Here is a 57,671-nt window from a genome sequence, read left to right on the forward strand (position 1 = left end):
GCCAATGCTGCTTTAAATGCAGTTGAACTTGAATATTTGGACGATCTATATCGCGCAGAAGACATTGATGTACTTTTGGCAGCAGATGTTTTATATGATCAATCCAATCGATTTTTTTTAGACGAATTTTTAAAATTTTCCCCGATGGTATGGGTAGCAGATAGTCGAGTAAAAAATTTTAGTCATCCTCGCTATATCAAGCTCGATGAGCGTAGTGCCACAACATGGCCTGATTTAGATGAATCAGCAGAATTTAATCAGGTCAGCTTCTATCAAACAGTTTAAGGATTGCTGAAATTTGGTTACATCAACAATCCTCAATTTAATATTCAAGAACAGGTATAGCGAACCACATGGAGAGTTGCTGGGCGTGCATCTAGCGCTTGGCGTGTAGCATAATCTTCGCTGTTATAAAGATTAGGTGTATTGGATAGGCCAATACTGGTTCTTGATTGACCAATTTGACGACCAAAAGTTACATCTTTTTCTGAATTAATAATTTCATTAATACTTAAAATTTTTAAGCTATAGACTTTATTTTTACCTAACACTTTTGCGCAGGCATTTTGTAATTTGGACTCATCTAATGATTGATTTTTGCGTCCTGCCAAAGTGTACGCAATCGTTGCTGTATGTTCAGTTTTATTTTCGACTTGATAGCCTACATTACCATTATATTGACGTGCTGTGGTTTGACATGCAGTTAGCCCAATTGCAATTGCACTAAGTCCCAATAACTTATAAATATTATTCATTTAAAAATATCCTGCTCTCGTTATAGCAACGAGTATGCCATAAGGCGTTATAATTCTCGATCAAAGATAGAACTTGTTTTGCAAAAATATGAATATAATTTGTAAATAATATCCTTCTGTTAAGGATTAAGATGTTCATCAAACTTATTACCATCAACGATATGGTTGGTTGAATTAGATTTCTTTTTAAAAAGAACTGTTAATAAAATGTAAATATCACTGTATTTAACCAAACATCCGATTGTTATTTATGCAGTAGAAATCTAAGATAAACAGATAACAAACCTTAGAGATAAAAAAATGAGTGATAATAACGTATTACTGGGTGAAGAGTTATTAAATAACGCGATTTTAAATCGAGGAACAGCATTTTCTATAGAACAAAGAAAACGTTTTGGTCTATTGGGTTTGTTACCAGAAAAAGTGGAAACAGAAGAAGAACAACTAGAACGTGTTATGTTTCAAGTTAAAAGTAGAGCAACTGACTTGGATCGTTATATTTATTTAGCTGCTTTACATGATACAGATGAGGTTTTGTATTTTAAAGCACTTATGTCTGATCCTGCTTATTTTATGCCTTTGGTATATACCCCGACAGTTGGAGAAGCATGTCAAAATTATGACAAAATTATGCGTCGTCCACGTGGGTTATATTTACCAATTACGCGTCAGAATGAACTGGATGAATTGCTAGGCAATTGGTATGAACCTGATGTGCGTTTTATTGTAGTTACTGATGGTGAGCGTATTTTGGGTCTTGGTGATCAGGGTATTGGTGGGATGGGTATTCCGATTGGGAAGTTGTCATTATATACCGCATGTGCTGGTGTTCCACCGCATGTCACTTTACCCATTACCCTTGATGTTGGTACCAATAATCAAGGTCGTCTCAACGGAACAACCTATTTGGGATTAAAGCAGCCGCGTGTTACTGGACCCGAATATGATGATTTTATTGAGGCTTTTATTCAATCCGTACAGCGTGTATTTCCAAAAGCATGTATTCAGTTTGAAGATTTTGCATTTGCTCATGCAGCACCGATATTGGCAAAATATCGTGATAAAGTGTGTTGTTTTAATGATGATATTCAAGGTACAGCTGCAGTAGCACTGGCGGGTATCCAAACAGCACTTCGTATTACGCAGCAACCTTTAACTGAGCAGCGTATTTTATTTTTTGGTGCTGGAACTGCCGCTGTAGGTATTGCCACTTTGTTGGTGAAAGCGCTGATGATGAATGGGTTAAGTGAAGCAGAAGCACGCCAGCACTGCTGGATGTTTGATGTACATGGTTTGTTGCAAAGTCAACGACAGGATTTAGCTGATTTTCAACAGCCTTTTGCACATGAACACCATGCAGTAGAAAACTTTGTTGATGCTATTCATTGTTTAAAACCTACTGCCATTATTGGTGTATCTACGGTAGGCAAAGCATTTAATCAGGCAGTAATTGAAGCTATGGCACAGCATAATTCTCGTCCGATTATCTTGCCATTTTCCAATCCAACTGAACATTCGGAGTGTTCAGCAGAGGATGCTTATACCTGGTCTAAGGGGCAGGCGATTTTTGCTAGTGGTAGCCCATTCCCACCGGTACATTTTAATAATCAATTATTTATGCCGGGGCAAGGTAATAATGTTTATATTTTCCCTGCCATGGGAATGGCAATTTATGTAACTGGTGCTAAATTTGTTACCGATGAAATGTTTATTGTTGCTGCAAAAGCTTTATCAGAAGAGGTATCGAGTAATTATTTGGACTTGGGTTTAATATTTCCACCACAACAAGAAATTCTGCCTGTTTCCTTAAAAGTTGCAGCGAAAATTGCCGCATATATTTTTGATCATGGTTTGGCAACCGTACCATGTCCAGAAGATATTGATGCTTATATTGGGCAAATGGCATATCAACCTACTTATCCAGATATGGAATAAATAGCGATGATTTTATATCGGCACATTATTTGAGCTGATATTCAGTCACTATAGGAGATGTTGATATGCTGCACATCATTCTTTCAGCCATGGGGCCGATTATTGTTGGTTTAGCGATTGGCTTTATTTGTGGTAAAAAAAAGTACTTTACACCTGATACTGAAAAAGCTTTTGCAGATTTTGTGGTGAAAATTGCACTTCCTGCTGCTTTATTTGTGTCTGCGGCAACGGTTTCACCGAGTATCTTACTCAATGTTGATTATTTTTTATCTTTAGCAGCCGGATTAATTCTGACATTTATCTTGGGTTTGATTATTGCTAAATTTATTTTTAAGCATAATCGCCATGATGGCACCATGCAAGCATTGACCATGTCTTTTCCTGATATGGCATATTGTGGACCACCAGTATTATTGGCAACTGTGGGGTCATCTGGGCTGATTGCAATGGTGATGGGTAATATTATCTATACGGTGATTATTATTCCAATTGCGATGCTGTTATTGAGTGAAGAGCAGAAAAAACAAAGTATTTGGCAAGCTGTCGCTAAAAGTGTGTCACAACCTTTGGTGGTTTTACCAATTTTAGGTGCTGTTGTTGCAATTTCAGGCATTAAGTTACCTCAGGTATTGTATGCATCTGTAGATGAGTTAGGTAAGTGTGCTGGTGGTGTGGCATTGTTTTTTTTAGGTTTAATGATTTCGCATATCAAGCTTAAAATTAATTTTGAAATGCTGTGTAATCTATTTGTGAAAAATATATTGCAGGCTGCAATTATTCTTATGGTTGCAATCGCATTAGGACTTGAGGGGGGATTGTTAAAATCGGCATTTATTATTGGTATTTTACCGACAGCAACAGCCGTTCCTGCATTGGCGATGAGCTATAAGGCATACGAAGAAGATGCGGCAGCCGCAGTTTTTCTTAGTACCTTATGTTCGTTAGTGACGATTGTTTTGGGGATTATTATTATTGAAATGTGGTTATAAAAAGAGTACCTATATTATTGATATGTTTATGATAAATTGCAGGGTGTAACATCACATCTATCGATATTGTTGTAGATCATGAATCTTAAAATAAAAAAGGCCGCAACAGCGACCTTTTTTATGCAATTGCAATTACGCCGATTGAACAGCAGCAATTAATTCAGCTTGACGCACTTTAAGTGCTTCTGGTAAGCGATCACCTAATTTGTTAAACAATTCAGTGTGGCTTTCCAGTTCTTTTAACCACTGATCTTTATCTTGAGCAGTCACAAGTTCAAATTGTGCTTTGCTAAAGTCTAAACCAGTCCAGTTAAGTTGTTCATAAGTTGGAACACGGCCAATTGGTGTTTCAACTGCGTCAGCACGACCTTCACAACGATCAATGATCCACTCAAGCACACGCATATTTTGACCAAAACCAGGCCATACAAAATTGCCTTCTGCATCACGACGGAACCAGTTGACGTTATAGATGCCAGGGAGTTTGTTGCCAGCAGCTTCAGCTTTAGCAGCAACTTGTTCGCCAAGCTCTAACCAGTGGCTAAAGTAATCTGCCATGTTGTAACCTGCAAATGGAAGCATCGCAAATGGATCGCGACGTACAACACCTTGTTGGCCAACAGCGGCAGCAGTGGTTTCAGAGCCCATTGTTGCTGCTTTATAAACACCATCTACCCAGTCAAATGCTTCTGAAATAAGTGGCACAGTGTCTGCACGACGACCACCAAAGATAAATGCAGAGATAGGAACACCCGCTGGATTTTCCCAGTCAGCATCAATAGATGGACATTGACCTGCTGATACTGTGAAGCGTGCATTTGGATGTGCAGCCTTTTCATCACCTGTATGTGCTTGGCCTTTCCAGTTGGTTAAGTTTGCTGGTACTTCTTTAGAAAGACCTTCCCACCATACTTCACCGTTGTCTGTCACGGCAACGTTGGTGTAGATTACATCTTTATGTAATGTTGCCATACAGTTTGGATTGGTTTTGGTATTTGTACCTGGTGCAACACCAAAGAAACCTGCTTCAGGGTTAATAGCATACAAACGACCATCTTCACCTGGTTTAATCCAAGCAATATCATCACCAACAGTTTCAATTTTCCAGCCTTCGTAACCTGCTGGTGGAATAAGCATGGCAAAGTTGGTTTTACCGCAAGCAGATGGGAATGCAGCAGCAATATAATGTTTTTCACCTTGGGGATTGGTTACACCAAGAATTAACATATGTTCAGCTAACCAGCCTTGTTGACGGCCCATAGATGATGCGATACGTAATGCAAGACATTTTTTACCTAATAATGCATTGCCGCCATAACCAGAACCATAAGACCAGATTTCACGTGTTTCTGGATAATGTACGATGTATTTTTCTGGATTACATGGCCAAGCAACGTCTTTTTCACCTTCAGCAAGTGGCGCGCCGACAGTGTGTACACAAGGGATAAATTCGCCATCAGTACCTAACACATCATAAACTGCTTTGCCCATACGTGCCATTTTAGACATGCTGACAGCAACATATGGTGAATCTGTGAGTTCAATACCAATATGTGCAATATGAGAACCCAAAGGTCCCATTGAAAATGGAACAACATATAAGGTGCGACCTTGCATTGAGCCATCAAATAAGCCATTTAGGCGAGCTCGCATTTCTGCTGGTGCTTCCCAGTTGTTTGTTGCACCTGCATCTTCTTGCTTTTCAGAACAAATAAAAGTACGACCTTCAACACGCGCAACGTCAGAAGGATCAGAATTAGCAAGATAAGAACCAGGATGTTTTTCTTGGTTAAGTGCTTGCATTGTGCCGTTAGCGATCATCAAATCGATATAACGTTGATATTCTTCTTCGCTACCGTCACACCATTCAATTTTTGCTGGTTTTGTTAATTTAGCAATTTCTTCCACCCAAGCAATAAGCTTAGGGTGACGAACGAATTCTGGTGCGTTCACTTGGGTCATGTTGAGGCCTATCTCAAATATGTATATATGTGTTACATCTATACAAAGTAGAATCTAAGCAATAAGTGATATTGGCTTAGATCATAAAATGAAAAAAAAGTGGCGCTATTAAAGCATAATTTCAAAAAAAAAATAAGACTAAAGCACATATAGATATTGGTCGCTTTCATATGCTATTGTTTTTAAAAAAATTATATAAAACATTAATTTAAGCTTATATTTTTGAATTTTTTAATTATTTATTTAATAAATGTTTAATATTTATTTTATATATTGTTATATTAATCAATAACATGTGTTGATTGATGTGTTGTTGAAATGAATAGGTAAAAATCCCTAGTATTGGGGATCATTTAGCCTAAATTAAGGTGCTGATGTAGAATGAGTCGCGCAAAATATCAGCATCACAAGCGATTAAACTAGAAAGTAAATACATCAAATGATATTTAATACTTATCATCGATGAGTGCTATGGCGACTGTGATGATAATAAATGATGCAATCAATCTATGTTGTGATTTTGTCGAAAAAAAATACAAAAAAATAAAAAAATATGTAAAAAGCCCTTGAAGCATTTTTTTCCATCCCCACAATTGTGTCATCTAACAAATTTGATGTTGGTGTAAGGAAAAAACAAGTCAACATCATTGACCTAAAAAGACTTAGTCTGATGGAGTAATTTATGAGCAATATTCGTCCATTACATGATCGTGTAGTTATTCGTCGTGTTGAAGAAGAAACAAAGACAGCCGGCGGTATTTTGCTTCCAGGTTCTGCTGCTGAAAAACCAGCTCAAGGGGAAATTATTGCAGTAGGTAATGGTCAAATTACTGACAATGGCGTACGTGCATTAGATGTAAAAGTTGGTGATAAAGTTCTGTTTGGTACTTATGCAGGTACCACAGTTAAAGTCGACGGCGAAGAACTGTTAATCATGAAAGAGTCAGATATTCTTGCGGTTTTAGAAGCTTAATTGCTACGCAAAATAATCGAATCTCTTTAAAAGTAAATTGAATAAAATTTAAAAATATTTGGAGTTAAATATGTCAGCTAAAGACGTAAAATTTGGTGATTCAGCACGCTCTAAAATGATTGCAGGCGTAAATGTCCTTGCAGATGCTGTAAAAGTAACTTTAGGGCCTAAAGGCCGTAATGTTGTGATTGATCGTTCATTTGGTGCACCGCACATCACTAAAGATGGTGTAACTGTTGCTAAAGAAATCACATTAAAAGATAAGTTTGAGAATATGGGTGCTCAACTTGTTCGTGAAGTTTCAAGCAAAACCAATGATATTGCGGGTGATGGTACAACTACAGCAACAGTACTTGCACAAGCAATTTTAAATGAAGGGATTAAGTCAGTTACAGCGGGTATGAACCCAATGGACTTAAAACGCGGTATTGATTTGGCTGTTAAATCTGTTGTTGAAAGCATTAAAACAAATGCAAAACCAGCATCAGATTCTAAAGCGATTGAGCAAGTAGGTTCTATTTCTGCAAACTCTGATACAACAGTTGGTACATTAATTGCACAAGCCATGGAAAAAGTGGGTAAAGAAGGTGTAATTACTGTTGAAGAGGGTTCTGGTTTCGAAGATTCTCTTGACGTTGTAGAAGGAATGCAATTTGATCGTGGTTACATCTCACCATATTTTGCGAATAAGCAAGATACTTTGACTGCTGAGCTTGAAAATCCATTCATTCTGCTTGTTGATAAAAAAATCAGCAATATCCGTGAATTAATTACCGTGCTTGAAGCAGTTGCTAAAACAGGTAAACCATTGCTTATTATTGCAGAAGATGTTGAAGGTGAAGCATTAGCAACACTTGTGGTCAACAATATGCGCGGTATTATCAAAGTATGTGCGGTTAAGGCGCCTGGTTTTGGTGATCGTCGTAAAGCAATGTTGCAAGATATTGCGATTTTGACAGGTGGTACGGTAATTTCTGAAGAAATTGGTATGCAGCTTGATCAAACTTCACTTGAGCATTTAGGTACAGCACACAAAGTAACTGTATCTAAAGAAAATACAGTGATTGTAGACGGTGCGGGTGATGCAGCTCAAATTGCTGAGCGTGTACAACAAATCCGTGCGCAAATTGAAGAATCTACTTCTGAATATGACAAAGAAAAACTTCAAGAACGTGTTGCTAAATTAGCTGGCGGTGTAGCTGTTATCAAAATTGGTGCAGCAACAGAAGTTGAAATGAAAGAGAAAAAAGATCGTGTAGATGATGCACTTCATGCAACACGTGCTGCAGTTGAAGAAGGTGTTGTTGCCGGTGGTGGTGTTGCATTGGTACGTGCTGCTCAAGTACTTGACGGTTTAACTGGTGCTAATGACGATCAAAATGTTGGTATCAATATTCTACGTCGTGCGATTGAAGCACCACTTCGCCAAATCGTTGCTAACGCAGGTGACGAACCATCTGTTGTGATCAATGCAGTGAAAAGTGGTGAAGGTAACTTTGGTTACAACGCTGCAACAGGTATTTATGGTGATATGTTGGAAATGGGTATCCTTGATCCAGCAAAAGTAACACGTTCTGCGCTTGAACATGCTGCATCTGTTGCAGGTTTAATGTTGACTACAGAATGTATGATTACTGAAATCCCAGAAGATAAACCAGCAGCAATGCCGGATATGGGTGGCATGGGTGGTATGGGCGGCATGATGTAAGCAGTCCATTTGGTGATTAACCATGGGTAATTTATAGATTGATTAATTTTATTTTTATAAGTTACTGATGATGTTATTCACACCATTATCTGTTGTAAAAAAAGGTCACAAATTGTATTTGTGGCCTTTTTTTATCGCCTTTTTTCGTCACTTACCGCGTGCTTTATGCAATTTTTTAAACAAATCATCAGTGCAAATTCTTATTTAAATGATCATTAAGTTTTGTGCTAACTTGCACAGATATTATTCGGTTAGTTGGACAAACAGTTATTGCTCTTTAAGATGATTAATTAATCGCTCATAGTCATTTTTAGACAGTTGACCAATGTAAGTTAATTTTGTCTTATTAATTGGTAACTGATATGTTTGTACGGTATCAATCCATGATTTTTTACTTAGTCCAACCGATTCCCAATCTATAATTTCAATATATTTATGGTTTAGAAATCAATACCAGTACACCTGTACAAGATCATTTTAGTGTGGGTGGAACATTATCTTATACTCGAGGCCAATTTAAAGATGCTCGTAGTGATTGGCGGGAACTTAACGCATTACAAGTTTCTCCAGTCAAGGGGACTTTATTTGCCGAGTGGAATGATCATCAAGATCATCGCCTAAGAGTTCAAATGCTTGCTGTGAAAGGTACGGACCAAGCATATAAAGACTCCCTTGTTGCAACATATGATGAAAATGTCCGTCCAAATGCTGCCACTAAAATCAAGGGATATGCGATTATGGATATGATTGCAGAGACAAAATTAGGCTTTGGAACAGTTGCTTTTGCGATATATAACGTTTGGAATACTGAGTACAAGACGGTATTTAGTCAAGCTGCTGAAGCAGTTTATGGCGCTATCTCTAGCTTAGCAGCCCAAGGTCGTACTTACAGTTTGAGTTATACGCTGAAATATTAATCTAAACAAAAAGACAATCAGGCAGTGCGTATGCGATACCGATGGATCAGTGAGTGGATGAAAGCAGTCGTAGAAATATAATGCATTCACGATTTTAATATTTTTGTCATCTTTATTCATTATGATTTTTAGAGTTAAATGAATGCTGGATTTATATACATTTTTTTGAGATTGTTACAAAGTTCGAGCAGGGAATTTATGCGTCAAATTGATATGGATATTTAATTTATATTATTGAAAAATAATATTATTTTATTTTATCTTTGGATTTCTTTAATAAACAAAACGAATTTAACAATAAAATATAGTTTATAAAGCCAGTGATTGTCATATAATTGTCACAATTAAATTGAAGAATAAGCGGATTCGTAGTCCTCTTTTTTTGTTTGCATGAATTCTAATCCAACTCCTATAGATTCAGCGCACAAGTCGGCCAAAGTGGAGTCGACAAATGTTCATGTGCCAACACCAAAGTTTTTTTTACCGGTGTTTCTAACACTTATAATTTCAACGCTGATTTATATTGGTATTCAATTGACTGCCGATTTGTCTCATGTTCCATCTTTAAGTTTATATTCTGTTGTACTTTTGGGGACAGCATTATTTATTGCTTTGGGATTTGAATTTGTCAATGGTTTTCATGATACAGCCAATGCTGTTGCAACGGTAATTTATACCAATGCATTATCTGCGCCTGTTGCGGTAATGTGGGCTGGTTTCTGCAATTTCTTAGGCGTAATGGTTGCTAGTGGCGCTGTTGCTTATGGAATTATTGCATTATTACCTGTTGAACTGATTATGAATGTTGGTTCTGGTGCTGGTTTTGCAATGGTTTTTGCCATGCTGATTGCCGCAATCTTATGGAACTTGGGAACGTGGTTTCTCGGTATTCCAGCATCGAGTTCACATACACTGATTGGCTCAATTTTAGGTGTAGGAATCATGAACTACATCTTGCATTCGGGCTTTGGTGCGTCTGGTGTTGATATTGAGCAAGTCATTAAGGTGGGTAAAGCACTACTGTTTTCACCATTAATTGGTTTTGCTTTTGCTGCTATTTTATTCTTATTGGTCAAAAAGATTTTTAAGAAACAAATGGACTTATTTCAACCACCAGAAGGTAATAAGCCACCACCGCCATTAATCCGTGCAATTCTAATCTTTACCTGTACAGGGGTAAGTTTTGCTCACGGTTCAAATGATGGGCAAAAAGGTATGGGACTAATCATGTTGATTTTGATTGGTATTGTGCCTTTAGCATATTCATTGAATAAGAACTTAGATCAGGCACATGTACAATCGTTTGAACAGCTTTCTGCACAAACTGCACATGTTATTTATGCCAAGCATGCTGATCTTTCGAATCAAGAAGCACGTGATATTCTGACTAAGTATATTCAAACCAAAGAAGTCACTCCTCATGTCGTTCCTGCTTTAGCTAGCTTAACGCAATATGTAGGACAACATATTGGCCAATATGGTGATCTTAAAAATGTACCTGAAGCTGAAGTATCTTTATTACGTAATGATATGTATTTGAGTACTACTGCATTTAAACGGTTAGAAAAAGCACAACAATTGCCTGTCATGACTGAGCAACAAACTCAGACCGTTAAAGAATATCGTAAAAGCTTAGATGCATTCTTACAGTATATTCCAACATGGGTTAAAGTGGCTGTGGCACTTGCATTAGGGCTTGGAACTATGGTGGGCTGGAAGCGTATTGTGGTCACAGTGGGTGAGCGTATTGGTAAGCAGCATATGACCTATGGTCAAGGTATGTCAGCAGAGCTGGTTGCGATGTCGACGATTGCCGCAGCTGATGGTTTCGGTATGCCAGTATCAACGACACATGTATTGAATTCGGCAGTTGCAGGAACAATGGTAGCGAATAAGTCTGGATTGAATTTACGGATGGTAAAAACCATTCTTTCAGCATGGATCTTTACTTTACCAGCGACAATTTGTTTATCTGGTGTTTTATACTGGCTGTTATTAAAAGTATTTTAAATGCATATGCATTGATCAAAATATTAAAAACGCTGCAATTGAATTGCAGCGTTTTTTAGCTTTGGGCGCTATTATTTTTTTCGCTCAAGAAAAGGGAGTTTTTCGGTAGCAAAACCATATAAAGCTGCAAAAGGTAATGCACTGCGTGCTAAGTAAGCAACACGCCATAAACCACCATGATTTGCGCCACTCATCATTAATTCTAAAGGGTGTTGTAGTTGAGTATTGGGTTGAGCAACAGATTGGGGATCTCTTAAATCATAAATCCATAATGCTGCCATGAGTGCATTCGTGGTTTCAGGACTAAATGCCTCAACATCAAATAGGGAGGCACCATGAAATGCTGCTTTGAGAAGTGGATTTTTGGTCACAGAATGTGTTGTGGTTGATGGTGCAATATTAATACTCACGGTTTGTCCCTGTGTTCGTGCAAGGGTTGCACGCCATTGCTGAATGCGTTTGGCCAATGCATAGTTTGGTCCCTGTTCAACCACTAGACAATCTGCAATACCATAACTTAATTGATTATTAGAATGAATCAGTTCAGGATTGTTTTGGCTAAAAAAGTGTTGACGTGTTACTTGTGAAATCGCTTGTGTTAGACCCTTATGCCATATAGAACGATGGCTAAATTTGCGCTGTGCTGCTTGAGTGACTTCTGCTGGTACAGCATAAATATCGGTTGGCGTACACATAAACATCAGGCTGGTATCGGGTTTATATTGACTGACCTGTTGCATAATTGCATCCATCGCCATGGCAACACGAACATGTTTTTCACCATCTAAGTAAGCAATTGCAGCAAGATCTAAGCGATTTGGATTATTGATTAACCATTGAGCAATCTCAGGTGTTTGAGTGAGAAGATTGGCACCGAGTTTACTTTTAAGTACTGCAATACTTGTCTCTGGATCAAGTACTTCAGTTGATGGTGCATATAAGGTTGCATTTCCTTGTTGAATGGTTTTAAGAATTTTTTCCCATACCGCTTCGTGCTGTAGGTCGACTGCGACAATGTTGGCTTTCCATTTGGATAACCATGTCAGTGGACCTGCTTCAGAACCAGCACCAAACAGTACCATGGTACGATCAGATAAATCTAGCCATTCTGGATGCGCAATCACTTGCTCTAATGCATGGGCATGACTGGGTTCAATAATGCCACGTTGTTGCCAGCATTTAATTTGTGTCAATAGTGCAGACCCTTGCAATTTTTGTCCTTGATAGGGGACATACCATTCAGGTTCAGCATCACTATCTCCCTGTAGTTTAAAGGTAGATAGTGGTTGAGTTTCTAAAGACATGATTTGAGAAAAATTGTAGCTTTGGCCTTGACGATGAAAGTTAAAAGATTGATGTGCAGTGCTAAGACCAATTTGGGCAATATTTAAAGCATCATCCGTTTGACGAATACCATATTCAACTAGCGCTTTAAAATACTGAGGATAAGTTTTACGCCAATGTTTTTCACTTTTGATTGCTTGGCTCATGTTTGCATCAATCGGTGCAAGTGCAGCGGAGAGGATATTTTTACCTACTGTGGATGTACTTATTTTGTTTGTTTTAGGGTGAAGTGGGAATTGTAAACCGTCGAAAGATGATGTCATTGCAAAATATCCCGGATATTAATCTAATTAATCTACAGATGTATACATTATCGCTGCAAACTATTAGAAGTGAGTGACAATAAATACCAAGTTATGGGCAAATTAAAATAAGTTTTTCCATATAGATGAGAGTGTTTATATATTTTTAATATTAATTCAGCTTGATCAAGCTAAAGATGCAACATCATGAAAAGATCAAAAGACGTTATATTAACATCAAAAAATCATAGTAAATTTATGATGTTATATCTAACGTCTAAGTTTAATTTGATGGATATAAAACGGCTACAATTTAGATTTCAATGACTGTACTTTCTGAGCATTCGCTATCATTTAAAACGGCGTTTGTAGTAGTTTACTGAAGAAGTGTGCAATCAAGCGTGGTTCAATGATAATGGTCATGATAATACCATATGCCGCTCCCCATAAATGTGCACTATGATTGATATTGGAATTGCCTCGTTTACCAGACCAAATACTGTAAGCAACATAAATGACTGCAAAAATAATGGCAGGAACTGGAATAAAAAAGACAAAAATAAGTTGCCAAGGTTCAAAAAGAATATAGGCAAATAGTACAGCCGATACTGCACCCGAAGCACCTAGGCTGGCCCAATGCGTATCGTTTTTATGTTTAATATAGCTAGGAAGAATAGCAAAAATTAAGCCACCAAGATAAAAAAGTACAAAGCCTAAATCATAAAAATATTGGCGATAAAAACTTTCAATAATACGGCCAAAGAAAAATAAGGTAAACATATTAAATAGTAAATGCATACCATCAGCATGAATAAAACCATGTGTAATGAAACGATCATATTGACCTTTACGCATTGCAGGTGGCCAAAAAATTAAACGATTCATAATATTTTGATTAGAAAAAGCTAAAAAAGACACAATGACCGTGATGATAATAATCATCACTGTATGATTAAAAGGTAGATTAAGCATAAGCAAAATATCTTCAAATTTAATTTATAGATTAATAATGCCATTAATTTAATGAATGTTCAGATCTTTTATAATTAATCCGACAAATTTAGTTGTTTTTTTTTAATTCACCCATAACTTCAGTTAGAATAAGCAACTTCAGATTGAGGAAAATTTGATATGTCGACTGAAAACACCAGCACTGCAGTTGCAGAAGAGATTCCAAACTTATTAATTACACCAACTGCGCAAGAGTATTTAAAGGATTTATTGGCAAAACAAAATACGCCAGATATTGCTGTACGTATTTTTGTAGAAAATCCAGGTACACCTCGTGCTGAATGTTGTATGGCATACAGCGCTCCAGAAGAGGTTGTTCCAACGGATTATAGACAAGATTATCCTGAATTTGCTGCATATATTGATACGCCATCCATTCCATATTTATTGGATGCAGTAATTGATTACAATAAAGATCGCTTTGGTGGTCAGCTAACATTCCGAGCACCAAATTCAAAAGTCCCTCGAGTTGGTCCAGATGCATCGACTGAAGAACGTATTACGTATGTATTACAGTCTGAAATTAATCCGGGTCTTGCAGGTCATGGCGGTAATTGTGCTCTAGTTGAAGTCTTAGAAGATGCAGAGCATGGTTTAACTGCTGTTCTAAAATTTGGTGGTGGTTGTCAAGGTTGTTCAGCTATTGATGTTACACTTAAGCAAGGTGTAGAAACGACCCTAAAACAACATATTCCTGAATTAATGCGTGTTGTGGATCAAACGGATCATAGCCAAGCTGATGGTGCCTATTTTAAATAAATTAAAATTTTAATATATAAAAAATAACTTCCATATGGAGGTTATTTTTTTGCCAATAATTCTAATGATAATAATAATAATTCTTATTTAGTATTGCAATATTATTATGTTTAATTACAATTAGTGACAATTCACGCATCTTGTCTTCTAATTCGTTTGGCTAAATTTTATGAAAAATACATTTTTAAAAAACACGCTTGCCTTTGCAGTTACTTCAATACTGATGACTTGGACACAAGCTCATTCGGCCAGTAATGACAATATTGAAGCTCAGGAAACAACACAATTAGATAAAATTGTTTTAACTGCAGAAGAGCAGATTAAACAAGCACTTGGTGTATCGATTATTACTGAAAAAGAATTAGAGCAATTACCTGTTGTCAATGATGTTGCTGAATATATACGACGCATGCCAGGTGTTAATTTGACAGGTAATAGTTCTACAGGGCAGCGAGGAAATAATCGCCAAATTGATATTCGTGGAATGGGTCCAGAAAATACGCTGATTTTAATTGATGGAAAGCCTGTTAATTCAAGAAATTCTGTCCGTTATGGTTGGAGAGGAGAACGTGATACACGAGGTGACAGTAACTGGGTCCCAGCAGATGCTATTGAATCTATTGAAGTACTACGTGGTCCTGCAGCAGCACGTTATGGCTCAGGAGCAATGGGGGGGGTTGTTAATATTAAAACCAAAAAGGTGACCAATGAAACACATGGTACTTTTGAGGTTTTTATGAATCAGCCTGAAAGCTCAAAAGAGGGAAGCAGTCATCGTGAGAGTTTTAATTTAAGTGGGCCATTAATTAAGGATGTTTTATCTTATCGTTTATATGGTAATTATAATAAAACGAAAGCAGATGCAGCAGACATTAATCCACTTTCTGCTTCTGGTACACGAGCAGCTGGTAGAGAGGGTGTAAAAAATAAAGATATTGCTGCACGTTTAGCATGGCAAATTAATGAAGAACAAAGCTTAACTTTTGATATCTCATCTGGCCGACAAGGTAATCTTTATGCAGGTGATACGCAAAATAGTAATTATGATGCTGGTAATGACACAGCAACAGATGACAAAACACAATTACTAAATAGTTTAATTGGGACTGAAACCAATACTATGTATCGTGATGGTTATGCAATTACTCATGATGGCGTTTGGGATTGGGGTACGAGTAAAATTGTTGCACAGTATGATCGAACTAAAAATAAACGTTTAACAGAAGCTCTTGCAGGAGGACCTGAAGGAAGTATTAATTCTGCAGATGATCGCCCCGTTTCAGATTTAAAGACTTACCGTTTAAATGCTGAAATTACCAAACCAATTGATTATATTTTACCACAAAATATAACGTTAGGCGCAGAATGGATTAAAGATGACTTTACGGATACAGCCTCGACTGTGCAAACAGATGCTTCGGGCATTATTAAGTTACCAGCAGATCGATCGACGATGAAGTCGGAAATTAAATCAGCTTATTTTGAAGATAATTTGAAGCTTAGCGATACAACAGATTTAGTGTTAGGCTTACGTTATGATGATCATAATAAATCAGGTTCAAATTGGAGTCCGAGTTTAATTATTACTCAAAAAATAGGAGATTACTGGACTTTAAAAGGTGGTGTTGCACGTGCTTATAAAGCACCGAATATGTATCAAAATGCTGAAGGATATTTATTATTTACTCGTGGTAATGGTTGTCCTGATACGGCAGAAACAGCAACAGGTAGTTGTTATTTAGTGGGTAATGATAATTTAAAACCTGAAACATCAATCAATAAAGAATTGGGTATTCAGTATGAAAAAGATATGATTAATGCAAGTCTTACTTGGTTCCGTAATGATTATAAAAATAAAATTACTTCAGGCGATACAATTGTAGGAACAACACAAGTAGGGTCTACTACTTATCATGTTTTAGAATGGGTCAATATACCTAAGGCCTTAATTCAAGGTCTAGAAGGTAGTATTACATTGACATTTGATAATGCCAGTTGGACAAATAATTTTACTTATATGAAGGACTCTAAGAATAAGACAACAGGAAATCCTTTATCGATTGTGCCAAATTACACCATTAACTCCATCTTTAATTATAATATTTCAGATAGTTGGGATGTTAATTTTGTTTATACTCAATATGGACGTCAAAAACCACGTGAATTTGCTGAAACGCGAAATACAACAGTGAATACAACAGAAGTGAAGAGTTATGGTATTGCGGGTATTAATACTGGTTATAAATTTACGCCAAATCTGAGTACACGTATAGGGATCAGCAATTTATTTGATGAGAAAAAGCTTCGTGATACTTCAATTAATCAAACTTATAACGAACCTGGTCGTGCTTACTATATAAACTTTAAGTATGAATTTTAATTTTTAAGCTTAAGTATTGAGTTAAAAGCCGCGTAAGCGGCTTTTTTTAGACATTTTGATGTCTCATTGCAAAATATTTTGACAGACTTCACTATAATAAAATTTTTCTAAAAATAACCGTGCACGTTTTTTAAGATACTGATCATCAACCAATTGTTGTATGACTGGCATAAATAGCGGATAGAGCTGTTGTTCTAGTAAAGACTGATCAATATTTAAATCTCTCAGTAATAAATCAAAAGGACGTTGCTGATTACGGATATACCAAGTATAAACACCATTATGTAATTGGTTTTTTAAATATTCTGATTGGCTTAAATAGATCCATATTTCATGGCTTAGATTTACACTTTGCGGCAAATCCTGTATTTCAATATAATTTTTGAGTATAGAGAGCGGTTGATCTTTAATTTTATGCCATAGATTAGCTTGCAAATAGTAGAGTTTTTGATCATCAAAATGCTGATTTAAAACATGTTCACTGATTTGACTAAGTTTTAAAATATTTTTATGTAAATAATTTTGTATGGTTTGTTCTAAATTAGCATCAGTGACAGATTCTAAAACAGATTTTCCCATTTTCATGAATTTAGATACCCCTGGCACATGTTTTACCATTACTGAATTATCTAAATAATCTTGAATTGCATGTTGGATGAGTTGGCTGATCATGGCAGAAAAAGCAGGATTATTTACTAAGCTATGAATTAGCCGTTGACGATGTTCAGTTTTACTTGCGATATATTGTGCAATTTTATCGACAGTCAGTACCGGAATCACATCTGCAATTCGTGTCTGATCATTTAGATCATGACTCAGTGCAAAGTGTAAATGCTCCATCACTTGCTCAAGGAAAAAGCTACTGACAGGGGTGGCCAAGATTTGTTGTTGTAATAGCTGATAGATATCCGAAAAGCTGCATAATTCTTGTAGGGTTTTTTGGCGAAACCATTGGTAGAAACTAACCAGTTCCTGTTGAATGGTTTCGGCATCAGAGAATTCTTGATCTAAGAAATCCAGATGAGCTTCAATTAGTCGCTCTATCTTATCTATTTTCTGCATACTCACTCTAAGCCGCTAATTTAAAGGTATAAGTTTATCAGCAAGTGGATTTTTTAGGTTCTGTGTCTTTGCAAGAAAAGGTAAATAATAGTGTGCGACCAATTGTCCTGCCTCTGAAATTGGCAAATGGCCAACATTATCCAATATGATTGGTGTTTCAGCACGTTTAATTAATGTTTGTAATTCATTGGCCACTTCATAATTAATAATTTGATCTTGTTTGCCCCATAAAATTAAAGTAGGAGCTTCAATGCCTCGTGTGAGTTGAGCAAAATTTTCAGGTGTATAAATTTGTGTGAGTCTGATAATTTGATCAATCAATTGATAGTTTTTTTCTGCTTGAGAAATGAGACGTAATTCTTGCGCTGTACGGATATTTTGAGATAGCGAGGGAGGGGATTGCATGAGTTTAATTTGTATTAACGATAAATCTCCAGGTTTCCTGATCACCAATTGTTTTAACATCGCTGGATTGCGTGCATAGCTGGTTTCCGCATTTTTATAAATGCCGGCGCTACTTAATAAAAATAAGCTTTGTGTATCAAATGGATATTGTGATGCATAAAAGGTTGCAATAGAACCACCAAGTGAATGGCCTGCAATATGTAAATTATGCTCAATATGGATAGCTTCAGCAAATTGACGTAATTTAGAAGAAACATGAGGAACTGATGCATCAAATGTATCTGAAATTTGAGCATCATAATTTGTGGGTAAATCAGGAATAATGACATGATAATGTGGGGTCAGATATTGTGCGACTTTGTTCCAGCTATCACGATTTCCAGACAAGCCATGTAGCAGTAGGATAGTTGGTTTTTGTTGTGTGCCACCTTCGTTATATTTCCAGGTGATATTTCCTACTTTGAGTACTTTACTGTTGAGTCCTGCCATTTTGCGCTCATGATCAATATATTGATGTAGTGTGGAGAATGTATTGAATTGAAGATGATTATTTTGAGCATTGAGCGATGTGCTGAGTGTTAATGCCGATCCTAGGCAAAATATTTGGCCATAGCATATTATTGTTTTAATCATATGAATCATTTTGGCTATCCTTAAGTTTTACACAATATACGATTTATTTGATGGTTTTTTAGTTGTTAAATATGGCGATCTTAAATACAATGTTGTTGATTATATTATTAATATTTTTTTCACAAAGATCATTAATTATTTTGCCTAATCTCACTTTAAGATGTCTTTAAATGTAACTATTTTGCACAATAGCGATCAAAAAGAGATATTTTATTGTATAGATAAAAAAGTAATCCCTATTTTATTTGCAAGTGACATTCTGCAAATCAGAGATTAAAATAATAAAACGTTAAATAATGGTGAAAAACATGCTCACAGCAGAAGAAGCTTTAGAACGTTTAAAGAATGGAAATCAACGCTTTGTACATGGTCAAACGAATCATCCAAAGCTTTTAACGCACGCGGAACGTGCAGAAATGGCAGAAAGCCAAGAGCCATTTGCTGTTATTTTGGGATGTTCAGATTCACGCGTTCCTGCTGAAATGGTATTTGACCAAGGTTTGGGCGATTTATTCGTGATTCGTGTTGCCGGTAATATTGTTGCACCATCACAAGTGGGCAGTGTGGAATTCGCTGCAGAAAGTTTTAATTGTCCAATTGTGATTGTGCTTGGACATACACATTGTGGCGCGATTCATTCTACGATTGATGTGTTAATGAATCCATCACAACCACCTTCTGCAAATTTGATGTCGATCGTGAATCGTGTTCGTCCTTCTGTTGAAATTTTAATGCAAACTGAGTTAAAAGATGATTTGGATAAACTGTCAAAACATGCAGTTCGTTCTAATGTATTTGCCTCAGTGAATCAATTACGCCATGGCTCGGCAGTGTTAGAAAATCTGATTGCGCAGGGTAAATTACAAATTTTGGGTGCAGAGTATTCTTTAGAAACAGGTGAAGTGCACTTTTATGACTTTTAAGTTGAACTATAGATAAGCGAAAACAAGTAGCTAGGCAAACAGATACATTAGTTTAAAAGTAAAAAGGTATTGTTTTCAATACCTTTTTTATTTAGCTAGATGTTGATGCTAGTTATAGTGCAGCTTTGATATAAGGATAGGTATTATTTAAGAGCAGTGGCTGTGCTTTAGCATTAGGATGAATTTGATCTTGTTGCATTAAATGGCGTTGTCCAGCAACACCATTTAAAAAAAATGGTTGTAGTTTAATTTGATATCTTTGACTGACTGTTTTATATGTATTTTCAAAAGCCTTGCTGTATGCTGTTCCCATATTGGGTGGGATTTTCATCCCCAATAAAATCACTGTTGCATTGGCTTTTTGACTTTGTTGAATGAGCTGCGCAAGATTTTTTTCAATCATTTGTGGTGGTTGTCCGCGTAAACCATCATTACCACCCAATTCAATCACAACGATATTCGGTCGATGTGTTTTAAGCAAATGAGGGAGACGTGCTACAGCACCACTCGTGGTTTCACCGCTCACACTTGCATTGACCACTCGATGCTGTTTGGGATACTGTTGATTCAAACGGTTTTGTAGAAGATGGACCCAGCCTTGTTGTTTTTCAATCCCATAGCCTGCACTTAAACTATCACCTAAAATCATAATGGTTTTGGCATAAAGGAGTGTAGGCATTATGGCAATACTGAACAAAAGACAACATGCCCATTGGAACTTGATAAAATTGCGCTTTCGCATAGGGATGCTATGACCACATTAAATAATGATCACTCCATCATGCCACAAGTCATGATTTCTGCACAACAATTGACACAAAAGATCCAGCTCCCCCATAAAGAGCTTATTATTTTTGAGAACATCAACTTAGATATTTATGCCGGTGATCAGGTTGCCATCACGGGCCGATCTGGTTCAGGAAAATCAACACTATTGGGAATTTTAGCAACGCTGGACCAAGCAACCAGCGGTGACCTTATCGTATGCGGTAATAAAATTCATCAACTCAATGAAGAACAACGGGCTCAAGTACGCCTGAAACATATTGGATTTGTTTTTCAATCTTTCCAGTTATTACCCCATTTAACAGCCTTAGAAAATGTAATGTTACCTTTACGCTTGCATACAGATTTTAATTATAAAGCAGCAGAAATAACAGCTTTAGCCTTACTCGAAAAAGTGGGACTTCAACAACAAGCTCAGCAAACGCCGAAGGTTCTTTCTGGTGGAGAACAACAGCGTGTTGCCATTGCACGTGCTTTAGTCACTCAACCACACATTATTTTTGCTGATGAGCCTACCGGAAATCTAGATGGTGAAACAGCCAAGGAGATTGAGCAATTATTATTTAAACTCAATGATGAATTAGGTACGACATTGATTCTAGTCACGCATGATCAACAGTTAGCACGGCAATGTCAGCGCCATTTTCAGTTGAAACAGGGTCAACTGATTGAACACGATCAAGGAGGATAACATGTTATCTCTATTTCCTCCTTTATTAAAACAAAGCTTTAAAACTAGCGGTATTTATTTATTAATTATTGCGTTAACGTTGGCCATTAGTACGACTACTGCATTAAAGTTTAGTCATACACAGATTCAGCAGGCAGTGGCATTACAAGCAGCTGAAATGTTGGCAGCAGATTTATTATTGACGGATCAGCAGGCCATTGATGAGAAATGGCAGTCCAAGGCAGCACAGCAAAATTTAACACAGTCTAAAGTCACTCTATTTAGTTCAATGGCACATACGCAAGATCAGTTTGTGATGGTGAATGTTAAAGCTGTTGATGATGCTTTTCCTTTAAGAGGAAAATTACAACTCATGCCTCAACAAGCTCGCATTCGTCCGGGTGAAGTGTGGCTAAGCCAACGGGCGATGGATTTGCTGCATGTCAAGATAGGTGACAATATTCATATTGCTGATGGTCAGTTTAAGGTGGCTGCAAAAATTACCCATGACTCGAATCAGGAGTTAGGCTTTTCCGCTTTTTCACCAACAGTGATGATTGCACAGTCTGATGTGGCAACAACCAATGCTATTCAAACGGGGAGTCGTATTGAATATCGGTTATTGCTGGCGGGTGATGCTGCACATATTAAGGCATTTGAAAATGACTTTAAGCAGCTTCAACAAGCCAATTCTACTGCAGTTACCAAAGAGAAAAAATCAACATCATCGAGCAGCTTAAAAATACGTAATGCCAGTGAAGGTAATACTCGGTTGATGAAACCGATTGCACACTTAGATACATTTTTACAGCTCACCAATATTTTGACCATTTTACTTTGTGGTATTGCGATTGCACTTACCGCACAAAGATATGTTCAGCAGAATCAAGATCATATTGCATTGTTGCGTTGTATCGGTGCGAAAAAATCACAGATTTTAATGGCGTATATGGCTTTATTGGCTGTGGTGATATTGATCGCAATGCTATTGGGTTCATTGATGGGAATTGGCTTTGGTTTTGTTTTATTACAACTGATGTTACAGCTTATTCCACATTTACAATTACAATTTTCTGCATTAGATCTATTATCCGGACCATTACCGATTGCATTGTTTACCAGTGTGATGGTTTTATTGGGTTTTGTATTACCAAGCCTTTGGCAGTTATTGCGAACACCGCCTATTCGAGTGATTCGCCAACAAGGAAAATCAATTAGCACTTGGCTATGGATGCTGGTCACTGGCACACTCAGCTTGGTGATTTTTAGTGTGATTCTAACCGAACGTTTTGTTTTAAGTCTTTTGGTCATCGGTGCGATTATTGTCTTGTGTGGTCTGCTTTACGCAGTTATTTGGCTACTGTTAAAAGTAATTCGTGCAGGTAAATCTAAATTAGCCAGCTATATACGCTTGCCTTATCAAACTGCTTTTCAGATTACCGCTTTAGCACTAGGACTGAGTTTGATTACTGTACTGATGGTATTGCGCAATGATTTGATTGATCGCTGGCAACAACAATTACCTGCAGGAACACCAAATCAATTTGTTTATGGATTACCGCCTTTTGAACTAAATGACTTTAAAGCTAAAATTAAAGAAAATCATTGGCGCAGTACCCCACTTTATCCCAATATTAAAGGCCGTTTAGTCGCTAAGAATAAACAACCTTTTTCAGCTCAGTTGATACAAAGTAATAATTCATTGCGACGTGAATTAAATTTGACGCAAACAAATCATTATCCTGAAAATAACCAAATTGTAGAGGGACAAGCACATTTGGCAAAAGCAGGCGAGGTATCTGTTGAGTATGAAACTGCACAGGCTTTGGGAATTAAAGTCGGGGATCAGTTGACTTTTAGCTTGCCTGAAGGATTACTGAATGCCAAGGTCGTTAATTTGCGTACAGTAGAATGGGAAAGTTTTAGTCCTAACTTCTTCTTTATTTTTTCACCTCAAACAATGGATGAAAATGCGGGAAGTTATTTAGGAAGTTTTTATGTTCCGCCTCAACAAAAAAATCACTTAATTCCGATCATTCAGCAATTCTCTAATACGGTATTTATTGATGTCAGTTTAATTTTAGAGGAAATCAAAAGTCTGGTGACTGTCTTGGCAAAAATCATTAGTTTCTTAGCATTATTAGTGAGTATTTCTGGGATTTTGGTTTTAATTGCTTGTTTAAATTTATTGATGGATGAACGAAAAAGAGAAATCGCTTTATTACGTTCTTTTGGTGCATCCAAACGACAATTAAAGAATATGCTGACTTTGGAAATTGGTTTGATGGGCTTGTTGTCAGGGATTGTATCTTGTGTATTTGCTGAAGTGGTTAGTGCGATTGCCAGTATACGTATGGATTTACCGATACAACTGCATGGCGAAATATGGTTAATTTTACCTCTTGCGATGACATTACTTTGTGCAGTGATTGGACGTTATCGCTTGGGGTATCTAACACATATTCCACCTTTAAAAAGTTTAAGAGAAATGAATCCATCTTAAGCAGAGGACAATACCATATACCTCGGATACAGTGGTGTATGGTATCGTTTGAGCAATGTATTTGCATTGATATTACAAAAGATATTGAAGCTAATTTGTAGGTGTTTTAAATCATACAAGATGTCATCTATTTTAACTCGAAGCGTAGATCAGACTTTTTCTGTAAAAGAATAAAATCAAGTTAACTTCCACGCAGATTGTAATCTTGTTTTAATTGGCATCGGATCAGTGCATTATTTTGTATTATTCAAACAGTGACTGAAGCGAAACTTTAGCAACATTTTTCCAGAAAAGGGATTAAAATTATTGGAATATCATCTATTGCTAAGGATGATATGAGCTCTTTAGGATGATTAGGATTAATTTTTGAGTATCCATTGCAGCAGTTGTTGCCAAAAAGGCAATAGATTTTCAATCAGTCGCAGGCAATATTGATAAAAGATGATACAAATAATGATACCAATCAATAGTCCTAAAAGTGCAAACAATCGTGGATAAGAGAGCTTTTGTCCCACATACCAGATCAAGGTCAAAATAATTCCCATAATTAACCCTCCCATATGTGCTGCATTATTAATACCATTAATGGTAAAACCAATAGCAAGGTTGAGAAGCATGACAATGATTAATGTTTTACGATCTAAGCTAAATCGTGCCGATGGCAATGCTGGTAGTAAAGCAAATACAGTCAATGATGCTCCCAGCCCCATCACAGCACCAGATGCGCCAGCACTGACAGATGGCAATAAATTTTGCTCAATTGAACTGGATTGTAATAGGCTATAACTGTCTTGGATGGCAATATAGCCACTCAACAGACTACCCATGACCCCCGCTAAAAAATAGAGTCCTAAAAAATAGAGACGACCATAAAGTTGTTCTGCAATTTTCCCAAAAACATATAAAGCCCACATGTTTAACATTAAATGTGCCAAACCAAAGTGGAAAAACATGCTGGTGAATAATCGTTGAGGTTCCATCAAAAAGGTCAATGGTGCAAAATCAGCACCCCAGCGTATTGCATCTGCTGTTGTTGGTGAATTGATATCTAGGCCGTGTAATACTTCCCAGATAAATAAACCAACATTCATCGTGATTAAACTTGCCGTCATCCACCATAGATGGATATCCAGTTTGGATTGAATAAAGGTGGGCGGTTGTTTGTTCATATCATCTGACTTAAAAATATTGATATAAAAAGTGAATAACTACTTTTTTTCTATTGAAGTAAATTCTAACATGATCAGGCTATTTTAAATGAGGGGTAAGTCTCCCAGATGAAGGCTTTTATTATTCGTATAATGTTAATCTTGGTGAGTCTGGTCTTACTTGTGCAAATTTGGATATTTGCCAGCTTAGTCTGGTGGAGAACTCATCCAGTTGAAACCACGATGTTTATGCGTATTGCCTATTTTTCAGATCGTTCACAACCAATCCAGCATCAATGGTTGCCCTATGATGAAATGAGCGATAACTTGAAACATGCCGTGATTGCTGCTGAAGATGGCAAGTTTATTTATCATCATGGATTTGATTGGGCAGGCATGCAATTTGCCTTAGAACGAAATAAGGATCAAGGCAAGGTTGTGGCAGGTGGTTCTACCATATCGCAGCAATTGGCAAAAAACTTATTCTTATATAATCAACGTTCATTTATTCGTAAAGGTGAAGAGGCTGTAGCAACCTGGATGATGGAGCGCATGTGGTCAAAGCAAAGAATTTTAGAGGTTTATCTCAACTCTGTTGAGTTTGCTGATCATATCTATGGCGCTGAAGCTGCAGCACAATATTATTTTGGTAAATCTGCCAAAAGCTTAACCACACAACAAGCGGCATTTTTAGCAGCTATTCTCCCTAATCCTAAATATTATCAACATCATCGCAATGATCGTAAGTTAAATTATCGCAAGAGAATGATTCAAAAATATATGCGTTATAGTCACTTACCTCAAAATTGATATCAAGATGCAAAAAGCCCATAAAATTGGGCTTTTTTTTTATGCAATTGTCATCAATTTAAAGCATACTGAGTAAAGATAAGGAATATTTTCAAAATCATAGGTGATTTATGAATACAGCAGAAACGATAGCTTTAACACAGGCCGAATACACCTATAATGATCGTTATATTAATCGTGAATTGTCTATTTTAGATTTTCATTTACGTGTTTTAGAACAAGCAGTAGATCCTTTGCATCCTTTGCTTGAGCGAATGAATTTTTTGCTAATTTTCTCAAGAAATTTAGATGAATTTTTTGAGATACGTGTGGCAGGTGTATTAGAACAGCTTGATTTAGGGAATGAAAGTCGGAGTCCAGACGGCTTAACCCCTAAACAAATTTTAGATCAAATTTCTTATACCGCACATGCTGCGATCGAAAGACAGTATCGTATTTTAAATGAAGAAATTTTACCTAAATTAAAAGAAGAAGATATCTGTTTTTTACGCCGTGGTGAACTGACACCGGCACAAGCTGCATGGGTTAAAAAATATTTTCAAGAGCAAGTGGCGCCAGTACTGACACCGATTAGCTTAGATCCAGCCCATCCTTTTCCACGACTAGTAAATAAAAGTTTAAACTTTATCGTAACTTTAGAAGGCAAGGATGCTTTTGGTCGCCAAATTGATCTGGCCGTTGTTCCTGCGCCACGTTCTTTACCACGCGTCGTACGTTTACCAGATGAGCTCACAGATGGCAAAGAGCATCATGTGATGTTGTCCGCTATTATTCATGAATATGTGTCTGACTTATTTCCGGGAATGACGGCAACCGGATGTTATCAGTTCCGCGTGACACGTAATGCAGATTTAGCTTTAAATGAAGATGTTGAGGATTTGGCGAAAGCTTTAAAGGGTGAATTAAGTTCACGTCGTTTTGGTCGTGCAGTACGCTTGGAAGTGACTGAAAATTGTCCGCAACATATTTATAAATATTTATTGGATGAATTTGATTTAGATGAAGAACAGCTTTATAAGGTCAATGGTCCTGTCAATTTAGCACGACTCTTATCTAACTTTAAACGTCCTCATTTACGCTATGATGCGCATATTCCTGTGATTCCCAAAGTACTTAAAAAAGCTGAAAATATTTTTAGTGCAATGAAAAAACAAGATATTTTATTGCATCATCCGTTTGAGTCTTTTGCACCGGTCATTAATTTATTACGTGAAGCAGCACGAGATCCTAAGGTATTAGCCATTAAACAAACTTTGTACCGTAGTGGCCCCGATTCAGAAATTGTTCAGGTTTTGGCTGAAGCTGCACGTAATGGTAAGGAAGTCACAGCCGTTATTGAGCTTCGGGCACGTTTTGATGAAGAATCAAATATTGAAGTTGCCAATGTTTTACAAGAAGCAGGCGCAGTGGTGGTGTATGGCATTGTGGGATATAAAACACATGCGAAAATGATTTTGGTGGTACGCCGTGAAAACAATAAACTAGAACGTTATGTGCATTTGGGTACAGGCAATTATCATGCAGGTAATGCACGTATCTATACAGATTATGGTTTACTGACGACTGATAAGGACTTATGTGAAGATGTTCATCGCATCTTTCAGGAACTTACCGGCATGGGTAAAATGGCTAAATTGAAAAAATTACTTCATGCGCCATTTACCCTTCATGCTCAATTGATCCATTTTATTGAGGAAGAAATAGAACATGCAAAAGCAGGTCTTCCTGCAAGAATTATTGTTAAAGTCAATGCTTTAACTGAATTACAATTGATTAATAAGCTTTATGAGGCATCACAGGCAGGTGTACAAATTGATTTAATTATTCGCTCAATTTGTTGTTTGCGCCCTGGTTTACTAGGACTTTCTGAAAATATTCGTGTTCGATCAATTGTTGGACGTTTCTTAGAGCATACCCGTGTTTATTACTTTAGTAATAATGGGAATTCACGTCTTTATTGTTCTAGTGCAGATTGGATGGATCGTAATTTATTTAATCGTGTCGAAGCCTGCTTCCCAATTGATGATCCGGTATTGAAAAAACGTATTTATCAACAAGGTTTACTTAATTATCTTGAGGATAATCAACAAGCATGGTTATTGCAGAGTGATGGAACTTGGTTACGTGCAGTACCTGCAGAAGGTCAAAAGTTGCATAATGCACAAAAAATTTTATTAGATAGTATTAAGTAGTTTTGTCGCTACTGAATATTTAATATTAAAAAAAGAGTCCGTATAACGGACTCTTTTTTGATTCAGTCTTTAGAGGTTTTTTGTGATTTTTTGCATAATTTGTAGTAATACATCAAATTCACTTTGTAACGGAGTGCTTTTACGTGTTACTAAAGCCAATGTTCGGCTTGGTGCTGCATGAATCGGTTTAACGACAAGATCTGAGTTGGCTTTGATCATATTGGCATGAATGGCAATTTCTGGTAATAAGGTAAAACCAAGATTTGCAGAAACCATTTCAACCAAGGTTGGTAATGAACTTGCTTTTAAGCGATGATCGTTTTTACGTTCTCCGATTGGACATGCACTTAAAGTATGATCTCGTAAACAATGGCCTTCCTCAAGTAAAATGAGGTGTGCTAAATCCAGTTGTTCTAAACTTTCTGCATGAATTGAAGATTGATCTAATTTATTGCAGACCAAAAATAAATTTTCTTTGGCAATTTCTGCTACTTTTAAGCCACGCGTATCAAACGGCAATGCGAGTGCAATCATATCTAAATTGCCATGTTCAAGCTTTTCGACAATTTTCTCACTTTGTGCTTCGTGCAAATGCAGTTGAATTTTAGGTAACTGTTTATGCACTTCATCTAAAAGCTGAGACAAAATAAATGGTGCAATCGTCGGAATAATACCGAGATGTAGATCACCTGTTAAAGGCTCACTCATTTCACGGCTTAAACGCATTAAATCTTGAGCATCGGCTAAAAGAACACGGGCTCGAGCGACAACTTGCTCACCAAGCGGAGTTAAACGTACATTTTGGCGATCACGTTCAACGAGTACGCCGCCTAAAAGTCGCTCCAGCTCCATAATACCACCAGACAAAGTTGACTGGGTGACAAACGATCGGCGAGCTGCTTCAGTGAAATGCAGCGTTTCAGACAGTGTTACTAGATATGAAAGCTGTCTTAGGGAAGGTAATGCAGCCATAGTGTCCTAATATTTATGATTTAAAGTGATGTGCAAATAATCCGCTAAGATATGGAATAAAATGCGGAGGGATATCATGCCCCATTCCTTCAATTAATTCAAATTTAGCGCCCGGAATTGCTTTCGCAACAGCTTTACCATGTTCAGGTGGTAATAAACGATCACAAGCGCCATGAACCACAAGGGTTGGTTTTTGTATCTGCTTATTTAATTGTAGCAAAGATCCTGTACATAGTATTGCTAAAAACTGTTGAAGTACGCCCGTAGGATAGTAACTTCGCTGATATAATTTCTCTGCGGTTTGAATGGCCTCTAGTGGATTGACTAAACCAGGTGATCCAATGGTTTTAAACACCTTGAGTGTATGATTGATAATGGCAGTTTTATCTTTAGATTCGGGTTTGCCAATGAGACTAAAAAGTTGCTTAGGGCGGGGTAAGGGTAAAAATGGTTTATTATTACTGGTAAACAGCAGCGCTAAATTTTGAACTTTATGTGGATATTTTGCTGCTAAAATTTGTGCAATCATACCTCCCATAGATGCCCCAACCACATGTACGTGATTTAAATTGAGTTGTTCAATTAATAAAGATGCATCTTCTGCCATGTCGTATAAATTATAAGGTGCTCCCTGATTTGTTAAACCAAAAGTAAATTTTCCCATCATTTTAAAGGTATTTAAATGAGGCCCTTCATAGCAAATTTTACTCGATAGGCCAATATCCCGATTGTCATAGCGAATGACATAAAAACCTTGATCAATAAGTGATTTACAAAAAAAGTCGGGCCAGAAAAGCAATTGGGCACCCAGCCCCATAATCAGTAAGATTGCTGGGTTTTGAGGATTACCCCCCATTTCAACATGCAGCTCTATTCCGTTACTCAGCGTAACTTTGGTTTCCTGCATAAATGAAGTATATGGAGAGTCCTTAAGTTTTAAGGCGCTATTCATTCTACTTTTCCTAAAAAAGGACGTTCCAAACGTCCTTTGTATTAAAACCTTAATTGTGAAGCGGAATCAAGTCGGGGACTTGTTTCACTAATGTAAGTCTTTGTTTCCCAGCCGTTGCACCCAACAGTACAAAACCGCGTAATGTTGCGGTTTCATCTATTGCTTTGGCCAATATACCATCAGCAAATACTTCAGTTTGCCAATCCACGTTAATGTCTAACGGTACTGGTAAAATAGTGAGTGGTGAGGCAGGCGTTTTGACTGCAATTGGCATCGCTGGATAGTGAATATCTGTGATCTCACCATTCAGTGTTTTAGCCAAAGCACGTGCTTGTTGCATGATTGGCATCACATAAGGCAGTAATGTACCATTGACTTCGGCACAGTCACCTACTGCGTAAATATCGGCTTGATTGGTTTCTAGTTTATTGTTGGTCATGATGCCACGATGGGTATTGATCATGGCATTTTGAGCTAAGGATAGTTTAGGCTGTAGACCTACTGCAGATAACACAATATCTGCAATCAATGATTGACCATTCGCGAGTGTAATCAGATAGGTCTGATGTTCTGTTTTAGTGATATTAATGACCGTAGTCTTGAAAATAAACTGAATACCTAATGCTTCAAGATTTTGTTGAAATTGCTGTGCGACATGTTGTGGTAATAAGCGTCCTAAAGGTTGCTCGGCAATATCGATGAGCGTAACCTGATGCTGATGATTTTGTAAATCATTGGCAAACTCACAGCCAATAAGCCCCGCACCTAAAATAACGACACGTTTTTCCTGACAATATTCGAGTTGCTGGCGAAATTTACGATAGTCATTTAAGTGATTGATGACATGAATATCATCAGCACCATCACCTGTGATATTAAGACGGATCGGTTCAGCACCCACGGCTAAAATTAATTTTGAATAGTTTTGCGTGGTTGTTAATTGATTTTTGGTAATTGAAATGGTATGTGCTATAGCATCAATAGCGCTGACTTCCGTTGCAGTTTCAATACGCATATTGAGTTGTTGTTGCATTTTTTCCGCATTCGCGAGAGCAATTTGTTCTGGTGCTTTTTGTGCCGTAAATGCATTAGAAAGTGTTGGTTTTGCATAGCTAACCCCATCATCCATACAAATCATGAGCAGTTCTTGTTCCGTATTGAGTTTACGGAATTCCCGTGCCACAGTATAGCCTGCCATACCTGAACCGATGATGATGATAGGATGCATATATTTCTCCAGGGTTTTAAAGAGGATGAAGCATGAAAAAGACCATATTGATGGTCTTTATTCATCAATTAGATTTCGACCATTTCAAAATCTGCTTTTGACACGCCACAATCAGGACATGTCCAATCATTTGGAATATCTTCCCATTTAGTTCCTGCTACAATTCCATCTTGTGGCCAACCTTCAGCTTCGTCGTAAATCCAACCACAAACGATGCATTGATATTTTTTCATGTGATTCTCCAAAAAATTGGTCTGAGATTAACCAATAAAATCCTCATTAAAGACAAGTGTGCTAGCGATATGGCTTGGCAGATCTTTAATGCGTAAATTTTTACGCAGTTAGCGAGCTAAAGTAAAGTAAATATCAGTGTTTAATGATGTAAATTATACTTTAAATATTTCGCTTCTTATCGATCAATCCAAAATATTATGTTTCAGCAATGCAGGAATTGATATTTAGGATCAGATTCATAGGATGACTCTATTCTGCTGATTTTTATGTATAAAAAAAGCCCAATCATGATGATTGGGCTTTTTGAATTCTGGCTCTTCCACCTGGGCTCGAACCAGGGACCTGCGGATTAACAGTCCGTCGCTCTACCGACTGAGCTATGGAAGAATAGTGGCTCTCCAACCTGGGCTCGAACCAGGGACCTGCGGATTAACAGTCCGTCGCTCTACCGACTGAGCTATTGGAGAATCTGAAGCGCATTTTAGGGAGGAAAGATCAACCGGTCAAGCTAAATTAAAAGAAAATATAACTAAATGTTTTTTTATTGGCCAATTTCATTACTTTTGGTTCTTTTTTAGCGTGTTATGCGGGAATTAAGTTAAAAAAACCATCCAGATGGATGGTTTTTTGAGTATCGCTTAACTTAGCTAAATACTTATTTTTCTACACCTGCTGCAAGACCAGCATATTTCGCATTGGCGTAATCCCAGTTTACAAGGCTTTCTAAGAAAGTCGCAATGTATTTAGGACGAGCATTACGGAAATCGATGTAATAAGCATGTTCCCATACATCGATTGTTAATACAGCAACTTTACCGTGTGCAAGTGGTGTATCAGCATTTGATGTTTTAAGAATAGAAAGTTCGCCATTCACTTTATCAGCAACTAACCAAGCCCAGCCTGAACCAAATTGAGTTGTAGCTGCTGTTGCAAATTCTTCAGCAAATTTTTCATAAGAGCCAAATGCTTCATCAATTTTTGCAGCTAAAGCACCTGTTGCCTTACCACCACCATTTTTAGCTAAGCAGTTCCAATAAAAAGTATGGTTCCAAACTTGAGCCGCATTATTGAACACACCCGCTTTAGATGCATCACCTGCAGTTGCTGTGATGATTTCTTCTAAAGTTTTACCTTCAAGATCTGTACCTTTAATCAGGTTGTTCAAGTTCACAACATAAGTATTATGGTGCTTATCATGATGATATTCTAAAGTTTCTTTACTGATATATGGCGCAAGATCTTCGTAGCCATATGGTAGAGCTGGTAAAGTAATCGTTGTCATGATTTCAATTCCTTGCATTTTGCTGGGTTATAACATTAAGTCGTCATATTGTAATAGATTCTAATAGAAAATGGGGCATTAGTTCTAAATAACAATACAGAATAAAACAATATAGAATAACGGCATAACTTATAACTTATTTAGATATATATCGATTTACAGTGCTTTAAAAGATGAATATAAATTCAATCCAGCAGTTCATGTTGTATCGATACCATTAAAAAAATTGTGACTGTTTAAGTATACGCTTGGCCATGATTAAAGTCGTGCTGAATAGCTGAAGTTAAATCGGATTATTTAGCTCAAAATAACACCATTCAATATTGAACTCGGCTGCAATTGCTTGGGCTAAACGTTGTACACCGTATTTTTCTGTTGCATGATGTCCGCAAGCATAATAATGAATATCCAGTTCTTTTGCTTGATAAAAGGTACGTTCACTGACTTCGCCAGAAATAAATGCATCACATTGTTGACTAGCTGCTTTTTCAATAAAATCTTGTGCGGCACCGCTACAAAAACCGACTTTATGCACCTGTGCTTTTGCAGCTGCCAAATGAATGGTTTCAAAACCTAAACGCTCAGTTAAAAACTCTTTAAAGGCTTGTGGTGACATCGGTTGTTGCAATTCGGCAATATTACCAATCGGATAACGTTCGCTTGGATCGAGTGCTTGAACATTGCGTAATTCTAAGCAATCTACCAATGCAGCATTATTGCCCAGTAGCGGATGTGCATCTAAGGGAAGGTGATAAGCAACTAAAGAAATATCATGTTGAATTAAGCTTTTGATACGTTTACCGCGCATACCCGTAATAGGATAAGACTCACCTTTCCAAAAATAACCATGATGCACCAAAAGTAAGTCAGCATCTTGTGCAATCGCTGCATCAATTGCATCTTGAGAAGCAGTTACAGCACAGAGAATTTTTTTTACTTCAGGCTTGCCCTCAATTTGCAAACCGTTAGGTGTATAATCTTTAAACTCTGTAGAGTTTAGCGTTTGATTACACCATTGAATAATATCATCGAGTTTAGCCATATCATCCCAACCAGCAATTAACGTAAATGTAGAAATATGGGTCAAAGGTCGATAGACCTTAAAATGACCCTAAAACGAGGAATATTAAGTAAATCATCTATTGTAGTCTAAAAAGGTCATTTTTTTGATGATAATATAGACATATAGCCGCTTTATTGTATTCCCTATAAACCTTAATTTGATTGACAATATAAGTGAATGATAAAACATTAACTGAATAAAGATCGTACTTTAAAAATTTGTAACTAAAGCAAGACAAAACTCCTGCTTATTGTTGTACTTATATCGATATTTCTATTTACAATAGTCGATAAATTACGGATACATCAACGAATTAAAAGATTTACAGAGGTATAGATTGTGCGTCGAACCTTTACATGGTTACCTTGGGTATTACTCATTATTGTCATTATTGGTTTTATTGGATGGCAGCAACTCAATAGACCAAAAGCGCCTGTGACTCCAGATGGTGTGAAATTACCTGCCGAAAAAGTTGAACCTTTGCTGGATACAACACGTACCGGTGCGGTTGTTTCTTATCATTCAGCAGTGAAAGTCGCTGCGCCTGCTGTTGTGAATATTTTTACAACGCAAAGTGTTAAGAATGTAACGCATCCATTATTAACCGATCCAGCATTCCGTGAATTTTTTGGTAATCAACTTCCAGATCAATTTCAACAAGGGCCGAATCAAAATAGTTTAGGATCTGGTGTAATTGTACGTTCAGATGGTTATATTTTAACAAATAATCATGTTATTGCACGTGCAGATAAGATTATTGTGGGATTAAATGATGGTCGTTCTGCTGAGGCAAAAGTGATTGGTACAGATCCTGATACTGATTTGGCCGTGATTAAAATTGATTTACAAAATTTACCGGTATTGCCATTTAAATTGAGTGGTAATGAAGTCGGTGATGTGGTCTTGGCCATTGGTAACCCTTTTGGAGTGGGACAAACCGTTACTCAAGGTATTATCTCTGCAACAGGTCGTTCTGATTTAAGTATTAGTACTTATGAAGACTTTATTCAAACAGATGCAGCGATTAATCCAGGAAATTCTGGTGGTGCACTCATCGATGTTGCCGGTAATTTAATTGGGGTCAATACTGCAATATTTTCGCAATCTGGCGGTTCAATGGGTATTGGTTTTGCGATTTCAGCAAAAGTATGCCAACAAGTATTAAATTCTATTTTAAAAGATGGTCGTGTTGTTCGTGGTTGGTTAGGTATTCAACTTAAAGTGAATAATTCAGATCAAAATATTCCAGGTAAAACACAGGCTGGTGGTACAGTTGCTGGCATTATTGCCAATGGACCAGCAGCTCAATCAGGTCTTAAACCGGGCGATATTATTTTAAAAGTGAATAATGAAGAGATTAAATCACCATCACATCTGATTAACTATATTGCATTACAGCAGCCAAATAGTACGGTGACATTATTGGTACAACGTGGCGATGAGCGTATTAATCTAGAGATTAAAATTGGTGAACGTGTTGCACAGCAAAATACTGGTAAGCAATATATTCCTTTACCAGAATAATAAGCTGTTATGCGACTGCATAAAATTGATCTTATATTGGCTTAATAGCACTAAACGTTTATTTTTCATGATTTAAAAAAATAAACTTAGTTTACTAAGCCATAACTCAAAACGTCTAGCTTGATTACCTTAAGCTAGACGTTTTTTGTATGATCAATAAATTAAAATAATGAACATTGATCCATTTAACATCAAAAGGTTATTTAACTCGATATCGCATATTTTTACCATTCACTTTGCGGTAGAAATTAATCATAGAAGTCTAAACAATCAATCAGGAATATGACCGTATTGCTGATATTTAAAGCGGATATTATCTATATTGATGGATTTATTTGATCACTAAACATCCTTATGATGCTGCTATATCAGGCTTAGAATCAACTGATCTTGAGTGTAAAATGAATGAGTGGTACTAAAATTAAAAAACCCAGTCATCTTAAGATGACTGGGTTTTTGTAGATGAGAATGGCTGAATTAGTTTTCTTGTTGAATCCCTGCCACTAACCAATCTTGGCTAGAACCAGCAGGTTTAACAAAATGCCAGATTTCAGCAAAAGGTTGCGGTAAGCTATTTAAATCTTCACTTACTGTACCAGTAAAGCGGACGCTGACGATATATTGACCATTTTCAGTGGCTGTTTCAGTCACCATCGCATTAAGATTAGAAAATTCGGCAACGTCTTGATCTTGATTTGCCATGATGTCTTGATACATTGACTGATAAAGATCTGGCGTTAAGTAGCGCTGAATTTCTGTAATGTTATTTGCACTGTTCATTGACTGAATATGATTAAAACGCTGGCGTGCTACACGTAAGAATGCGGCAGGTTCAGTACCATCTGGTAGTTGATTACCACTGCTGGTTGATGCTGCAGCAAACGGTGCTGAAGTCATAGTTGAAGCAGCAGATGAACCGGCAACATTTTGACCAAAAATATTGGTATTGTCATTTGATGGGCGACCAGCCTGTGGTGATTGCCCAAAGGGTGCTTGTGCTGCACCATTGTTTGGTGCATATGGATTATGAGTTGCTACTTTTTTTTTTCCACCGAATTTACGGAATAAAAAGAATGCAATTGCGGCAATTAAAACAATCCACAACCAACCTGGTAAACCGCCTTTTTCTTCTGGTTGTGCTGCTTGTTGGCTTTGTGCATCAGATGCTGCTTGGGCTGCTGGTTTGTCATCTGCGAGTGCATTAGCTGCGACTGCACCTATTGCAGCACCAGCGACACCAGCAGCAACCATACCACCCACACCAGGACCTGATTTTTGTTGAGCAGGCGTAGCGGGTTGTGGGGTCGGAGTTGCTTGACGAGGTTGTTGGTAAGACTGAGTTGGTGCTGCAGAACGTTGCATACCTTGGCTTTTACCACCACCGGCACGTTTTGCTTCTGCTGTTAAAGGCGCAACCAATAAAGCCGCAGTTAAAATACCAGCAATTAAACCACGCTGTCGAACTTCCATTAAACTTTCCTATGAAATACATTTTGTTTGGATATCTTATTTATATAGCCTTTGCATAAAAATTCAATATTTTTTTTCATTTATTACGACTTGTTACGATCTAAGTTATATTGATTGTGCTGAATGTTACAATTCTGTTAAATCCATTGCAGCTGTCAGTGCTTGATGTAGTCTTGCAACCGCAATAATTTGGACGCCTGCAATACTTTTTTGCGGTGCATTAGCCCGTGGCACAATAATGTATTTAAAACCATGTTTAATTGCTTCTTTTAAGCGCTCTTGCCCATTCGGTACGGGACGAATTTCGCCTGACAGACCAACCTCTCCAAATACTGCCAATTGCTGTGGTAAGGCTTTTCCTCTTAAACTCGATGCACAGGCAAGCAGTACGGCTAGATCGGAACCTGTTTCAGTAATTTTAAGTCCACCGACCACATTGACATATACATCTTGACCTGAGGTTTGTATACCACCGTGTCGATGCATTACAGCCAACAGCATATTCAAGCGATTTTGCTCTAGACCTAATGCAACACGTCTAGGCTGACCATGTGCATCATCCACCAATGCCTGAACTTCGACCAGAAGAGGGCGAGTGCCTTCACGACTGATCATGACAATTGAACCTGGAATAGCTTCATCATAACGGCTTAAAAAAATCGCAGATGGATTGGAAACTTCGCGTAATCCTTTATCCGTCATGGCAAAAACACCAAGCTCATTGACAGCACCAAAGCGGTTTTTAACTGCGCGAATCATACGATAACGTGAATCCGTCTGTCCTTCAAAATATAAAACACAATCAACCATATGTTCTAAGACACGAGGACCTGCAAGCGCACCTTCTTTGGTGACATGACCAACAAGAAAAAGTGCAGTACCACTATTTTTTGCAAATCGTGTTAATAGCGCTGCTGATTCACGAATTTGTGATACACCGCCCGGTGCAGACTGTAGGGTTTCAGTATATAAGGTTTGAATAGAATCTAGAATTGCGACAGCAGGACGATGTTGTGCCAATACTTCACAGATTCGTTCTACACAAGTTTCTGCCATAACTTTCAGTTGGTCAGTTGCCAAGTCTAAACGCTGTGCACGTAAAGCGACTTGTGATAAGGATTCCTCACCTGTGACGTATAATGCAGAACTTTGAGAGGTTGCCATATGCGTGGCAGTTTGTAATAGAATTGTAGATTTGCCAATTCCTGGATCACCACCAATTAAAACAACAGAACCTGTGACCAGTCCACCACCTAATACACGATCAAATTCGGCAATACCTGTTGCTAAACGTGTTTCTTGGGATACTGAAATTTGATTGAGCATGCTTATCGTTGCTGTTTGTCCAGCATAACCCCCACCCATTTTAGGTTGTGCTCGATGCGGTGTAGGTGCAATACTGACTTCAGTTAAAGCATTCCATGCACCACAATCTGTGCATTGTCCTGCCCATTTTGAGTGGTCTGTACCACATTGTTCACAACGATAGAGAGTTTTAACTTTAGCCATATTCAATAAAAATTAACGAAATTGTGTTACAGCATACATGCGAATATCAACAAAATAAAAGTCATGCTCGTTGAGGTATCAATTTGCGAGAATGACAGTGGTTTTACATGATGGCAAAAGATACGTTATATGCACAGATCTGTATCAGGTGATTAAGCCAATGCGAAATATTATGCTCGATTCACTCACTGATCAATCATCATATTTTGAGCAGATTGTGATGCTAGCGATGACGGTAACTCAAGACTAAAATCGCTGCTAAACAGGTCAATATACAGGAAAAAACAAGGTTTATTTCTAAGCCAATGCCATCATAAATTACGCCACCTAAAAATGCACCCAAGCCGATTGAAAGATTAAATATGGCAATATTAAATGCAGATCCGAGTTCAATATGATCAGGGGCTGAACGAATCATCCAAGTCATTAATGAGACTGAAACACCCCCATAGGCAAGTCCCCAAATAAATAACAACAGAATACTTAACAAGGGTGAGTGACCTAGAAACATAAATAAAAATAAAGTAATACTTAATAATGAAGCAATGACAAATAAGGTTTGCCAAAGAAATTTTTGAATGGTAAACCCTAAAATAAAGTTACCTAAAATCCCAAAAATGCCATAGATAAGCAGTAATATTCCAATCGCTGAATCTGGAAAATGAGCCATTTCTTGTAGCAGAGGCCGAATAAAGGTATAGCTTGCAAACTGCCCGGTTACGATCAATAAGGTTAATGCCAAACCAATAATAATACTGGTTTTTTTTAAAACAATAAGAGCATTTTTCCAGCTATTTCGTTGCTGTACAGCAAGTGATGGCAATGACCACCATAACATTAGGAAAATGATGGCAATACAGCCAGCTAAGCTAATAAAAGCCATCCGCCAGCCAAATAAATCTCCCAAATAGACACCCATAGGTACCCCTAATACAGAGGCAGCCGCAACACCGCTAAAAATAATTGATGTGGCAAGTCCAACTTGAGCTGTTGGGACTAAACGAACGGCAAGACTTCCTGCCAAAGACCAGATGCCTCCCATGGCAATACCAAACAATACACGAGCAAATAGTAACCAATAAAAAGCATCGGCTATCGCAAATGTTAGTGTAGAAACAAATAATATCAACATGAATAAAAGCAATAACTTACGTCTATTAATATGATTGAATATTAAAATGACACAGGGTGCAGTTATCGCGGCAATCAGAGATGGCATCGAAATAATTAGACTGGTATTTCCTAAGGGTTGTTGCATACTTTCTGCAATCGGCGTTAATAAGCCAATCGGTAGCATTTCAGCACTCACCACAATAAAAATGGCCAAAGCAACAGCGATAACAGCGAGCCAAGCTTGTAAACTTGCTCGGGAGTTTGATTGAGTAAGATCCGCAGTTTTCAAATTGATGTGTGACTTCAAATATAATGTTGCAGCACAATATACTGAATGCCTTTAGCTGGATAAACTCTATTCAGAGTTTATTTAGATCTGTTTTGATTTATTTTTGATAAAAATATATATAAATCATATTATTATTGTTAAATATAAACTCATAAAAAAAGATAGCAACATGCTCTGAGATTTTATGCTGGTGAGCATATATTAAACAGTAATATCAATGATATCATTTAGCGCAATGACTTGATAAGCATATCACATTCACTGATTTGGTGATTAAATTAGAATTAAATCAGATGATATGTATTTAGACTAAAACTATTTTTTTAATAGATTGTTTATGTTAATTTTAATTTATGATGATCACTTTAAAGTGAGAAAAAATTGCAGATTCAGTTTCAACGTTTAACAAAAATTTGTCATCAGGATATTATTACGCTACATACTCATCCACGTGTACTGCAACATATGCCTTTGGCAAAAGGTGTGATTTTTGATCAGGTACAATGTTTAGCGTGGATCCAAGAAAAAGAACAACAATGGCAGCAATATGGCTATGGGCCTTGGGCATTTCTTGTCAATGGAAAATTTGCAGGTTGGGGAGGATTGCAATATGAACAAGGGGATGCTGATTTAGCTTTAGTACTGCATCCACAATATTGGGGACTTGGTCGCAATATTTTTCATCAAATCATCAAAATGGCGTTTATGCAAATGGGTCTTGAATCTGTTACCATTTTATTGCCACCGACAAGAACTAAATTAAAAGCCATTGGCTTATTAGGTTTTCAGTTTGAAAATGAAACAATGATTGACGGTGAAAAATTTTTAAAATATCGACTGAATCGCTCATTTTTCAGTAAAAAATGATAAATATGCGGTCACCTTGTTAAGCCAGTAGCGAATCCGTCATTAGCCCAATAAATCAAGTTGGAGCTCGATTATAAAGATCAAAAATGCAGTCTATCGATGCGAGGTCACTAAGCTGTATGTTTCAACCAGTCAATAATTTCAATAAGATTATGACGATCAGCGTTCTTTCGAATAATGGCATAAAAATGATAATCACAGAAATGAAAACCAAAAGGTGCGGACAGTCTTTGGTTAAGGATTTCTTTTTCGACTAAAATTTCAGGTGCTATTGCGATCCCTAATCCAGAAACAGCGGCTTCTATCATTAAATTCAAGTGATCGAAATAACGATCATGGGTTTTTGTTAAACTATCCAAATTGTTGCGATTACACCAGATTGACCAAGCTTGTTGATTAGAATGTGTATGGAGTCGCGGATATTGCAATAAATCTTCAATATGTTGTGGTTGATAAAGTTTATGGTTATAAACGGGTCCCATATTATCGGCAAATAATAGATGTTTTTCAAATGGCTCAGTTAATGCAGTATTCATATGTAAGCTATTGATAAAAATATCAACTTTATTTTTTTCTAAATTTTTTAACTCATTACATATCATTAATTTAATATGGATATGTGGATAGCAAAGCTCCAGTTTTTCTAAGCGAGCAATGAGCCAATTGGCCATAAAACTATGTGATGCACCAATCACAATTTCTACTTCGGCCGATTGCTGGTTTAAAGCCATCACAGAGGTTTCTAATTGATTAAACAGATCAGTGCAAAGATTCGCTAAAGCTACTGCATTGTGATGAAGTGAAATCTTGGATGAATGTCGGATAAACAGTTTTTGATCAAACCATTGTTCTAAATATTTAATTTGATGGCTGATTGCACTATGGGTCACACATAATTCTTCTGCCGCTAAGCTAAAACTTTGATGTCTTGCCACGGCTTCAAATGCTTTTAATGCATTTAATGAGGGTAAATGTCTACGTTTCATGGTGTGAATTTTTCTAACATCAATCCTATAAAATATATCAATTATCAGCGCAATGGAAATGTCATAACATAAATTAAATTTCAATGATAAGAGCAATATGATGACAGTACCTTATATGGGTGATGGTCCTGATCAATCTGGTTTTTTTGATCAGTTTGGCGGCTGTTATATGCCAGAAAGTCTGATGCCTGCGTTAAAGGATTTACAACAAAAATTTGATGAGATGCGATCTAAAGCTGAGTTTTGGGCTGAATATCGTCAAATTTTAACGGATTTTGTCGGACGACCTAGTCCACTTTATTATGCAAAAAATCTAACAGATTATGTTGGTGGTGCCAAAATATATCTAAAAAGAGAAGATTTAAATCATACAGGAGCACATAAAATTAATAATTGTGTGGGGCAAATTTTATTGGCTCGCACGATGGGGAAAACACGTATTATTGCAGAAACGGGTGCTGGCCAGCATGGTGTAGCAACGGCAACAGTCTGTGCATTATTTAAAATGCAATGCATTATTTATATGGGAGAACGTGATATTCAGCGTCAGCAGAGTAATGTGGAGCGCATGAAATTATTGGGTGCTGAATTAAGATGTGTTCAAAAGGGGCAAGCAACTTTAAAAGATGCCATGAATGAAGCATTACGTGATTGGATGAAAAATATTGACAACAGTTATTATTTACTCGGTACTGGTGCTGGGCCACATCCTTATCCTATGATGGTGAGAGAATTTCAGAAGGTGATTGGTATAGAGGCAAGACATCAGATACTTTTAAAAGAAAATAAATTACCTGATGCCTTGGTGGCTTGTGTTGGAGGGGGATCAAATGCATTAGGACTCATGCATCCTTTCCTGACAGATCGACAAGTTAAAATGTTTGCTATAGAGGCAGGTGGTCAGGGTCTAGAGACAGCACAGCATGCTGCATCAATCAACAAAGGTCGAATTGGTGTATTGCATGGTAATTTGACCTATCTATTACAGGATTTAGATGGCCAGATTCTAGAAGCACATTCCATTTCTGCAGGATTAGATTATCCCGGTATTGGTCCTGAACATGCCTTGCTATTTGAAACTGGTCGGGTTACTTATTGTACTGTTAATGATCAGCAAGCCGTTCAGGCTTTTCAGTTGCTTGCTCAACAAGAAGGGATTATCCCAGCTTTAGAAAGCGCTCATGCCATTGCTTATGCGGTTCAGTTGGCCAAAAATATGAATCCCGAGCAAACTATTATGGTTAATTTAAGTGGCAGAGGGGATAAGGATTTAATGACTGTTCAACGCTATCTTGTCGGAGGTAGTATACGATGAATCGTTTAGATCAAACTATTAGTAAGCTGCAACAACAGCATAGAACTGGCCTGATTTGTTATTTTACAGCGGGAGATCCTGACTTCTCACAAAGTGTTTGTTTATTGAGTCAACTGGGGCGGGCAGGTGCAGATATCATTGAAATTGGGGTACCATTTTCTGATCCAATCGCTGATGGTGAGATTATCCAAGCAGCGCATGCTCGTGCATTACATCAAGGGCAAACAATGCTGAAAACCATTCAGTTAATTCAGCAGTTAAGACAGCGTGATCCATCTACACCGATTGTACTGATGAGTTATTTTAATCCGGTGATGCAATATGGTTTTGAAAAATTGATTACAGCAACAGCCTTATGGATTGATGGTCTTATTTTGCTCGATTTACCTGATGAATATAAAGAGAAATTTCAACCTGTTTTACAGAAACATAACATCCATTTGATTGCAATGACAGCACCTACAACCACGCCTAAAAGATTGGCGCAAATTACACAGCAGGCCACAGGTTTTATTTATCATGTTGCAGAAAATGGCACCACAGGAGGAGTGTTAAATCTGCCTCAAGTCAAAAAAAAGCTGGCGCAAATAAAACCACACTGTCATATTCCAGTCGCAGTGGGTTTTGGGATCAGTAGTGAAACACATGTGAGTGCTTTAGCAAACCATGTTGATTTTATTATTATTGGCTCGGCTTTGGTGGACACTTTATTCCATCAAGGAATAAGTATGACTTTGCAAAAAGTCAATCGATATGCCAAATTATTGCGAAATCCCACTGTTATTTAAAAATGATTGAATAGACTGCAGCATATTGATCATCGTGGATAATAGAATGATATAAAAAAGACCCCAACATCCTGTTGAGGTCTTTTTGTATGGGTTGTTTAAGCTTAACTCCTGTTGAGCTTCACGATCCTGGTGTGGCACTTATTCTTATTGTGATCTGTGTTAGAACATCCTGTTCTCTATAAAATCATCATATAAAAAAAATAATGATCAATCTAGGCGTAATTGGCTGTACGTTTTGTGAGCTTTAACGCACATGATTGGTTAAAAAGTAATCTTTTATAGATCGTGTAATATCGTAATGATGTCTTTTTTTTGATCAAATTGATGTTTTGATTAAAAAAAAGACCCAAATGTTGCCAAATGGGTTATTTTGCTCTCTTTAAGGGTGTTATTTTTTTCTTTTACTATGCAGTTTGTAGATGAAAATTTCATGACAGTTTGATGAAGATCATGTGAAAAATGTCGATACCATTATAATCGTCCATGCTATAGAAGCTAGGTATTATTTTGATCAATATGAATAGGATTGTCCTTGAGATAGCGCTCAATTGCATCATCTTTAGCGCTATTGATTTTGAATCAATATAGGATGAATCTTTGTTATGATGTGCTATCAGTAGATTTGGTGATGTCTATGCAGCATGATGGTATACATAACGACTATCATTGAGATCACAGATTTTTTAATTTAGATGTATTTCAGTTGAAGTATCTATTTTATTTTTAAATCTAAAAAAATTCCTGCTATGCTGATCCATCGACTAAAGTCTGATAATCAAACGGGTTACTGGATTTATTGTCTAATTACTAACTATCAAGTTATTTATATATATAAGATATTTATTTTCTATGCAATAAAATTGCCATTTATAATCCAGATAAGAAAAATGAATTAACTTTGATAGCTAATTGGAAAAATTAGATGATCCACAATTTTTTTTTGAGTTTTATCAAAATTACGTTAATTTGTAACAAATGTACGAAAAATGTGAATCAAATTAATGTCAGAACAAAACATCAATTCGCCAACGGAAAAGGGTGACTTGCAACGAAGTTTATCTAATCGGCATTTACAATTAATTGCCATTGGCGGGGCTATCGGTACAGGTTTATTTATGGGTTCTGGTAAAACCATTAGTTTAGCAGGACCTTCTATTCTCTTTATTTATATGATTATTGGCTTAATGATTTTTTTCGTTATGCGTGCGCTTGGCGAATTATTATTATCCAATCTTCAATATAAGTCATTTATTGATTTTAGCTCAGATTTAATTGGCCCATGGGCGGGCTATTTTGTTGGGTGGACCTATTGGTTATGCTGGATTACCATTGGTATTGCAGATTTATCAGCAATTATTTACTACTTGCAATTTTTTAATGGTGGAGAGGCATTTTCGCCCGGACAAGGGGTAATGATTAGTATTGCCGCCATTGTTTTTATCATGGGGCTTAACTTAGTTACCGTAAAACTATTCGGTGAATTAGAGTTCTGGTTTGCACTGGTCAAGATTATTGCTATTATCGTTTTGATTTTAGTCGGTTTATGGATGATTTTCACCGGGTTTACATCAGATGCTGGTCAAGTGGCTTCATTTAGTAATCTATGGAAATATGATGGTTTATTCCCTACAGGAACTTTAGGGTTTTTAGCAGGTTTCCAAATTGCAATTTTTGCCTTTGTTGGCGTGGAGTTAGTAGGAACTACGGCAGCAGAAACCAAAGATCCTGAACGTAATTTACCAAAAGCCGTTAATTCAATTCCAATTCGAATTATTATCTTCTATGTACTGGCATTATTAATTGTGATGTCTGTAACACCATGGAATCATATTGATCCAACCACCTCTCCATTTGTAAGTTTGTTTGGCCAAGCAGGGATTGCTGCTGCGGCGATTATTATGAACTTAGTGGTATTATCATCCGTGATGTCATCAATGAATAGCGGTGTTTTTTCAACCAGTCGAATGCTGTTTGGTTTATCACGTGAGAAGCAAGGACCGCGTGCTTTTGGTCGTTTAAATGCACGTGCTGTACCAGATAATGCATTATATTTTTCTGCATTGTGCTTGCTATGTGGTGCGGCATTACAATATTTTGTGCCCAATACCGTTAAAGCATTTACCTTAGCCACCACATTGTCGACGATTTTCTTTATTTGCGTATGGCTCATGGTGATGTGGAGCTATATTGTTTATTATAAAACACGTCCAGAATTGCATGCCAAATCTAAATTTAAGTTACCTGGCGGATTATTTATATGTTGGATTGTAATTATTTTCTTTATCGGTATGATTTATGTTTTATCTTTAGAAGAAGATACTTTTCAGGCACTTAAAGTAAGTCCAATTTGGTTTGTTATTTTGTTAATTGGCTATTTTGGTTTTTATAGGGCCAAACGGAAATAATATCTCTATAAAACGTCAGTGAAAAACTGGCGTTTTTTTATGACTAGCGATAATCTTTAACTTTTAATTCTTTGGTCATGATCCATGATCACGGTATACTTTTCTATCAACGATTAAATAGGTGGTCAAATGCGTCTCGTCATTTGCTGCATGGGTCTTATACTTTGCAGTAGCTTACTTGTGGCATGTGGTCAAACCGGAGCTTTACAGCTACCGAATGATCCGAATTATGATAAACGTGCAAAATATTTGTTATATCCAGATGCTAAACCTCAGCAACAGCAGCAAATTGCAGTACAACAAGAGGCATCAGCAGCTGTAGCCACTGAATGAGTCTCGTTGAGCTGACTCATTTTTTAATTACGACACCATTCTCGCTTTAACGAAAGGATACATTCATGAGTTTCACCCGCATTAATGGGGTATTGCATGCCGAGCAATGTTCATTACAGCAGCTTGCAGAGCAATTTGGCACGCCACTTTATGTTTATTCAAAGGCAAGCTTTGAAAAACATTATTTAGATATGGATCGTGCATTTAGCTTTATCGATCATCAAATTTGTTTTGCGGTAAAGTCTAATTCTAACCTTGCGGTATTGAATGTATTAGCCAAACTGGGTGCGGGTTTTGATATTGTCACTGGCGGGGAATTAGCACGTGTACTAAAAGCTGGTGGTGATCCTGCTAAAATCGTATTTTCTGGTTTAGGTAAAACCGAAAGCGATATTGAACAGGCTTTAAATGTTGGCATTGCTTGTTTTAATGTGGAATCTTATGCCGAGTTAGACCGTATTCAGCGTGTTGCAAAGCGTTTGGATCGAAAAGCACCGATTTCTTTACGTGTAAATCCTGATGTCGATGCAAAAACACATCCTTATATTTCAACCGGATTAAAAGAAAATAAATTTGGTATTCCATCAGATGTTGTTTTTGAAACCTACCAATATGCGGCATCTTTATCTCATTTAGACATTGTTGGTATAGATTGTCATATCGGCTCTCAGTTAACGGAAACACAACCTTTCGTTGATGCACTTGATCGTGTCGTGGTGATGATTGAGCAACTTAAATCATTAGGTATTCACTTAAAGCATATCGATATTGGTGGTGGGCTTGGAGTAACCTATAAAGATGAAACCCCACCTAGTGTTGAAGCGTATGCTCATGCACTAGAACCAGCACTAGAAAAACTGGCTTTAAAAGTCTATATGGAACCAGGCCGTAGTATTTCTGCCAATGCAGGTGTGTTATTAACCAAAGTAGATTTACTTAAGCCGACCAATCATCGTAATTTTGCCATTGTTGATGCAGCAATGAATGACTTGATTCGCCCAGCGCTCTATGAGGCATGGATGGATATTCAAGCAGTTACACCGCGGACAGATGCTCAAACACAGCTATGGGATATTGTAGGTGCGATTTGTGAAACGGGTGACTTTTTAGGTAAACAACGTTCACTGGCATTGCAGGACAATGATGTTTTGGCGGTATTGGGTGCGGGTGCATATGGCTTTGTGATGAGTTCAAATTATAATAGTCGTGGTCGTGCAGCAGAAGTCATGGTAGATGGCCATGAATCATATTTAATTCGTGAACGCGAAACACTAGAATCGCTTTGGGAACGTGAGCATTTATTGCCTTAAGGAGTCATTTAAAATGCTATTAGAATTTGCAAAAATGCATGGCTTGGGTAATGACTTTATGGTTGTTGACTTAATTAGCCAGAAAGCATGTTTTGATACCTTAACGATTCAGCGTCTTGCAGATCGACATTTTGGTATTGGTTTTGATCAGTTATTGATTGTTGAACCACCCGATGTACCCAATGCAGATTTTAAATACCGGATTTTTAATGCTGATGGTTCTGAGGTAGAACAGTGTGGTAACGGTGTGCGTTGTTTTGCCCGTTTTGTACATGATCGTCAACTGACGACAAAAACTAAAATAAAGGTACAAACTAAATCTGGAATGGTTGAGCCAGAACTCGGACAAAATGGTTGGGTGCGTGTCAATATGGGCTACCCTAAATTTCTTCCAGCAGAAATTCCGTTTATTGCAGCAGAACCAGATAATTTATACGCTATTGATTTGCCTGATCAGCAACAATTGATCATTGATGTGGTCAATATGGGCAATCCTCATGCCGTGACGATTGTAGCAAATGTATTGACCGCAGATGTGGCAGGTATTGGTCCACAAGTCGAGTCGCATTCTCGTTTTCCACAACGTGTCAATGTTGGCTTTATGCAAATTGTTGATGAAAAACATACACGGTTACGTGTTTTTGAGCGCGGTGTTGGGGAAACCTTAGCCTGTGGTACTGGTGCATGTGCAGCAGCAGTCTCTGGTATACGCCGTGGTTTATTAGCCAATGCGGTTGAAGTAGAACTGGCTGGTGGTAAGCTGTTAATTGAATGGTGTGAAGGGGATGTGGTCTGGATGACTGGGCCAACAGCACTGGTTTATAATGGTCAATTAGATTTAAGCTATTTTCAAGTTTAGTTAGCGCAGTTTTAATCTTAAAGTGTTTAAAATCAAAGTATCCTTGTCTGTCAGGATGAGGATACTTGAATGATCAATCAGATTTTGCCAAATGGTGCATGATGGATCGATATAATCTCGAATATGATGCTGATTATACTTAAAATAAACTTGCTATTGATTTGGATGATCATTGATCATCATCGATTGGGTCGGGATGTATTTTAATATGATCGATTGTTGATAACGCCATCACTGTGATGATTTAGGAACAGTAAAATGCAACAAAATACTATGCAATTACTTTCCATGTGGTTAAAAGAACGAGAAATACAGCATCATTCTCAACATACTTTGATTGCTTATGAGCGTGATGTTGCTGATTTTTTAAACTATTGTGACCGTCAGAAATTGGCGTTAAACCACTTGGAAACCTCTGATTTACGTCGTTATTTAGCAGCCAAAGTGGAGATTGATCAATTAAGTTCAAGTACCATGCAGCGTATGCTTTCTGCAATTCGTCAATTTATGAAATGGGCTGAACAAGGACATTATCTTGTATTTAATCCAAGTGATGATTTTCAGTTAAGACGACAGCCACGACCCTTACCGGGAATGATTGATGTTGAGATTATTACTCAGATTTTAGATCAGCCACCACCATCATCAGCATTACAAAAACAGCTTTGGATACGAGACAAGGCGATTTTAGAATTATTATATTCCAGTGGATTGCGATTATCTGAAGTACAAGGCTTACGCATTAAAGATATTGATTTTCAGCGCCAATTGCTTAGAGTAACAGGTAAGGGGAATAAGACCAGAATTATTCCTTTTGGGACTAAAGCCAAAGATGCATTATTCGTATGGTTAGAATGCTATGCAACGTGGCAGCCTAATATTGTGGCTGAGGCACAGGTTTTTATTACCCAAAAAGGTCAGCCTTTGGGAGTAAGGCAAATTGAAAATCGAGTGAAATTACAGGCACAAAGAGCAGGCGTCAGTGTTGATTTACACCCACATTTACTCCGTCATTGTTTTGCCAGTCATATGTTATCAAATAGTGGTGATCTTCGAGTTGTACAAGAGATGTTAGGTCATAGTAATTTAACCACCACACAGATTTATACCCATGTGGACTTTAATCATCTTGCCAAGGTGTATGATCAAGCACATCCTCGTGCTCAAATAAAGAAGTCTACGCTTTGATAAATCTCTATTGAGTGTAGGGCGAGTAGTATAATATGGGATAAAACACCTATTTTCCCCCAATGAAGATAGATGTGCGGCTTTATAGCGCAATATTGTTAAATTTTGAACTAACGTCTTATCACAAAAACAAAAGATTTTAGATACAGTAATGGATCATTAAAAACTCAATTTTATACCTGAATTGTGCTGGATAAAAAAGTTTTAGTGTTCCATAGTTCGAGAGACAAATTAAAAAATAAGGCTTTAAGATGATAACAGACATTCAGCAAAAATATGATCAGCTTACTGAAGTACAAAAAGAAATTTTCGCAGGTTATGGCTTAAGACAGATCAAACATTTTGTCGAAGTCAGTTTGCCTACAATCAAGGCGTTATTGCCTTGTGGTGCCGATGTACAAGGGATTAATTCACAAGGCAAGTTACAAGCTTTTAATCCAGAAACGCAGCAAACATACCTGTGGATTTCTGATTTAAAGTGGCAAGCTACACCAGTAACTGACAAAAACTTAGATACAGCAGAAAATTTTATTGCAATTTGGCAGACTTTTAATTTGCAAGCATATCCAATGATTGATTTAAGCCATATCCATCGTGATTTTTTGGCAGGAAAAATGAGTGAGACTAATTTTTAATCATCTGTTTTTTGCTGACCCAGTAAAAAATACATCATGATTTTAAGACTAAAGCCACATTGGGTTTTTAGGTTGAATATCAGGAATGTTTAAGATTGTTAAAAAAGCACATTTTACCTTTTGATCTTGTTTAGGTCGTATAGACTTTTTTCTAAACTGTGCGTTATTGTGGATCAGTTGACAGAACGGCCATGCAATGATCGGTGCGAATAGGTATAAAATTTTAGTGATGGTCACTATTTTAAATTAAGTTATCAGAACTTCTGATGAGCTAAATAAGATAAAAAGTAATATAAATCAATGTTTAAAAAGTGATCCATTACTATGGTCAAATGGAAAATATAAAAATGTGAACGCATCGTTCAGTGAATTTTACGCTTTTTTACAGGTCTTTAGCCAATTGTGACTTGACCGAAATACCATACACATTGCAAGATAGGGCACCTAAAAAAATTTAAGTGAAGAGTTGTCATAACTTTTCTCAATTTCTATATTTGCTAAAACAGCCGAGGATTACATGAAGGCTCTTGTTGCTGTAAAACGTGTGGTTGATGCCAACGTTAAAGTTCGCGTTAAACCAGACCATAGTGGGGTCGAACTTACTAACGTAAAAATGTCAATAAACCCATTCTGTGAAATCGCAGTGGAAGAAGCGGTTCGTTTGAAAGAAAAAGGAATCGTTTCAGAAATTGTTGTTGTTTCTATTGGTCCTAAAGAAGCTCAAGAACAAATTCGTTCAGCGATGGCACTTGGTGCTGATCGTGGTATTTTGGTTGAAGCTGACGACAATCAAATTGGTGCACTTGAAGTTGCAAAAATCTTAAAAGCGATTGTTGAGGCTGAACAGGCACAACTGATTCTTTTGGGTAAACAAGCGATTGATGATGACTCTAATCAAGTGGGTCAAATGCTTGCTGCTTTACTTGGCGCAGGTCAAGGTACATTTGCATCAGAAGTTAAAGTTGATGGTGATAAAGTTGTCGTGACCCGTGAAATTGATGGCGGATTACAAACTGTTGAGCTTGGACTTCCTGCGGTGATTACTACTGATTTACGTTTGAATGAGCCACGTTATGCGGCATTACCAAACATTATGAAAGCACGTAAAAAGCCATTAGATATTAAGTCTGCAGCAGATTATGGTATAACTTCTAGCACTCAATTGAAGACAGTTAAAGTTGAACCACCTGCAGAACGTAAAGCTGGCGTACAAGTGAAATCTGTGGATGAGCTTGTAGATAAGTTAAAAAATGAAGCGAAAGTGATCTAATACAGAAGGATAAAATCATGAGTATTTTAGTTATCGCTGAGCACGACAACAAAGCACTGAATGGTGCAACATTAAACGTTGTTGCTGCGGCTGAAAAAATTGGTGGTGATATCACTGTATTGGTTGCTGGTTCTGGCGTACAGGCTGTTGCTGAGCAAGCGGCTAAAATTGCAGGAATTAGCAAGGTTTTATTGGCTGATGATGCAATTTATGCCAATCAGTTGGCTGAAAATGTTGCTAAATTAATTGCAGCATTAGGTCAAGGCTATAGTCATATTTTGGCTGCTGCAACTACGACAGGGAAGAATATTCTTCCTCGCGCGGCTGCACTTTTAGATGTCAGCATGATTACTGACATTATTGCGGTTGAAGGTCCTAAAACTTTTAAACGTCCAATTTATGCAGGTAACGCGATTGCAACTGTAGAGTCGAGTGAGGCGATTGTGGTTGCAACTGTACGTGGTACAGCATTTGATCCAGTGGGTGCCAACAGTGGTCCTGTTGCTATTGAAACGATTGCAGCACAAGGTGATGCCGGTGTTTCAAAATTTGTTTCAGAAGAAATTGTTAAATCTGAACGCCCAGAACTGACTGCTGCACGTATTGTTGTTTCTGGTGGACGTGGTGTGGGTTCTGGTGAAAACTACCATAAAGTATTAGATCCATTAGCGGATAAATTAGGTGCAGCTCAAGGCGCTTCACGTGCTGCAGTTGATGCCGGCTTTGTTCCGAATGATATGCAAGTGGGGCAAACAGGTAAAATTGTTGCACCAGACCTATATGTCGCAGTCGGAATTTCAGGTGCGATTCAGCATTTGGCAGGAATGAAAGACTCTAAGGTGATTGTTGCTATCAACAAAGATGAAGAAGCACCTATTAACGCTGTTGCAGACTATTGGCTTGTTGGCGACCTGAATACGGTAGTGCCAGAGTTGGTGTCAAAACTTTAATTGAGTGAATGGTTAAATCTAACCATAACACCATGCCAGTCTATTATAGACTGGCATTTTTTATGCAACAAGGTTTTGGCTTATATTAGGCCAATCAACGATGATTAAAACTATTCTAATAGCCTGAATAATCATGATAAATTCTTGAGCGAATATTCACATTATTGAGTTGAAAATTGAAAATCCTATCGAATTAATATCATCTTTTAAAATAGAATAATCAAGATACTGAGTACATTTATTTTGCGATATCTCTAATTTAAAGTGCTGCTTTAAAATTGAGTTTAATACGCAATTGACTTTTCAATATGCATAGAATAAATCATCATGATGTTCGTGATGAAACAGACCAATTTAGACTGAAATATGCTATACTATCCGACTGAATTTTTAATATTAGTTCAGCTTTTTTGAACTGATTTATGGCTGAATTTACGACATATAAATACAGGTAAATATTGCTTGTAGAATAAGGAGTATGCATGAGCGTATCGGAAATTAGACCGATTGCCATTGAGGATGAACTCAAACACTCGTATTTAGACTATGCGATGAGCGTTATTGTATCGCGAGCATTGCCAGATGTACGAGATGGTCTTAAACCAGTTCATCGTCGTGTGCTTTTCGCAATGCACGAACTGGGCAATGACTATAATAAAGCGTATAAAAAGTCTGCTCGTGTCGTGGGTGACGTAATTGGTAAATATCATCCTCACGGTGATTCTGCTGTCTATGAAACCATTGTTCGTATGGCGCAGGACTTTAGTTTGCGTTACCAATTGGTCGATGGTCAAGGTAACTTTGGTTCTGTCGATGGCGATAGTGCTGCTGCAATGCGTTATACTGAAGTACGTATGCGTAAGCTTACTCATGAGCTATTAGCCGATCTAGAAAAAGATACGGTAGAGTGGGAAGATAACTACGATGGCTCTGAGCGTATTCCGCAAGTGATGCCAACACGTGTACCCAATTTATTGATTAATGGTGTAACAGGTATTGCGGTCGGTATGGCCACCAATATGGCACCGCATAATATGACCGAAGTGATTCATGCATGTTTGGCATATGCTGAAAATCCACATATTAGTATTGAAGGTTTGATGGCGCATATTACGGGACCAGATTTTCCGACAGGTGGTATCATCTATGGTAAGTCTGGTATTGTTGATGCATATCGTACTGGTAAGGGACGTCTTTATTTACGTGGTAAATATCATTTTGAGGAAGATGCCAAAACTGGACGTATCACGATTGTCTTTACAGAAATTCCTTATCAGGTCAATAAAGCCAAAACCATTGAACGTATTGCGGAATTAGTAAAAGAGAAAAAACTGGAAGGGATTTCAGAGTTACGTGATGAATCTGATAAAGAGGGCATGCGTATTGCTATTGACTTAAAGCGTGGTGAAAATGCTGAAGTCATTGTCAATAACTTATTCTTAAATACACAATTAGAAAACTCTTTTAGCATTAATATGGTTTGCCTCGATAATGGCCAACCTAAGCTAATGAATTTAAAAGATATTATTGCTGCGTTTATTCGTCACCGTCAAGAAGTTGTGACACGCCGCACCATGTTTGAATTGCGTAAAGCACGTGAACGTGGCCATATTTTAGAAGGTCTTACGGTTGCGTTAGCCAATATTGATGCCATTATTGAGACCATTAAATCTTCTGCAAATCCAGCCGAAGCGCGTGAACGACTTCAATCTGGTGAATGGTCCGCAGGTGGTGTGATTTCATTACTGGAAAAAGCAGGATCGATTTCTATACGTCCCGAGGTGATTGATGGTGAAGATTTAACTCGACCTTATGGGTTAGATGCGCAAATTTATCGTCTTTCACCGACTCAAGTTGCAGCAATTCTAGAATTACGTTTGCATCGTCTAACGGGTTTAGAGCAAGATAAATTACATGCTGAATATGCTGAAATTTTAGGCCAAATCGCTGAATATACTGCTATTTTAAATGACTTTAATCTATTGATGAATGTCATTAAAGAAGAATTGGCTCTGATTCTGCAGCAATATGGTGATGCACGTCGTACAGATATTGTGGAATCTCGTATTGATTTTTCACGTGAGGACTTGATTCCTGAAGAGCAAGTGGTACTCACGGTTTCAAAAACAGGATATGCCAAAACTCAGCCGTTATCTGATTATGCGGCACAGCGTCGTGGTGGACGTGGTAAGTCTGCAACATCGATGAAAGAAGATGATTATATTCAGCATCTTATCGTGACTTCAAATCATGCAACGGTATTGTGTTTTACCAATGTGGGTAAAGTGTATCGTTTAAAAGTATTTGAAGTACCACAAGCATCACGTGGTTCCAAAGGCCGTCCAATGGTAAATTTATTACCACTTGATGCCGATGAAACTATTACAGCAATTTTACCTGTCGTGGATGCACCAAAGAAATTTAAAGAGCGATTGATTGATTTTCAAGCCTTTGTTAAAGCAAATGCCGTTAAATTACAAGAGAATGAAATTATTCATACGCACTATGCTGAATTGACTGCTGCTTTAGCAGCGCTTGAGCCAGATGCTGAAGATCTTTCGGATGCCTTGCGTGTGCAATTAAAACAACTCGGCGTAGAACTTACTGCAAGTGATTTAGATGATGAAATCATTCAAGATTTTGCGCAACAAGCGGAAGCTGTACGTAAAAACTTCTATGTCTTTATGGCAACAGCCGCAGGTACGGTAAAACGCGTTGAACTTGAGCAGTTTAGTAACGTACGTTCCAATGGTTTACGTGCGATTGAACTGAATGATGAAGATACTTTGATCGGTGTTGCAATTACCGATGGTGAACAGCAAATTATGTTGTTCTCGAACGAAGGTAAAGCAATTCGTTTTGCTGAAACTGATGTTCGTGCTATGGGGCGCTCTGCCAAAGGTGTACGTGGTATGCGTGTCACGATTGGCGCGAGTTTAGTCGATGAGCTGGAAGAAAGCGATATTGATCCAGAGGACGAAGATACACCAGAAGTAAGTATGACCAGTCGTATTGTTTCATTGGTGGTGGTACCAGAAACAGGTGAAGTGCTTTGTGCTTGTGCCAATGGTTATGGTAAACGTACTCCAGTGGGTGATTTCCCAACTAAAAAACGTGGCGGTAAAGGTGTAATCGCCATTAAGACCTCTGAGCGTAATGGGGAGCTGGTTGGTGCTGTGTCTATTGATGAAAGCAAAGAACTGATGTTGATTTCTGATGGGGGTACTTTGGTACGTACCCGCGCTTCAGAAGTTGCCACTACTGGACGTAATGCACAAGGTGTGCGTTTGATTCGTCTCGGTAATGATGAAATTCTAGTTGGTGTCGTTTCGGTTGAATCTGTAGAAGAAGCTGACGAGATTGTATTGGATTCACTTGAAACTGAAGTGGTTACAGATGATGAAACCATTCTGGATGAAACTGAAAATGAATCAGATTTAAGAGAGTCGGAACAGGACTAAATTCGCATAATTAAAAAGGACGCTTAGGCGTCCTTTTTCTCACAGTAGCCTCTCAATGATGGTCTCTGTAATTGTAAGATTGATGTTATAGATGAGCATTAACTATGAAATTCAAATTATTACTGACGACAGCTACAGGCGCAGTATTATTGACTGCCTGTGATCAAATCAATCAGTATACACAAAGCGTACCAGATCCAAGTCCTGAGCAAGCACGTGTTGCACAAATTGCCTATGATCATTTAACACGGGCTGAGTTTGAGCAATTGACTGAAAATTTTGCACCAGAGCTTAAAACCAAGTTTGCACAAAACAATAAAGTATTGAAAAAATTTGCGCAAGATTTACCTCAACAGGCATATCAATCCAAAAAAATTGTGGCTAAACATTTAGATCATTCTAAAACGCATCCAGCACGATATACGGTGAGCTATGAATATGCCTATCCAAAAAACTTAGTACAATATGATGTAAGTTTTGATCCAGCTGATCATCAAAATAAAATTCGTGATATTAATATACAAATTTTTGGTGAGTGATTTCGATAATCGTCGGTTATCAGTGATCCGGCAATGATATCGCTTATCGAGATTTATCAGATGATATAACCCATCACAGAATCACAAACAGAACCTGTGAAGTTGCTGTTTGTGATTGAGTGGTTAATATTTAAACAATCGAATCGTCAAGATTTGGTGCTAACCAGCGTTTTGCTTCATCTAAGCTCCAGCCTTTACGCTGTGCATAATCTGCCAACTGATCAGCAGAAATTTTACCGACATTAAAATATTCGGTCTGTGGATGAGCATAATAAAAACCACTGACACTAGAAGGTGGCCACATTGCAAAACTCGAAGTTAGATACGTTCCAATTTTATCGGTAGAGCCTAACCAATCAAATAAAGCTGCTTTTTCTGTATGTTCTGGACATGCTGGATAGCCTGGTGCTGGACGAATACCGACGTATTGTTCTTTAATTAACGCTTCATTATCTAAGCTTTCATCGGCCTGATAACCCCAAAATTCTTTACGAATCCGTTGATGCAAATGTTCTGCAAAAGCCTCAGCAAAACGATCGCCCAGTGCCTGTACCATAATAGCATTATAGTCATCACCTTTAGCTTTATAGGCTTGAGACAATTCTTCAGCACCAAAAATAGAAACGGTAAAACCACCCAAATAATCTGTTGCAATATCTTGAGGTGCAATAAAGTCAGCCAATGAATAGTTGGCTTTACCCGTCACTTTGTCGGATTGTTGGCGTAAATGTTCAAAGGTATGTGTGACCTTACCCATTTCATCATAGGTAGAAACGGTATCAGCAGCGGTACGATTAGCAGGATAGATGCTAAATGTTGCACGAGCATCAAAACGCTGATTGACAATAATATCATCAAGCATTTCTTGTGCTTGTTGATATAGGTCACGTGCAGCTTCACCGACTATTTCATCTTGTAAAATTTTAGGAAATTTACCTGCTAAACTCCATGAAATAAAGAATGGCGTCCAGTCAAAATATTCCACTAATTTTTCTAAAGGATAGTGGGT

The 57,671-nt window shown here is 37.5% G+C and carries 46 protein-coding genes, 2 tRNA genes and 1 pseudogene (2 of these 49 only partly in view); 28 read left to right on the top strand and 21 right to left on the bottom strand.

Going from position 1 to position 57,671, the window contains the following annotated elements:
* Window positions 1-285, top strand: the 3' end of a protein-coding gene (locus tag QSG86_RS07815) for a class I SAM-dependent methyltransferase (protein ID WP_317030968.1). The gene continues 384 nt to the left of window position 1, outside the view; only the last 285 of its 669 coding nucleotides appear in the window; its start codon lies beyond the left edge, outside the window; its stop codon occupies window positions 283-285.
* A gap of 44 nt (window positions 286-329) precedes the next feature.
* On the opposite strand, the gene QSG86_RS07820 is transcribed toward QSG86_RS07815, so the two are convergent.
* Window positions 330-755, bottom strand: a complete 426-nt coding sequence (locus QSG86_RS07820; protein ID WP_317030969.1) for a hypothetical protein — start codon at window positions 753-755, stop codon at window positions 330-332.
* A 300-nt stretch (window positions 756-1,055) separates the two neighbouring features.
* On the opposite strand from QSG86_RS07820, the gene QSG86_RS07825 reads away from it, so the two are divergent.
* Together QSG86_RS07825 and QSG86_RS07830 are read left to right on the top strand one after the other, a co-directional pair.
* Entirely contained in the window at window positions 1,056-2,690 is a 1,635-nt protein-coding gene (locus tag QSG86_RS07825) for an NAD-dependent malic enzyme (protein ID WP_317030970.1), read from the top strand.
* A 65-nt stretch (window positions 2,691-2,755) separates the two neighbouring features.
* Entirely contained in the window at window positions 2,756-3,679 is a 924-nt protein-coding gene (locus QSG86_RS07830) for an AEC family transporter (protein WP_317030971.1), read from the top strand.
* Between the two features lie 132 nt (window positions 3,680-3,811).
* Here QSG86_RS07830 and QSG86_RS07835 read toward each other — a convergent pair whose 3' ends face one another.
* The gene (locus QSG86_RS07835; protein WP_317030972.1) at window positions 3,812-5,641 is read right to left on the bottom strand and encodes a phosphoenolpyruvate carboxykinase (GTP); all 1,830 of its coding nucleotides are present in this window, start codon (window positions 5,639-5,641) and stop codon (window positions 3,812-3,814) included.
* 682 nt (window positions 5,642-6,323) lie between these two features.
* Here QSG86_RS07835 and groES point away from each other — a divergent pair.
* The 4 genes and pseudogenes from groES (at window position 6,324) to QSG86_RS07855 (ending at window position 11,249) form a co-directional block, all read left to right on the top strand.
* A complete protein-coding gene (gene groES / locus QSG86_RS07840) occupies window positions 6,324-6,614 on the top strand; it encodes a co-chaperone GroES (protein ID WP_067729023.1) in 291 nt (96 codons plus the stop codon).
* 70 nt (window positions 6,615-6,684) lie between these two features.
* Complete coding sequence (gene groL, locus QSG86_RS07845) at window positions 6,685-8,322, top strand: chaperonin GroEL (RefSeq protein ID WP_317030973.1); 1,638 nt, start codon at window positions 6,685-6,687, stop codon at window positions 8,320-8,322.
* Window positions 8,323-8,747: 425 nt separating this feature from the next.
* Window positions 8,748-9,239: pseudogene (locus QSG86_RS07850) on the top strand (TonB-dependent receptor); the annotation flags it as partial.
* A 390-nt stretch (window positions 9,240-9,629) separates the two neighbouring features.
* Window positions 9,630-11,249, top strand: coding sequence for an inorganic phosphate transporter (locus QSG86_RS07855; protein ID WP_317030974.1), 1,620 nt, complete (start codon window positions 9,630-9,632; stop codon window positions 11,247-11,249).
* A 71-nt stretch (window positions 11,250-11,320) separates the two neighbouring features.
* On the opposite strand, the gene QSG86_RS07860 is transcribed toward QSG86_RS07855, so the two are convergent.
* Both QSG86_RS07860 and QSG86_RS07865 read right to left on the bottom strand, forming a co-directional pair.
* The gene (locus QSG86_RS07860; RefSeq protein ID WP_317030975.1) at window positions 11,321-12,856 is read right to left on the bottom strand and encodes a hypothetical protein; all 1,536 of its coding nucleotides are present in this window, start codon (window positions 12,854-12,856) and stop codon (window positions 11,321-11,323) included.
* Window positions 12,857-13,189: 333 nt separating this feature from the next.
* Window positions 13,190-13,807 (bottom strand): rhomboid family intramembrane serine protease, encoded by a 618-nt coding sequence (locus QSG86_RS07865; RefSeq protein WP_317030976.1) that lies wholly within the window; start codon window positions 13,805-13,807, stop codon window positions 13,190-13,192.
* Between the two features lie 159 nt (window positions 13,808-13,966).
* Between QSG86_RS07865 and nfuA the strand changes: the two genes are divergently transcribed.
* Window positions 13,967-14,605 carry a Fe-S biogenesis protein NfuA gene (gene nfuA, locus QSG86_RS07870; RefSeq protein ID WP_317030977.1) on the top strand — a complete coding sequence of 213 codons (639 nt, stop codon included), beginning with the start codon at window positions 13,967-13,969 and terminating at the stop codon, window positions 14,603-14,605.
* A 169-nt stretch (window positions 14,606-14,774) separates the two neighbouring features.
* Window positions 14,775-16,985 carry a FepA family TonB-dependent siderophore receptor gene (locus QSG86_RS07875; RefSeq protein WP_317030978.1) on the top strand — a complete coding sequence of 737 codons (2,211 nt, stop codon included), beginning with the start codon at window positions 14,775-14,777 and terminating at the stop codon, window positions 16,983-16,985.
* A gap of 63 nt (window positions 16,986-17,048) precedes the next feature.
* Here the strand turns inward: QSG86_RS07875 and QSG86_RS07880 are convergent, their stop codons facing one another.
* Both QSG86_RS07880 and QSG86_RS07885 read right to left on the bottom strand, forming a co-directional pair.
* Entirely contained in the window at window positions 17,049-18,047 is a 999-nt protein-coding gene (locus tag QSG86_RS07880; RefSeq protein WP_317030979.1) for a hypothetical protein, read from the bottom strand.
* Between the two features lie 15 nt (window positions 18,048-18,062).
* A complete protein-coding gene (locus QSG86_RS07885) occupies window positions 18,063-19,085 on the bottom strand; it encodes an alpha/beta fold hydrolase (RefSeq protein WP_410487517.1) in 1,023 nt (340 codons plus the stop codon).
* A 308-nt stretch (window positions 19,086-19,393) separates the two neighbouring features.
* Here QSG86_RS07885 and QSG86_RS07890 point away from each other — a divergent pair, with 308 nt between their 5' ends.
* On the top strand, window positions 19,394-20,008 hold the full coding sequence (locus tag QSG86_RS07890) for a carbonic anhydrase (protein ID WP_317030981.1): 615 nt from the start codon (window positions 19,394-19,396) through the stop codon (window positions 20,006-20,008).
* Window positions 20,009-20,120: 112 nt separating this feature from the next.
* Here the strand turns inward: QSG86_RS07890 and QSG86_RS07895 are convergent, their stop codons facing one another.
* Entirely contained in the window at window positions 20,121-20,687 is a 567-nt protein-coding gene (locus QSG86_RS07895) for an arylesterase (protein WP_410487452.1), read from the bottom strand.
* A gap of 72 nt (window positions 20,688-20,759) precedes the next feature.
* Here QSG86_RS07895 and QSG86_RS07900 point away from each other — a divergent pair, with 72 nt between their 5' ends.
* Window positions 20,760-21,485 (top strand): ABC transporter ATP-binding protein, encoded by a 726-nt coding sequence (locus tag QSG86_RS07900; protein WP_317030983.1) that lies wholly within the window; start codon window positions 20,760-20,762, stop codon window positions 21,483-21,485.
* 1 nt (window position 21,486) lies between these two features.
* Entirely contained in the window at window positions 21,487-23,967 is a 2,481-nt protein-coding gene (locus tag QSG86_RS07905; protein WP_317030984.1) for an ABC transporter permease, read from the top strand.
* Window positions 23,968-24,326: 359 nt separating this feature from the next.
* Here QSG86_RS07905 and QSG86_RS07910 read toward each other — a convergent pair whose 3' ends face one another.
* Window positions 24,327-25,136, bottom strand: a complete 810-nt coding sequence (locus QSG86_RS07910) for a rhomboid family intramembrane serine protease (protein WP_317030985.1) — start codon at window positions 25,134-25,136, stop codon at window positions 24,327-24,329.
* 108 nt (window positions 25,137-25,244) lie between these two features.
* Between QSG86_RS07910 and mtgA the strand changes: the two genes are divergently transcribed.
* Window positions 25,245-25,925 carry a monofunctional biosynthetic peptidoglycan transglycosylase gene (gene mtgA, locus QSG86_RS07915; RefSeq protein WP_317030986.1) on the top strand — a complete coding sequence of 227 codons (681 nt, stop codon included), beginning with the start codon at window positions 25,245-25,247 and terminating at the stop codon, window positions 25,923-25,925.
* A gap of 110 nt (window positions 25,926-26,035) precedes the next feature.
* The gene (gene ppk1 / locus QSG86_RS07920; protein WP_317030987.1) at window positions 26,036-28,117 is read left to right on the top strand and encodes a polyphosphate kinase 1; all 2,082 of its coding nucleotides are present in this window, start codon (window positions 26,036-26,038) and stop codon (window positions 28,115-28,117) included.
* Between the two features lie 69 nt (window positions 28,118-28,186).
* Here the strand turns inward: ppk1 and oxyR are convergent, their stop codons facing one another.
* From oxyR to QSG86_RS07960, 8 genes are all read right to left on the bottom strand, one after another.
* A complete protein-coding gene (gene oxyR, locus QSG86_RS07925; RefSeq protein WP_317030988.1) occupies window positions 28,187-29,089 on the bottom strand; it encodes a LysR family transcriptional regulator OxyR in 903 nt (300 codons plus the stop codon).
* Window positions 29,090-29,102: 13 nt separating this feature from the next.
* Entirely contained in the window at window positions 29,103-30,041 is a 939-nt protein-coding gene (locus tag QSG86_RS07930; protein ID WP_317030989.1) for an alpha/beta hydrolase, read from the bottom strand.
* Window positions 30,042-30,090: 49 nt separating this feature from the next.
* The gene (locus QSG86_RS07935) at window positions 30,091-31,269 is read right to left on the bottom strand and encodes an FAD-dependent oxidoreductase (protein WP_317030990.1); all 1,179 of its coding nucleotides are present in this window, start codon (window positions 31,267-31,269) and stop codon (window positions 30,091-30,093) included.
* 68 nt (window positions 31,270-31,337) lie between these two features.
* Window positions 31,338-31,502, bottom strand: coding sequence for a rubredoxin RubA (gene rubA, locus QSG86_RS07940; protein ID WP_317030991.1), 165 nt, complete (start codon window positions 31,500-31,502; stop codon window positions 31,338-31,340).
* A gap of 312 nt (window positions 31,503-31,814) precedes the next feature.
* Window positions 31,815-31,890 (bottom strand) — tRNA-Asn (locus QSG86_RS07945).
* 4 nt (window positions 31,891-31,894) lie between these two features.
* Window positions 31,895-31,970 (bottom strand) — tRNA-Asn (locus QSG86_RS07950).
* A gap of 188 nt (window positions 31,971-32,158) precedes the next feature.
* On the bottom strand, window positions 32,159-32,785 hold the full coding sequence (locus QSG86_RS07955) for a superoxide dismutase (RefSeq protein ID WP_317030992.1): 627 nt from the start codon (window positions 32,783-32,785) through the stop codon (window positions 32,159-32,161).
* A 283-nt stretch (window positions 32,786-33,068) separates the two neighbouring features.
* Window positions 33,069-33,827, bottom strand: a complete 759-nt coding sequence (locus QSG86_RS07960) for a Nif3-like dinuclear metal center hexameric protein (RefSeq protein WP_317032704.1) — start codon at window positions 33,825-33,827, stop codon at window positions 33,069-33,071.
* Between the two features lie 360 nt (window positions 33,828-34,187).
* Between QSG86_RS07960 and QSG86_RS07965 the strand changes: the two genes are divergently transcribed.
* On the top strand, window positions 34,188-35,372 hold the full coding sequence (locus QSG86_RS07965) for a S1C family serine protease (protein ID WP_317030993.1): 1,185 nt from the start codon (window positions 34,188-34,190) through the stop codon (window positions 35,370-35,372).
* Between the two features lie 477 nt (window positions 35,373-35,849).
* On the opposite strand, the gene QSG86_RS07970 is transcribed toward QSG86_RS07965, so the two are convergent.
* The 3 genes from QSG86_RS07970 to QSG86_RS07980 form a co-directional block, all read right to left on the bottom strand.
* On the bottom strand, window positions 35,850-36,842 hold the full coding sequence (locus QSG86_RS07970; RefSeq protein ID WP_317030994.1) for a Tim44-like domain-containing protein: 993 nt from the start codon (window positions 36,840-36,842) through the stop codon (window positions 35,850-35,852).
* 126 nt (window positions 36,843-36,968) lie between these two features.
* Window positions 36,969-38,351 carry a DNA repair protein RadA gene (gene radA, locus QSG86_RS07975; RefSeq protein ID WP_317030995.1) on the bottom strand — a complete coding sequence of 461 codons (1,383 nt, stop codon included), beginning with the start codon at window positions 38,349-38,351 and terminating at the stop codon, window positions 36,969-36,971.
* A gap of 223 nt (window positions 38,352-38,574) precedes the next feature.
* A complete protein-coding gene (locus QSG86_RS07980; protein WP_317030996.1) occupies window positions 38,575-39,753 on the bottom strand; it encodes an MFS transporter in 1,179 nt (392 codons plus the stop codon).
* 381 nt (window positions 39,754-40,134) lie between these two features.
* Between QSG86_RS07980 and QSG86_RS07985 the strand changes: the two genes are divergently transcribed.
* Entirely contained in the window at window positions 40,135-40,620 is a 486-nt protein-coding gene (locus tag QSG86_RS07985) for a GNAT family N-acetyltransferase (protein ID WP_317030997.1), read from the top strand.
* A gap of 110 nt (window positions 40,621-40,730) precedes the next feature.
* Here the strand turns inward: QSG86_RS07985 and QSG86_RS07990 are convergent, their stop codons facing one another.
* Window positions 40,731-41,606 (bottom strand): LysR substrate-binding domain-containing protein, encoded by an 876-nt coding sequence (locus QSG86_RS07990; RefSeq protein WP_317030998.1) that lies wholly within the window; start codon window positions 41,604-41,606, stop codon window positions 40,731-40,733.
* A gap of 100 nt (window positions 41,607-41,706) precedes the next feature.
* On the opposite strand from QSG86_RS07990, the gene trpB reads away from it, so the two are divergent.
* The 12 genes from trpB (at window position 41,707) to QSG86_RS08050 (ending at window position 56,662) form a co-directional block, all read left to right on the top strand.
* Entirely contained in the window at window positions 41,707-42,921 is a 1,215-nt protein-coding gene (trpB, locus tag QSG86_RS07995; RefSeq protein ID WP_317032705.1) for a tryptophan synthase subunit beta, read from the top strand.
* Window positions 42,918-43,709, top strand: a complete 792-nt coding sequence (gene trpA, locus QSG86_RS08000; protein WP_317030999.1) for a tryptophan synthase subunit alpha — start codon at window positions 42,918-42,920, stop codon at window positions 43,707-43,709. Before trpB ends, trpA begins: the two co-directional genes overlap by 4 nt.
* Before the next feature lie 1,004 nt (window positions 43,710-44,713).
* Entirely contained in the window at window positions 44,714-46,117 is a 1,404-nt protein-coding gene (locus QSG86_RS08005) for an amino acid permease (protein ID WP_317031000.1), read from the top strand.
* 129 nt (window positions 46,118-46,246) lie between these two features.
* Window positions 46,247-46,450, top strand: a complete 204-nt coding sequence (gene lptM / locus QSG86_RS08010; RefSeq protein ID WP_317031001.1) for an LPS translocon maturation chaperone LptM — start codon at window positions 46,247-46,249, stop codon at window positions 46,448-46,450.
* A 65-nt stretch (window positions 46,451-46,515) separates the two neighbouring features.
* The gene (lysA, locus tag QSG86_RS08015; protein WP_317031002.1) at window positions 46,516-47,760 is read left to right on the top strand and encodes a diaminopimelate decarboxylase; all 1,245 of its coding nucleotides are present in this window, start codon (window positions 46,516-46,518) and stop codon (window positions 47,758-47,760) included.
* Window positions 47,761-47,773: 13 nt separating this feature from the next.
* Window positions 47,774-48,619: a diaminopimelate epimerase gene (gene dapF, locus QSG86_RS08020; protein WP_317031003.1), complete on the top strand. Its 846-nt coding sequence runs from the start codon at window positions 47,774-47,776 to the stop codon at window positions 48,617-48,619.
* A gap of 258 nt (window positions 48,620-48,877) precedes the next feature.
* Complete coding sequence (locus QSG86_RS08025) at window positions 48,878-49,807, top strand: tyrosine recombinase XerC (RefSeq protein WP_317031004.1); 930 nt, start codon at window positions 48,878-48,880, stop codon at window positions 49,805-49,807.
* Window positions 49,808-50,058: 251 nt separating this feature from the next.
* Complete coding sequence (locus tag QSG86_RS08030; RefSeq protein WP_317031005.1) at window positions 50,059-50,442, top strand: hypothetical protein; 384 nt, start codon at window positions 50,059-50,061, stop codon at window positions 50,440-50,442.
* Between the two features lie 517 nt (window positions 50,443-50,959).
* Complete coding sequence (locus QSG86_RS08035) at window positions 50,960-51,712, top strand: electron transfer flavoprotein subunit beta/FixA family protein (protein WP_317031006.1); 753 nt, start codon at window positions 50,960-50,962, stop codon at window positions 51,710-51,712.
* Between the two features lie 17 nt (window positions 51,713-51,729).
* Entirely contained in the window at window positions 51,730-52,662 is a 933-nt protein-coding gene (locus QSG86_RS08040) for an electron transfer flavoprotein subunit alpha/FixB family protein (protein WP_317031007.1), read from the top strand.
* Between the two features lie 482 nt (window positions 52,663-53,144).
* Window positions 53,145-56,123: a DNA gyrase subunit A gene (gyrA, locus tag QSG86_RS08045; protein ID WP_317031008.1), complete on the top strand. Its 2,979-nt coding sequence runs from the start codon at window positions 53,145-53,147 to the stop codon at window positions 56,121-56,123.
* 104 nt (window positions 56,124-56,227) lie between these two features.
* Window positions 56,228-56,662: a DUF3887 domain-containing protein gene (locus tag QSG86_RS08050; protein ID WP_317031009.1), complete on the top strand. Its 435-nt coding sequence runs from the start codon at window positions 56,228-56,230 to the stop codon at window positions 56,660-56,662.
* Between the two features lie 130 nt (window positions 56,663-56,792).
* On the opposite strand, the gene metH is transcribed toward QSG86_RS08050, so the two are convergent.
* Window positions 56,793-57,671: the 3' end of a methionine synthase gene (metH, locus tag QSG86_RS08055; RefSeq protein ID WP_317031010.1), read on the bottom strand. The gene runs 2,808 nt beyond the window's last position; 879 of the gene's 3,687 nt are visible here — the last part of the coding sequence; its start codon lies off the right edge, out of view; it ends in the stop codon at window positions 56,793-56,795.

The sequence above is a fragment of the Acinetobacter sp. SAAs474 genome (assembly GCF_032823475.1).
Lineage (GTDB): Bacteria > Pseudomonadota > Gammaproteobacteria > Pseudomonadales > Moraxellaceae > Acinetobacter.

Bases quoted from the DNA above. Each gene is read 5' to 3' on its own strand.
- QSG86_RS08050 (WP_317031009.1), top strand. From the start codon at position 56,228: ATGAAATTCAAATTATTACTGACGACAGCTACAGGCGCAGTATTATTG.
- ppk1 (WP_317030987.1), top strand. From the start codon at position 26,036: ATGAATACAGCAGAAACGATAGCTTTAACACAGGCCGAATACACCTAT.
- mtgA (WP_317030986.1), top strand. From the start codon at position 25,245: ATGAAGGCTTTTATTATTCGTATAATGTTAATCTTGGTGAGTCTGGTC.
- lysA (WP_317031002.1), top strand. From the start codon at position 46,516: ATGAGTTTCACCCGCATTAATGGGGTATTGCATGCCGAGCAATGTTCA.
- QSG86_RS07960 (WP_317032704.1), bottom strand. From the start codon at position 33,827: ATGGCTAAACTCGATGATATTATTCAATGGTGTAATCAAACGCTAAAC.
- QSG86_RS07860 (WP_317030975.1), bottom strand. From the start codon at position 12,856: ATGACATCATCTTTCGACGGTTTACAATTCCCACTTCACCCTAAAACA.
- QSG86_RS07875 (WP_317030978.1), top strand. From the start codon at position 14,775: ATGAAAAATACATTTTTAAAAAACACGCTTGCCTTTGCAGTTACTTCA.
- QSG86_RS07835 (WP_317030972.1), bottom strand. From the start codon at position 5,641: ATGACCCAAGTGAACGCACCAGAATTCGTTCGTCACCCTAAGCTTATT.
- QSG86_RS07900 (WP_317030983.1), top strand. From the start codon at position 20,760: ATGACCACATTAAATAATGATCACTCCATCATGCCACAAGTCATGATT.
- QSG86_RS08035 (WP_317031006.1), top strand. From the start codon at position 50,960: ATGAAGGCTCTTGTTGCTGTAAAACGTGTGGTTGATGCCAACGTTAAA.
- gyrA (WP_317031008.1), top strand. From the start codon at position 53,145: ATGAGCGTATCGGAAATTAGACCGATTGCCATTGAGGATGAACTCAAA.
- QSG86_RS08030 (WP_317031005.1), top strand. From the start codon at position 50,059: ATGATAACAGACATTCAGCAAAAATATGATCAGCTTACTGAAGTACAA.
- QSG86_RS08005 (WP_317031000.1), top strand. From the start codon at position 44,714: ATGTCAGAACAAAACATCAATTCGCCAACGGAAAAGGGTGACTTGCAA.
- groL (WP_317030973.1), top strand. From the start codon at position 6,685: ATGTCAGCTAAAGACGTAAAATTTGGTGATTCAGCACGCTCTAAAATG.
- oxyR (WP_317030988.1), bottom strand. From the start codon at position 29,089: ATGGCTGCATTACCTTCCCTAAGACAGCTTTCATATCTAGTAACACTG.
- QSG86_RS07855 (WP_317030974.1), top strand. From the start codon at position 9,630: ATGAATTCTAATCCAACTCCTATAGATTCAGCGCACAAGTCGGCCAAA.
- QSG86_RS07880 (WP_317030979.1), bottom strand. From the start codon at position 18,047: ATGCAGAAAATAGATAAGATAGAGCGACTAATTGAAGCTCATCTGGAT.
- QSG86_RS07935 (WP_317030990.1), bottom strand. From the start codon at position 31,269: ATGCATCCTATCATCATCATCGGTTCAGGTATGGCAGGCTATACTGTG.
- QSG86_RS07970 (WP_317030994.1), bottom strand. From the start codon at position 36,842: ATGGAAGTTCGACAGCGTGGTTTAATTGCTGGTATTTTAACTGCGGCT.
- groES (WP_067729023.1), top strand. From the start codon at position 6,324: ATGAGCAATATTCGTCCATTACATGATCGTGTAGTTATTCGTCGTGTT.
- QSG86_RS08025 (WP_317031004.1), top strand. From the start codon at position 48,878: ATGCAACAAAATACTATGCAATTACTTTCCATGTGGTTAAAAGAACGA.
- QSG86_RS07890 (WP_317030981.1), top strand. From the start codon at position 19,394: ATGCTCACAGCAGAAGAAGCTTTAGAACGTTTAAAGAATGGAAATCAA.
- QSG86_RS07990 (WP_317030998.1), bottom strand. From the start codon at position 41,606: ATGAAACGTAGACATTTACCCTCATTAAATGCATTAAAAGCATTTGAA.
- trpB (WP_317032705.1), top strand. From the start codon at position 41,707: ATGACAGTACCTTATATGGGTGATGGTCCTGATCAATCTGGTTTTTTT.
- QSG86_RS08040 (WP_317031007.1), top strand. From the start codon at position 51,730: ATGAGTATTTTAGTTATCGCTGAGCACGACAACAAAGCACTGAATGGT.
- QSG86_RS07830 (WP_317030971.1), top strand. From the start codon at position 2,756: ATGCTGCACATCATTCTTTCAGCCATGGGGCCGATTATTGTTGGTTTA.
- lptM (WP_317031001.1), top strand. From the start codon at position 46,247: ATGCGTCTCGTCATTTGCTGCATGGGTCTTATACTTTGCAGTAGCTTA.
- trpA (WP_317030999.1), top strand. From the start codon at position 42,918: ATGAATCGTTTAGATCAAACTATTAGTAAGCTGCAACAACAGCATAGA.
- QSG86_RS07885 (WP_410487517.1), bottom strand. From the start codon at position 19,085: ATGATTAAAACAATAATATGCTATGGCCAAATATTTTGCCTAGGATCG.
- QSG86_RS07930 (WP_317030989.1), bottom strand. From the start codon at position 30,041: ATGAATAGCGCCTTAAAACTTAAGGACTCTCCATATACTTCATTTATG.
- rubA (WP_317030991.1), bottom strand. From the start codon at position 31,502: ATGAAAAAATATCAATGCATCGTTTGTGGTTGGATTTACGACGAAGCT.
- QSG86_RS07955 (WP_317030992.1), bottom strand. From the start codon at position 32,785: ATGACAACGATTACTTTACCAGCTCTACCATATGGCTACGAAGATCTT.
- QSG86_RS07825 (WP_317030970.1), top strand. From the start codon at position 1,056: ATGAGTGATAATAACGTATTACTGGGTGAAGAGTTATTAAATAACGCG.
- QSG86_RS07865 (WP_317030976.1), bottom strand. From the start codon at position 13,807: ATGCTTAATCTACCTTTTAATCATACAGTGATGATTATTATCATCACG.
- radA (WP_317030995.1), bottom strand. From the start codon at position 38,351: ATGGCTAAAGTTAAAACTCTCTATCGTTGTGAACAATGTGGTACAGAC.
- nfuA (WP_317030977.1), top strand. From the start codon at position 13,967: ATGTCGACTGAAAACACCAGCACTGCAGTTGCAGAAGAGATTCCAAAC.
- QSG86_RS07895 (WP_410487452.1), bottom strand. From the start codon at position 20,687: ATGCCTACACTCCTTTATGCCAAAACCATTATGATTTTAGGTGATAGT.
- QSG86_RS07905 (WP_317030984.1), top strand. From the start codon at position 21,487: ATGTTATCTCTATTTCCTCCTTTATTAAAACAAAGCTTTAAAACTAGC.
- QSG86_RS07910 (WP_317030985.1), bottom strand. From the start codon at position 25,136: ATGAACAAACAACCGCCCACCTTTATTCAATCCAAACTGGATATCCAT.
- dapF (WP_317031003.1), top strand. From the start codon at position 47,774: ATGCTATTAGAATTTGCAAAAATGCATGGCTTGGGTAATGACTTTATG.
- QSG86_RS07820 (WP_317030969.1), bottom strand. From the start codon at position 755: ATGAATAATATTTATAAGTTATTGGGACTTAGTGCAATTGCAATTGGG.